Below are 57671 nucleotides of genomic sequence, written 5' to 3' on the forward strand. Positions count from 1 at the left end.
TTTCGGAGCTGAATACCGATCAGGAACAGCAGGAAGATCAGCGTATATTCACTGGCCTCTGTTGCGTGCTGTAAAAATGCCCAGCCGGTCAGCCCAAGAAGAAACCCGAGCACCACGACGCCGCACAGTTTTAATGATTCCAGAGCCATCGCAATTCGGGAAGGCAGCTTTTCCTGATGATGATGGTTTTTCCAGGGAACGGTACGTTCAAGCCAGAAGAGTGCGGCAATATTACACAGTAAAATAACCACCACGGTGACCACTGAATAATGCAGGATAGAAAGCAGATTGGTCGCCAGATTATCCAGGAAGGCCAGGCTGATCCCCATAAAGAAAAGAATGACGTATACAATCCAGCTGAGAAAACGGTTGATAAGACGTAATGCGGATTCCTGATGCAGCGGGATAAGGTAGCCCGCAATCAGGGGCAGCAGAATGATGAGGAGTCCTGAAAACATGAACAGCTGGTCCTTTTGAGTATCTGTTAAGCGCCAGTGACACTACCCAATAAAGGCTGTTCAGTAAAGCGGCAAAAAGAAAGCCGGGTGGCGACTGCGCCTTACCCGGCTTGAGTGTATGTGGGGTTATGCGGCCTGATGCCCTCACCCCAACCCTCTCCCACGGGAGAGGGAGAAAATCATTAATCGCGTTTTTCCAGCAGGGTGCGATACAGCACACCGCCCAGAATACCGCCGATGATTGGCATCACCCAGAATAGCCACAGCTGCTCAAGCGCCCAACCGCCCTGGAAAATGGCGACGGCGGTACTGCGTGCCGGGTTGACGGAGGTGTTAGTGACCGGAATAGAAATCAGGTGGATAAGCGTCAGCGCGAGACCAATGGCAATAGGGGCAAAGCCTGCTGGTGCGTGTTTGTCGGTTGCGCCGTGGATCACCAGCAGGAAGCCTGCGGTCAGCACAATTTCAATCACGATAGCAGACAGCATGGAGTAGCCGCCGGGTGAGTGTTCACCGAAGCCGTTAGAGGCAAACCCGCTGGCTGCAGCGTCGAAGCCGGCTTTACCGCTGGCAATCACGTAAAGCACAGCTGCCGCAATAATACCGCCCACTACCTGAGCGACGATGTAGCCAATGACTTCTTTCGCAGGGAAACGGCCGCCCGCCCATAAACCCAATGTCACCGCCGGGTTAAAATGGCCACCCGAAATATGCCCTACGGCAAAGGCCATGGTTAATACGGTTAAACCAAACGCCAGTGCGACGCCGACAAAACCAATGCCTAATTCCGGGAATGCCGCAGCCAGAACGGCGCTACCGCAGCCACCAAATACCAGCCAGAATGTACCAAAGCATTCTGCTGCCAATTTTCTAAACATAACCACCTCAATAATAAATTTCCGCACGCTTTCCCGCGTACGGGATATATCGCCATAAAGGGATGACGACTCAAAGAGCCGTTATTCTAAAAACCAACAACACCCCTTCGCCACTTAAATAAATTCGATTAATTTGATTTAAGGCAATGTGATGTCAATCCTTGTTCAAATAAGCGGTAAATAGAGCATAGACCAATTCTCGCAAGGACGAATGTTATGCTGTCGTGACAGAACGACGCCCGCTATACTGCTGATAACTTAAAGGAAAAAGTGGTCATTTCGCGGGGGATTTATGCTTCTCGAACGTGTGGAAATTGTCGGGTTTCGCGGGATTAACCGCCTGTCGCTGCAGCTGGAACAGAACAACGTCCTGATCGGCGAGAACGCCTGGGGTAAGTCCAGCCTGCTGGATGCGCTAACGTTGTTGCTTTCGCCCGAAGATGATTTGTATCACTTCGTCCACGATGATTTCTGGTTCCCACCGGGTGACATCACGGGCCGCGAGAAGCATCTGCATATCATTTTGACGTTCCGGGAATCTGAGCCAGGACGTCATCGCGTGCGTCGCTTCCGCCCGTTATCACCTTGCTGGGTGCCGTGCGATGACGATTTCCATCGTATTTTCTATCGGCTTGAAGGCGAGATGTCGGAAAACGAAGGGGTACTGACCCTGCGTGATTTTCTCGATGAGAAAGCCAACCCGATCCCCCTGGAGAATATCGACGATCTGGCGCGCCACCTGACCCGCCTGACGCCGGTACTACGCTTGCGTGATGCGCGTTTTATGCGGCGTATCCGTAACGGTACCGTACCGCATATGCCGGAAGTGGAAGTTACGGCCCGGGAGCTGGATTTCCTGGCCAGAGAGCTGGTTTCGCGTCCGCAAAATCTGACCGATGGGCAAATCCGTCAGGGATTGTCCGCGATGGTGCAACTTCTGGAACACTATTTTTCCGAACAGGGCACGTCGGAGTCGCGCCATCGTCTGATGCGCCGACGCTCTCATGATGAGCAACGAAGCTGGCGTTACCTCGATATTATTAACCGGATGATCGACCGGCCTGGAGGCCGTTCCCATCGGGTAATTTTGCTGGGGCTGTTTTCAACACTTCTGCAGGCGAAAGGAACCGTTCGTCTCGACCGGGACGCCCGCCCGCTGCTGCTGGTGGAAGATCCTGAGACCCGTCTGCATCCCATTATGCTCTCCGTGGCATGGCATCTGCTGAATCTGCTGCCGCTCCAGCGCATTACCACCACCAATTCCGGCGAGTTATTATCGCTGACGCCGGTTGAACACGTCTGCCGTCTGGTGCGTGAATCTTCGCGTGTTTCTGCTTACCGGCTCGGGCCTGGCGGTCTGAACGCGGAAGACGGGCGCCGTATTGCGTTTCATATTCGCTTTAATCGAGCATCGTCGCTTTTTGCCCGCTGTTGGCTGCTGGTGGAGGGGGAAACGGAAACCTGGGTCATCAACGAACTGGCGCGCCAGTGCGGCCATCATTTTGATGCGGAAGGCATTAAGGTGATTGAGTTTGCCCAGTCGGGATTAAAACCGTTGATAAAATTTGCCCGCCGGATGGGGATCGAGTGGCATGTCCTGGTAGACGGTGACGAAGCGGGTAAAAAATACGCCTCAACCGTGCGTAGCCTGCTGAATAATGAGCGAGAAGAAGAGCGCGACCATTTAACCATGCTCCCTGCGATGGACATGGAGCATTTTATGTATCGTCAGGGTTTTGACGACGTATTCCACAGAATTGCGATGGTACCTGTAGATGTCCCGATGAACATGCGGCGCGTGATTGCCAAAGCCATTCATCGTTCGTCAAAACCGGATTTAGCCATTGAAGTGGCGACGGAGGCGGGGAAACGGGGCGTGGAATCAGTACCGACGCTGCTGCGCAAGATGTTCTCCCGCGTGCTGTGGCTGGCACGCGGGAAAGCAGATTAAGGTTGGGTTGCCTGGCTCACTTGCTGAATCAGGCTATCCAGCAGTTCGTAGCGGCGGCGATATTCGGAACGTTTTTTACTCGCGATCTCTTCCATCGGTTTACGTGACATAACAAGCGGCAGCCTAAAGTTACCGTTATCCTGTTTTTCACCGCCGATGGAAACCCAGAAACTGTCGTAATCGGCCAGCAGTTTCCCCTCTTTTTTCTTGCGATAACGCCAGCTGCGATAAATATGGGTGGCGTTACTGACGGCAAGAATCTGTTCTACCGGGAAAGCGGTGCCGAGGGTCATTGCGGCTTCAACGAGCAGACGTTTCGGGAACAGGCCATGACAGGCTTTCGTTGCCCCCTGGATAAGCTCGTGCGGAACGTGTGCTTTTGCGCCCTGCAAACCGCCGATAAATAGCGTCGATTTCCCTTCAAACTGGCACAACGTAAAGGTCATTTCTGCCAGCACCGTGTTCTGGCTGTCACAGAAAGCGAGGGTGGCTTCTCCTTCTTTATCCAGGAATGCATCTGCGCACAGACGAACGGTAAATTGCTGTTCATCTTTGCCGGTTAAGGTCAGCAGCGTGAAGCCCTGTTTAGAAAGATAACCATTCAGCAGCGTCGCAGGAAGCTGGCGGCTCATCGTCTGATAGTGCCAGTTGAGGGATTCCAGCGCGTGCTGACTATCCATGTTCACCGTTAACCAGGGACGATGCAGCCGGCATGGCAGCCCAGGTTGTACCTGTAACATCTGCATCAGACGCGGTTGTTTTGCCAGACTCGTTAAAAGGCGCGCGGTGCTAACAGGTGACGCCAGCGAACGTAACATGAATTTACGTCGATAGGAGGGATTCTTCCACGCAAGCCCAGGTGTGAGCTGACCGAAAGCCAGATTTTTGAAAAGCTGCCAGCCTGATTTAGGCTGCGGCAGGTTTGAAAAAGGTGTATCGACGATGGAAGACATGATAGATCCTGCTTCTTGTTGAAGAGCTTCATTTCAGCAGGCGAACGTTCAACATCTCGTAAACAAATTGTGACGATTTCGGGAAACAGGGGTTTCGTTGAGGAGTCGTTTAGATAAAATCAACACTGATAATTGCCAGAACATTTATTTGGAATATTTATGAACCTCAAGGGAAAACGCAGAACGCTGTTTCTGCTGCTGGCGGTCGTGGTTTTGGTCGGCGGATACTGGCTCTGGCAGGTGCTTAATGCGCCGGTGCCGCAGTATCAGACACTGATTGTTCGTCCGGGTGAACTGCAGCAAAACGTCCTCGCAACGGGCAAACTTGACGCCCTGCGCAAGGTTGATGTCGGCGCTCAGGTCAGCGGCCAGTTGAAAACGTTGTCGGTAGAGATTGGCGACAAGGTGAAAAAAGGTCAGTTGCTTGGGGTAATCGACCCTGAACAGGCTGAGAACCAGATCCGTGAGGTGGAAGCGACGCTGATGGAACTGCGGGCGCAGCGTGCACAGGCACTGGCAGAGCGTAACCTCGCCCAGGTGACGCTCATCCGCCAGCAGGCGCTTGCCAAAACTCAGGCTATTTCGAAACAAGATTTAGATACTGCCACCACAGAACTGGCGGTCAAGCAGGCGCAGATTGGCACGATTGATGCACAAATCAAGCGCAATCAGGCCTCGCTGGATACGGCGAAAACCAACCTCGATTACACGCAAATTGTTGCCCCGATGGCCGGGGAAGTCACCCAGATCACGACGCTTCAGGGCCAGACGGTCATTGCGGCACAGCAGGCGCCAAACATTCTGACCCTGGCAGACATGAGCACCATGCTGGTGAAAGCCCAGGTCTCAGAAGCGGATGTGATCCATCTTAAACCGGGGCAGAATGCCTGGTTTACGGTGCTTGGCGATCCGCAGACGCGTTATGAAGGCGTGCTAAAAGATATTCTGCCGACGCCGGAAAAGGTCAACGACGCCATTTTCTACTATGCCCGTTTTGAGGTGCCCAACCCGCAGGGCGTTCTGCGTCTGGACATGACCGCACAGGTGCATATTCAGCTCACCGGCGTGAAAAACGTGCTGACCATTCCACTCTCCGCGCTGGGTGAATCCACTGGCGAGGGCCGTTATAAGGTGAAGGTACTGCGCAATGGCGAAACTCGCGATCGAGAAGTGGTGATCGGCGCGCGTAACGATACTGACGTGGTGGTGACGAAAGGGCTGGAAGAGGGTGAGGAGGTTGTCACCAGCGAAAGCCTGCCAGGAGCGCCTAAATGACGGCGCTGCTTGAGCTGAACGACATCCGTCGCAGCTACCCGTCGGGCGACGGCCCGGTGGAGGTGCTGAAGGGGATCTCGTTACGCGTCGAGGCTGGCGAGATGGTGGCGATTGTCGGGGCGTCCGGTTCCGGTAAATCGACGCTGATGAATATTCTCGGTTGCCTGGATAAACCCACCAGCGGTACCTATCGCGTGGCGGGAACGGATGTCTCCACGCTTGATGGTGACGCGCTTGCAAAACTGCGGCGCGAACACTTTGGTTTTATCTTCCAGCGTTATCACCTGCTTTCTCATTTAAGTGCGGCACAGAACGTGGAAGTGCCCGCGGTCTATGCGGGCGTGGAGCGTAAAAAGCGTCTGGAGCGGGCGCAAGCGTTATTAACGCGTTTGGGGCTGGCAGAACGGGTGGAATATCAACCGTCTCAGCTTTCCGGCGGTCAGCAGCAGCGAGTCAGTATTGCCCGTGCGCTGATGAACGGTGGACAGGTGATCCTCGCGGATGAGCCGACCGGCGCGCTCGACAGCCATTCGGGTGAAGAGGTCATGGCGATCCTCCATCAGTTGCGCGATCAGGGGCACACGGTGATTATCGTGACGCATGACCCACAGGTCGCGGCGCAGGCGGAGCGGATCGTTGAGATCCACGACGGCGAGCTGGTCAGCAACCCGCCACCGCGACAGACCAGAGCGGCAGCACCGAAAGAAGCCTTGCCTGCGTCAACCGGTTGGGGGCAATTTTCCAGTGGCTTTCGCGAAGCGCTGACCATGGCCTGGCTGGCGATGGCGGCCAACAAAATGCGCACCTTGCTGACGATGCTCGGCATTATCATTGGTATCGCCTCGGTGGTGTCGATTGTGGTGGTGGGCGATGCCGCCAAGCAGCTGGTGCTGGCCGATATTCGCGCCATCGGCACCAATACTATTGACGTCTATCCCGGCAAAGACTTTGGCGACGACGAGCCACAGTATCAGCAGGCGCTGAAATATAACGATCTGGAGGCTATTCAGAAGCAGCCGTGGGTGAACTCCGCCACGCCTGCGGTTTCGCAAAACCTGCGTCTGCGCGTGGGCAACGTTGACGTGGCCGCCAGCGCGAATGGCGTGAGTGGAGACTATTTCAACGTCTACGGCATGACCTTCAGTGAAGGCGCTACCTTCAACGCCGAGCAGCTGGCGGGTAGGGCACAGGTGGTGGTGCTGGACGCGAACTTACGCAGGCAACTCTTCCCCAATAAAACCAACGTGGTGGGTGAGGTGATCCTGGTAGGGAATATGCCTGCCACCGTCATTGGCGTGGCGGAAGAGAAGCAGTCGATGTTTGGCAGCAGTAAGATCCTGCGCGTCTGGCTGCCCTATACCACCATCTCAGGGCGGATCATGGGGCAATCCTGGCTCAACTCCATCACCGTGCGCGTGAAGGAAGGCTACGACAGTGCCCGGGCCGAGCAGCAGCTGGAACAACTGCTTACGTTACGTCACGGAAAGAAAGATTTCTTCACCTGGAATATGGACGGCCTCTTGAAAACGGCTGAAAAGACCACACGTACTCTTCAGCTGTTCCTGACGCTGGTGGCAGTGATCTCGCTGGTGGTGGGTGGCATTGGGGTGATGAATATCATGCTGGTGTCGGTGACCGAACGCACGCGGGAGATTGGCATCCGTATGGCGGTCGGGGCCCGGGCCAGCGATGTGCTCCAGCAGTTTTTGATTGAAGCGGTGCTGGTGTGTCTGGTCGGCGGTGCAATGGGCATTGCGCTCTCGATGATGATCGCGTTTGCGCTCCAGCTCTTTTTACCCGGCTGGGAGATTGGTTTCTCACCTCTGGCTATTCTTACCGCATTTTTGTGTTCGACATTTACCGGCATTTTGTTTGGCTGGTTGCCGGCCCGCAACGCGGCGCGGCTGGATCCGGTTGATGCGCTGGCCCGCGAATAGGCTGAAAATAAAAATGCCAGCCGATCGGGCTGGCATTTTGACTGCGGGATGTACACAATAAAACAGAGAGCTATGCAACCGTCTCTGCTTCAATGGGTACGATAAGGCTTGCATGATTGCCTTTTGGTCCCTGGTGTACATCGAACCGGACGGACTGCCCGGCTTTGAGCGTTCTGTAACCATCCATCTGAATGGTGGAATAGTGAGCGAAGATATCCTCGCCGCCGCCTTCGGGGCAGATGAAACCAAACCCTTTGGCGTTGTTGAACCACTTAACAGTACCCATTTCCATGCTTCGACATCCTTCGTAAATCTTATAAATTAAGATGGAATGAACCGGTGGTGGAGTGGGGGCTGTTCAAAACCTCGCCATCTCACGCTTGTACAATTTAGAGAAACGAAAGAAGTCGTCAAGCGTTTGGGGCTGGAGATGGGACAATAATCAACCAAAGTTTGAAGCAGTTAACGCTATTGCAACAGTTTGTGACAGACATCGCGGATGACAGTAATAGATGATTGTTATCTAACATCTGAGGTAGATTCAAAGTGGTTATGCATAATGGGTAAGACCAACGATTGGCTGGATTTCGACCAGCTGGCGGAAGACAAAGTGCGCGACGCGCTAAAACCGCCATCTATGTATAAAGTTATGTTAATGAACGATGATTACACGCCGATGGAATTTGTTATTGACGTGCTACAAAAGTTCTTTTCTTATGATGTAGAACGTGCAACGCAACTGATGCTTACCGTTCATTATCGTGGTAAAGCGATCTGCGGCATCTTTACTGCTGAAGTCGCGGAAACCAAAGTGGCGATGGTGAACGACTACGCGAGGGAGAACGAGCATCCGTTGCTGTGTACGCTGGAAAAGGCCTGATAAGGCATAAAATTGGGGGAGGTGCCTATGCTCAATCAAGAACTGGAACTCAGTTTAAACATGGCTTTCGCCAGAGCGCGTGAGCACCGACATGAGTTTATGACCGTCGAGCATTTACTGCTCGCACTGCTTAGCAACCCATCTGCCCGCGAAGCGCTGGAAGCCTGCTCCGTGGATCTGGTGGCGCTACGTCAGGAACTCGAAGCCTTCATCGAACAAACCACACCGGTGCTGCCAGCCAGTGAAGAAGAGCGCGACACGCAGCCGACGCTCAGCTTCCAGCGTGTATTGCAGCGCGCGGTTTTCCACGTCCAGTCTTCCGGACGTAGCGAAGTAACTGGCGCAAACGTCTTAGTCGCCATCTTCAGCGAGCAGGAGTCACAGGCTGCCTACCTGCTGCGCAAACACGAAGTCAGCCGCCTCGATGTGGTTAACTTTATTTCTCACGGAACGCGCAAAGACGAGACTAACCAGGCATCGGATTCCAGCAATCAGGTCAATAACAATAATGAAGAGCAAGCAGGCGGGGAGGATCGTATGGAAAACTTCACCACCAACCTTAACCAGCTTGCTCGCGTTGGCGGTATCGACCCGCTGATTGGCCGCGATAAAGAGCTGGAGCGCGCGATCCAGGTGCTGTGCCGTCGTCGCAAGAACAACCCGCTGCTGGTGGGGGAATCTGGCGTGGGTAAAACCGCGATTGCCGAAGGCCTGGCCTGGCGTATCGTGCAGGGCGACGTGCCGGAAGTGATTGCCGACTGCACCATCTACTCGCTGGATATCGGCTCGCTGCTGGCGGGCACGAAATACCGCGGTGATTTTGAAAAACGCTTCAAGGCGCTGTTAAAGCAGCTGGAGCAGGACACCAACAGCATCCTGTTTATTGATGAAATCCATACCATCATCGGTGCGGGTGCGGCCTCCGGTGGCCAGGTGGATGCCGCGAACCTGATCAAACCGCTGCTCTCCAGCGGCAAGATCCGCGTGATTGGCTCCACCACCTACCAGGAGTTCAGCAACATCTTTGAGAAAGACCGTGCCCTGGCGCGCCGCTTCCAGAAAATCGACGTGACCGAACCGTCCGTCGAGGAGACGGTGCAGATCATCAATGGCCTGAAGCCGAAGTACGAAGCGCACCACGACGTGCGTTACACCGCGAAAGCGGTACGTGCGGCGGTGGAGCTGGCGGTGAAATACATCAACGACCGTCATCTGCCGGATAAGGCGATTGACGTGATTGATGAGGCAGGGGCGCGTGCGCGCCTGATGCCGGCCAGCAAGCGTAAGAAAACCGTTAACGTGGCGGATATTGAGTCTGTAGTCGCCCGTATCGCGCGTATCCCTGAGAAGAGCGTTTCTCAGAGCGACCGCGACACGCTGCGCACCCTCGGCAATCGCCTGAAAATGCTGGTCTTTGGTCAGGATAAAGCCATTGAGGCCTTAACCGAAGCGATCAAGATGGCACGCGCTGGGCTGGGACATGACCACAAGCCAGTCGGTTCCTTCCTGTTCGCCGGTCCAACCGGTGTCGGGAAAACCGAGGTGACAGTACAGCTCTCCAAAGCCCTGGGCATTGAGCTGCTGCGTTTTGATATGTCCGAGTATATGGAGCGTCACACCGTCAGCCGTTTGATTGGTGCGCCTCCGGGCTATGTGGGCTTTGACCAGGGCGGTCTGCTGACCGACGCGGTGATCAAGCATCCGCACGCGGTACTGCTGCTCGATGAAATCGAGAAAGCGCACCCGGACGTGTTCAACATCCTGCTGCAGGTGATGGACAATGGGACGCTGACCGACAACAACGGGCGCAAGGCGGACTTCCGCAACGTGGTGCTGGTGATGACCACCAACGCCGGTGTGCGTGAAACCGAGCGTAAATCCATCGGCCTCATCCACCAGGATAACAGCACCGATGCTATGGAAGAGATCAAGAAGATCTTTACGCCGGAATTCCGTAACCGTCTGGACAACATTATCTGGTTCGATCACTTGTCTACCGAGGTGATCCATCAGGTAGTGGATAAGTTCATCGTCGAACTGCAGGTTCAGCTGGATCAGAAAGGCGTGTCGCTGGAAGTGAGCCAGGAGGCCCGCAACTGGCTGGCTGAGAAAGGCTATGACCGTGCGATGGGTGCCCGTCCAATGGCGCGTGTGATTCAGGACAACCTGAAGAAACCGCTGGCGAACGAACTGCTGTTTGGCTCGCTGGTGGATGGCGGCCAGGTGACGGTGGCGCTGGATCAGGCGAAGAATGAGCTGACGTATGATTTCCAGAGCGCGGCGAAGCACAAGCCGGAAGCGGCTCACTGAGTGAGTTGAACGTTAATGTTAAAAACCGGGCTTTTGCCCGGTTTTTTTATGCCTGCCAAGGTAAAAGCAAAACGACAACAGTGTTGTCGTTTTTAGTGTTTTCTCCCTCTCCCTGTGGGAGAGGGTTGGGGTGAGGGCAACAGACCGCAGAGGAATTTTGCGAGGCGCTTTCCAGTTTCCTTCGAAGTCAGTTGCTGGATAAAACCACAGTAATAAAATGGCGTCGCACCTGCAAAATCAGGTGCCGGGATTGGCGTCCTGATTACACACATATGGAAAGATGTTGCCAACGCAACGTCACTGGTTTCGTTCACTCTTTTTTTAGCTGCGGTATAATCCGTATCTTCAAATATGGTGGGCTGAACCGGGGCTTCTTTTGAAGCGCCGATTTTCCATATGGTCGGTACGCCAAACCGGTTCAGTCTGCCACCCGAAGTTGGCGTTTCTGGTGGTAGTTTTCAGCTCTTAATATGGAAATTATGAATATGGAAAACCAGTCTATCTCCCAACTCTACAGCGAACTCTCCCTCAACCCCGATCTCCCAACCCTTGCAGAGCGCTGCAAATTGCTCACCGAAATCCTCCTCGATTGCACATCACTCCCACAAACGCAGCCCATCTGTCGCTGCCTTGGGGCGTATCTGGAAGAAATGAAATCCGGCCTTACAGAGTCAATGCGTGATTTTCAGGTGGTGGAATTTGAGGACGAAGCGGAACAACCGAGACAAAAAGAGTGGCTGCTTGAAGGCACCGAAGCACAGTGTGATTACTGTCGGGCGTTAAACCACATACTGCTGGTATCGCATTTTGACCGCGATATGTTGCCGCACCTCACGGGATTACTCCATGACATGGCTCATTCTATGGCGGGGGATTTAATCGCTCCTGTACAACCGTGGATGACAATACATCTTCCGACGCAGCATAACTAAAGCCATAAATAAAAAAGGCCGGGATTATCCCGACCTTTTAAATATTCATCTGCCATTACAGGCGAAAACAATTAGCGACTACGGAAGACAATGCGGCCTTTGCTCAGGTCGTACGGGGTCAGTTCAACAGTCACTTTGTCGCCCGTCAAAATGCGGATGTAGTTTTTGCGCATTTTACCGGAGATGTGCGCAGTTACCACGTGACCGTTTTCCAGTTCTACGCGAAACATGGTATTAGGCAACGTATCAAGTACGGTACCCTGCATTTCAATATTGTCTTCTTTGGCCATCTAATCCTCTGGGGTATCACTACCAAGTTTTGAACCGGCAAGATAATGCCGAAATTCATCAATTAAGTAAAGAATTGCGCGATTAAAACGCAGCAAAACAGTTTCGGCGCATTGCCCAAGCGTCACGGTACAACCGAACAGGAAGCGCATTCGTAAAGGGGAGACGACAGGATAAACGTCAGGACGTTATCTGAAGCGAGGGTCCCAAACGGCGGCGGGGCAACAGGCAGAAGCTACTCTGCGGCATAATTATAACACCCTCACAAAAAATATGCGGAAAACATTTAGGCATTGGGCAGAAAGAGCGTTCTCGGTATCCAGAAGTCGCGCGGGAGCTTCTCCTGACGGCTGGCATCCAGATGCTCGATATACTGGCGTCGAGGGATTTCAACGGCTCCCAGGGAGGCTGTGTGCTCATTGAGAACCTGACAATCGATCAGACGTCCGCCGCGCTGGGAAAACTCCTGACAGAAGACCAGCAGCGCGGTTTTCGAGCCATTAACTGCTCTGGAGAACATGGATTCGCCGCAAAAAAGCGTCCCTTGCGCGACGCCATACATGCCGCCGACGAGCTCACTACCTTCCCATACCTCGATGGAGTGGGCGTAACCCAGCTCATGGAGCTGGTGGTAAGCGGTAATGATATCGCGCGTTATCCATGTCCCTTCATAGCGGTCTTCAGCACAGCCTTCAATCACCTGACCAAAGGCGTGATTCAGGGTCACCCGATACGGTGATTTAGCGTGGAAACGCTTCATGCTGCGGCTCAGGTGAAACTGCGCAGGCCACAGTACGGCACGCGGATCGGGAGACCACCATAAAATCGGATCACCGGGGGAAAACCAGGGAAAAATACCTCGCTGGTAGGCCATTAACAGTCGTGCAGGACTGAGATCGCCACCAAGAGCCAGCAACCCATTGGGTTCACGTAGCGCCCCCTCCGGAGAAGGAAACGCAATATTATGACGAGAAAGCTGGACCAGGCGCATGACAGCAGAACTCCAATACGCGAGTGAGGATCGGTACAAATATAGTCTACAGACGCTGTTTAAACTGGTAGTAGCGACCCTGTTTCGCCAACAGTTCTGCGTGACTACCTTGCTCAATAATGTGTCCGTTGTCCATCACAATTATCTGATCAAAACTCGCCAGTCCGCGCAGGCGGTGCGTGACCATCAGCACGGTTTTACCGGTCATGACATTGGCCAGCAAATCAAGGATTTGGCTCTCGGTTGTGGCGTCCAGACCTTCCGTCGGTTCGTCCAGCAACATCAGCGGCGCATCGTGCAGCAGCGCGCGGGCAATCGCCAGACGGCGCAGCTCACCGCCGGAGAGCTGACGGCCACCTTCACCCAGCCAGCTGTTTAGCCCTGCATCTTCAAGCAACTTATGCAGTCCAACCTGTTCCAGCATGGCGCTCAGTTCTTCATCAGAGGCCTCTGGTGATGCCAGCAGCAGGTTATCGCGCAGTGTGGCGCTAAACAGATGCACGCGCTGCGGAACCACACTGACAGTTTTGCGCAGAGACTGTTCGCTGAAATCTGTCAGCAACGTATCATTGAAACGAATCTGACCGTGTTGCGGGTCCCAGGCGCGGGTCAGCAACTGTAACAGCGTCGATTTGCCACAGCCGGTACGGCCGAGTATGGCAATGCGCTGGCCAGCGTTTACCGCGAGATTCACACCTTCCAGTGCGTTCTGCGCCTGCTTGTCGTAAGCGAAAGTGACATTATCAAGCGTGAGCGCAACGTTCTCTGGCACCGCGGTCTGTGCGTCACTGAATGTGACTTCAGGTTCTTGCTCGGCGATCTGGGTGATGCGCAGGGCGGAGGCGATTACCTGTCCCAAATGCTGGAAAGCGCCTGTCACCGGTGCCAGCGCTTCAAATGCGGCCAGAGCACAGAACACGAAGAGGGCAATCAGAGGACCTGGCTGCGTATTACCGCCGATACCACCGGATGCCAGCCATAGCATAGCGATTACTGCCACGCCGCCGATTAACATCATCAGCGCCTGAGAGAAGGCCGTCAGTTCCGACTGGCGGCGCTGGGCTTCATGCCAGTTCAGCTCCGCACTTTCCATCTGCGCGCGGTAGCGCTTGCTGGCACCAAAAATGGTCAACTCGGCCTGCCCCTGAAGCCAGGAGGTCAGTTGCTGGCGGTAGTCCCCGCGCAGGCGCGTCAGGTTTTCCCCGGTGGATTTCCCGGCGCGGTAAAACAGCGGTGGCAAAATAATGAGCGTGAGCAACATGATCCCACCCAGCGTCAGCGCAACGGGAACATCCAGAACGGACAGTCCCAGCGTGACCACTACAATCACCACAAACGCGCCCACGATCGGGGATATCACGCGCAGGTAAAGGTGATCCAGCGTGTCGACATCCGCTACGACACGGTTAAGTAACTCACCCTGACGAAAACGCGCCAGCCCGGCAGGGGAGAGGGGCAGTAGTTTGCTGAAGGTGTAGATACGCAGGTGCTGCAGCACGCGGAAAGTGGCGTCGTGGCTGACCAGGCGTTCGAAATAGCGTCCGGCAGTACGGGTGATGGCGGTACCGCGAACCCCGGCGGCCGGAAGCATATAGTTGAAGCTGTATAATCCGGCAAACCCCGCGACGGCCGAAGCCGACAGGAACCAGCCGGAAAGGGTGAGCAGGCCGATACTGGCGAGCAGCGTCACAATCGCCAGCACAATCCCCAGTGTCAGCATCCATTTGTGGCGTTTATAGAGCGCAAGATAAGGCAGCAGAGCACGCATCAGATGTCCTCCTGACGATTCGCCAGCAGGGCGGCAAACGGTCCCTGCGCGGTAACGAGAGAGGCGTAATCGCCTTGCTCAACAATACGGCCGTTCTCCATAACCCAGATCTGGTCCCAGTCGGCAATGCCTTCCAGCTGATGGGTGACCATCAGGGTGGTTTGCTGCAGAGAGGCGTCATTCAGAGCATCCATTACGCGCTGCTCGCTGTGTGCATCCAGACTGGCTGCGGGCTCATCAAGCAGCATCAGCTGGCACGGGTTAAGCAGCGCACGGGCAACCGCCACACGCTGCGCCTGTCCGACCGACAGTCCGGCAGACTGGTCGCCGACCACGGTATCAACTCCTTGCGGAAGTTGCGGCAGAAATTCGCTGACCCATGCGCGGTCAAGGACAGATTGCAGTTCATCTTCTCGGGCATCCGGGCGCGCCAGCAGCACGTTTTCACGCAGCGTAGATGCCGGGAGCTGCGGGTTTTGGCCTACCCAACTGAGCTGTTTACGCCAGGCGTCAGGATCGAGGTTGCGCAGTTCCGTTTTGTTGATCCGCAGTGAACCTGTGTAGGCCATAAAACCGGATAGCGCATTCAGCAGCGAACTTTTCCCGGAACCGCTGGTGCCGACGATCACTACGCGTTGTCCGGCAGGTAAGGTAAAGTTCAGCGGACCTGCGAGCACTTTGCCTTCGGGTGACAAAATGGAAAAGTCCTGCGCTTCAATGGTCACGGGATCTTTAGCATTCAGCGTAATGTCACCCCGTTCCGGGTGTGCCAGCGGCGTTTCCAGGAATGTTTTCAGGCTGTCGGCCGCGCCAACCGCCTGTGCTTTAGCGTGATAGAAGGTCCCCAGATCGCGAAGCGGCTGGAAAAACTCCGGGGCCAGGATCAGTGCCAGGAAACCGGCAGAAAGGGTCACCGCCGTACCGTAATGGCCAAAATCCAACGCGCCGAGGTAGGAGAAGCCGAAATAGACCGCCACGAGGGCAATCGACAGCGAGGTGAAGAATTCAAGTACGCCTGAGGACAGGAAGGCGAGGCGTAACACTTCCATAGTGCGCTGACGGAAGTCCTGCGACGCCAGGCGAATATTTTCGGTTTCCGCTTCACCGCGGCCAAAAATGCGCAATGTTTCCATGCCGCGAAGACGGTCGAGGAAATGACCGCTCAGTCGACCCAGAGCCAGGAAGTTTCTGCGGTTGGCATCCGCTGCCCCCATCCCGACCAGCGCCATAAACAGCGGGATCAGCGGGGCGGTGCCCATCAGAATCAGCGCGGCCATCCAGTTCACCGGGAAGATGGCGAGCACAATAAGCAGCGGAACAAAGACGGCAAGAGCCATTTGCGGCAGGTAGCGCGCATAGTAGTCGTGCATATCGTCAATCTGCTCAAGAATCAGCGTCGCCCAGCTACCGGCCGGTTTACCCTGGATCCACGCGGGCCCGGCTTCCTGAAGGCGATCGAGCACCTGACGGCGGATCTCGTAGCGGATATGCTGTCCGGCGTGAAACCCGACACGCTCACGTAGCCATACCACCCAGGCTCGCAGGATAAAAATCAGGATCAGAACAATAAAGGGCAGCAGGAGCGCTTCGCGTGGAATGTTCTCCATGATCATATGATTAAGAATGCGGGCCAGCAGCCATGCCTGGGCAACAATCAACAGACCACTGACGAACCCAAGAATACGGGAGATCGTAAGCCAGCGGCGGGAAAGAACGCTTTGCTGTTTCAGCCAGCGTGTTAACTCTTGTTGACGGGTTTTTTCCATTGCGTACTTTGCAGGTGACGTTATTAGAAATTGGGCAGCGCAATGTTACAACGGTGAGACAATAAAGGCGACTTATCGCCGCCTTTATTTACGTTTGTTACTGACTTGTAAAGATTATTTACCTTGTTCAGCCAGTCCATCAAGGTAGCGTTCAGCGTCCAGCGCGGCCATACAGCCGGTGCCCGCTGAGGTAATCGCCTGACGATAAATATGGTCCATCACGTCACCAGCGGCGAACACGCCCGGGATGCTGGTCTGGGTCGCGTTGCCGTGAATACCAGACTGCACTTTGATGTAGCCGTTTTCCAGCTCCAGTTGACCGTCAAAGATCGCGGTGTTCGGGCTGTGGCCGATAGCCACAAACAGACCCGCCACTTCCAGCGTTTCAACATTATCGGTGTTCTGGGTATCACGGATACGCAGACCCGCAACGCCCATCTGATCGCCCGTTACCTCTTCCAGGGTACGATTGGTGTGCAGCACGATGTTGCCGCTTGCCACTTTATCCATCAGACGTTTGATCAGGATTTTTTCTGCGCGGAAGGTGTCGCGACGGTGGATCAGATGCACCTCAGAGGCAATGTTCGCCAGGTAGAGCGCTTCTTCCACTGCGGTGTTACCGCCGCCAATGACCGCGACTTTCTGATTGCGGTAGAAGAAACCGTCGCAGGTAGCGCATGCAGAAACGCCGCGGCCTTTGAATGCTTCTTCGGATGGCAGACCGAGGTAACGGGCAGAGGCACCGGTGGCGATGATCAGCGCGTCACAGGTGTATTCGCCGCTGTCACCCGTCAGGCGGAACGGACGGTTCTGCAGATCGACCTTATTGATGTGGTCGAACAGAATTTCGGTTTCGAATTTAGCGGCATGCTCGTGCATACGCTCCATCAGCAGCGGCCCGGTCAGGTCGTGCGGGTCGCCTGGCCAGTTTTCCACTTCGGTGGTGGTGGTCAGCTGACCGCCTTTTTCCATGCCGGTAATTAACACCGGTTGCAGGTTAGCGCGTGCAGCATAGACCGCCGCGGTATATCCCGCAGGTCCAGAACCAAGGATTAGCAGCTTACTGTGTTTAGCCGTGCCCATGAGATCCCCATTGTTGTTGGCAGACATTTGGCAGGATTGTAGGGAATTTGTTGCCGTAAAAAAAGAGCGCAGCAATTTTGATATCAATCTGTGTAATAGCCGCTGACGATGAATGGCGCGCGATAACATCGCGCTTTCCCTTGAAAAACGGTCGTTTGTAAGGCAATAAAATGAGGATTCATACCCTGCCGTAATGAATATCCGGCATGTTGTACTAAAAAACGATGTTTTGCTTTGACAATCCCCTGCGCTTTTGCGAAAACATTCAAGGAAGAAAAAAAACCGCGTTAACCGTGTGCCGCATAGGCATGCATGTAAATGCCATTTTTACCGGGTCAGTGAAATCTACGCATGGCGTGGACAGACGCCATACGTGATGTCGGTGACTGCCTTCGGGCAACGGTCTTCTTACCAACAGAACCCGAATCCGCATCGCGTCTAATACAAAACCAGGCGATGTGATGACTAACGGGTACAGGCTCTGAACAGTGATGTGCACAGGGTCCAGGCAGGAGTAGGGAAGGAATACAGAGAGACAATAATAATGGTAGATAGCAAGAAGCGCCCTGGCAAAGATCTCGACCGTATCGATCGTAACATTCTTAATGAATTGCAAAAGGATGGGCGTATTTCCAACGTCGAGCTTTCAAAACGTGTGGGACTTTCCCCGACGCCATGCCTTGAGCGTGTGCGCCGACTGGAAAGACAGGGTTTCATTCAGGGCTATACTGCTCTGCTGAACCCGCATTATCTGGATGCCTCACTTCTGGTATTTGTTGAGATTACTCTGAATCGTGGTGCGCCGGATGTGTTTGAGCAATTTAACGCTGCTGTACAAAAACTTGAAGAAATTCAAGAGTGTCACCTGGTGTCCGGTGATTTCGACTACCTGTTGAAAACCCGTGTGCCGGATATGTCCGCCTACCGTAAGCTGCTGGGTGAGACCCTGCTGCGTCTGCCGGGCGTGAACGACACCCGTACTTATGTGGTGATGGAAGAGGTCAAACAGAGCAATCGTCTGGTTATTAAGACGCGCTAACACGGAACAGGTGCAAAATCAGCGTAGTTTGATTACACTCCTGTTAATCCATACAGCAACAGTGCCGGGGAGTCCCGGCGCTGTTGTCCGTTTTAGCAAACAGGCAGGATATGCCTGATACCTGGAGAGCCTTTCTTGAGCCAGGAATACACTGAAGACAAAGAAGTCACACTATCGAAGCTAAGCAGCGGACGTCGTCTCCTCGAGGCTTTGCTGATTATTATTGCCCTTTTTGCCGTCTGGCTGATGGCAGCCTTACTCAGTTTCAACCCCTCAGATCCCAGCTGGTCACAAACTGCATGGCATGAGCCTATCCATAATTTAGGCGGTGTCCCCGGAGCCTGGCTTGCGGACACGCTGTTTTTCATTTTCGGTGTGATGGCCTACACCCTTCCCGTCATTATCATTGGCGGATGCTGGTTTGCGTGGCGTCATCGTCAGAACGATGATTACATCGACTATTTCGCGGTTTCGCTGCGCCTGATTGGCGCGCTGGCACTGATCCTGACCTCATGCGGTCTGGCGGCCATTAATGCCGATGATATCTGGTACTTTGCCTCTGGCGGAGTGATCGGCAGTTTGTTGAGTTCTGCACTGCAACCGATGCTCCACAGCAGCGGCGGCACGCTGGCGCTGCTGTGCATCTGGGCTGCCGGGCTGACGTTGTTTACCGGCTGGTCCTGGGTGAGCATTGCCGAGAAAATCGGCAGTTTTATCCTCACCATTCTGACCTTCGCCAGCAACCGTACCCGTCGTGACGATACGTGGGTGGATGAAGACGAGTATGAAGATGAAGACGAAGATGAGGATGAAGCGCCTGTGCAACGTCGCGAATCCCGTCGCGCCCGTATCCTGCGTGGGGCATTGGCGCGTCGCCAGCGCGTAGCTGAAAAATTTGCCAACCCGCTTGGACGTAAAACCGATGCGGCACTCTTCTCCGGCAAACGCATGGATGAAGACGAGCAGGTTGAGTATCGTGCAGCAGGTAACGCCGTCGATCCTGATGATGTGCTTTTCTCCGGGAGCCGTGCCACGCCGGGTGACTTTGACGAATACGATCCGCTGCTAAATGGCCAAACCGTTACCGCGCCGGTTGCGGCAGCCGCAGCAGCAACGACCGCTGCGCAGGCGTATGCTGCACCTGTCGAAGCCGTGATGCCATCTGCGCCGGTTTCGCCGCCGGAATCCGTTATTCAGCAGCCTCAGGTTGACTGGCAGACAGCACCCGGTGTTCACACACCGGAGCCCGTTATCGCCCCTGAACCGGAAAGCTATATCCCTGTGCATCAGGAGCAGTGGCAGGAGCCTTATCAGCCGCCGCAACCTGAATATGAACCGCAGCAATATGAACAGCCTGTGGCCCAGCCGTATCAGGAGTATGTGCCTGAGCCGGTTGAATCTGTGCAGCCTTATGTAGCGCCACAGCCTGAACCTGAAGTGGTGGAAGAGGTGAAACCCTCTCGTCCACCAATGTATTATTTTGAAGAGGTTGAAGAGCGTCGTGCTCGTGAACGCGAGCAGCTGGCAGCCTGGTATCAGCCTGTGCCTGAACCGGTGCAGGAGCCGGTTACCAAAGCACCTTCTTTCTCTGTTCCGTCGGTTGACCCAACACCTGCTGTTGCTCCTGTTACGGAAAGCGTTAAGCAGGCAACTGCGGCGGCGGCCGTGGCTGCACCTGTCTTCAGTCTGGCAACCGGTGGGACACCACGTCCTCAGGTGAAAGAGGGTATTGGCCCACAATTGCCTCGTCCTAACCGCGTCCGCGTTCCCACTCGTCGTGAGCTTGCTTCTTACGGTATCAAGCTGCCTTCCCAGCGTATGGCCGAAGAAAAAGCGCGTGAACCAGACTACGAAGATGACGCCGATGAAATGCAGCAGGACGAGCTGGCCCGCCAGTTCGCAGCGCAACAGAATCAACGTTACGGTGAGGAATACCAGCACGATGAACCGATTCTGGAAGATGAAGATGACGCGGCGGAAGCCGAATTAGCGCGCCAGTTTGCCGCAACTCAGCAGCAACGCTATTCCGGTGAACAACCTGCTGGTGCGAATCCGTTCTCATTGTCAGATTTCGAGTTCTCGCCGATGAAAGATCTGGTGGATGATGGTCCGAGCGAGCCTTTATTCACCCCGAGCGTGATGCCGGAAGCCGAGCCAGTGCGTCAGCAGCCAGCTCCGCAGGCTTATACGCAGCCGCAACAGGCGCAACAGCCTCCGCAATTCCAGCAACCTGCGCCTCAGGCGCAGGAAAGCCTGATTCACCCGCTGCTGATGCGTAATGGTGACAGCCGTCCATTGCAACGTCCAAGTACGCCGCTGCCGTCGCTGGACCTGTTAACTCCGCCGCCGTCTGAAGTTGAGCCGGTCGATACGTTTGCGCTGGAGCAGATGGCCCGTCTGGTGGAAGCTCGTCTGGCCGACTTCCGTATCAAGGCGGACGTGGTGAACTACTCTCCTGGCCCGGTTATTACCCGTTTTGAACTGAATCTGGCGCCGGGTGTTAAAGCCGCGCGTATTTCGAACCTGTCCAGGGACCTGGCGCGTTCGCTGTCGACCGTTGCGGTACGTGTGGTGGAAGTGATTCCCGGCAAACCTTACGTTGGCCTTGAGCTGCCGAACAAAAAACGTCAAACCGTTTACCTGCGCGAAGTGCTGGATAACACCAAATTCCGCGATAACCCATCCCCGCTGACCGTGGTGCTGGGTAAAGATATCGCGGGCGATCCGGTGGTGGCTGATCTCGCCAAAATGCCTCACCTGCTTGTAGCGGGTACCACCGGTTCCGGTAAGTCCGTCGGCGTGAACGCCATGATCCTCAGCATGCTTTATAAAGCGCAGCCGGAAGACGTGCGTTTCATCATGATCGACCCGAAAATGCTCGAACTGTCGGTCTACGAAGGCATTCCGCATCTGCTGACCGAAGTGGTCACCGACATGAAAGACGCCGCCAATGCCCTGCGCTGGAGCGTCAATGAGATGGAACGCCGCTACAAGCTGATGTCTGCGCTGGGCGTGCGAAACCTGGCCGGTTATAACGAGAAAATTGCCCAGGCTGTGCGCATGGGACGTCCGATCCCGGATCCTTACTGGAAGCCGGGTGACAGCATGGATGCCCAGCATCCGGTGCTGGAAAAACTGCCTTATATCGTCGTGCTGGTCGATGAATTCGCTGACCTGATGATGACCGTCGGTAAGAAAGTGGAAGAGCTGATTGCCCGTCTGGCGCAGAAAGCGCGTGCGGCCGGTATTCACCTTGTGCTCGCGACCCAGCGTCCTTCCGTGGACGTTATCACTGGTCTTATTAAAGCGAACATTCCGACGCGTATTGCGTTTACGGTATCAAGTAAAATTGACTCCCGTACCATTCTTGATCAGGGCGGCGCAGAGTCGCTGCTGGGTATGGGTGACATGCTCTATTCCGGCCCGAACTCCACCTCTCCGGTGCGTGTCCACGGCGCGTTTGTCCGCGATGAGGAAGTTCACGCCGTGGTGCAGGACTGGAAAGCGCGCGGTCGTCCGCAGTATGTTGACGGTATTACCAGCGATGTAGAAAGCGAAGGCGGCGGTGGCGGTTTTGACGGTGGAGAAGAGCTGGATCCATTATTTGATCAGGCGGTTAACTTCGTTACCGAAAAACGCAAAGCGTCCATCTCTGGCGTTCAGCGTCAGTTCCGCATCGGCTATAACCGCGCAGCGCGTATCATCGAGCAGATGGAAGCGCAGGGCATCGTGAGCGAGCAGGGGCATAACGGTAACCGCGAGGTGCTTGCTCCGCCGCCGTTTGACTAACCTTCAGCGATTGCAAAGAAGGGTAAATCAGCAAAAAATTAAGCATTTTCTTCTGTCGCCTGCCTTCGGGCAGGTCCAGAATAGAAGACGGAAACCCCATTTCGGGAAGACGTATTTTAAGGAATAACAATGAAAAAAATCGCCATCGCCTGTGCATTACTGACCAGTTTTGTCGCCAGCAGCGTCTGGGCTGATGCAGCCAGCGACCTTAAAAGCCGACTGGATAAAGTGAGCAGCTTCCACGCCAGCTTCACGCAAAAAGTGACTGACGGCAGCGGCAACGCGGTGCAGGAAGGCCAGGGCGATTTGTGGGTAAAGCGCCCCAATCTGTTTAACTGGCACATGACCCAGCCGGATGAGAGCATCCTGGTGTCTGACGGTAAAACCTTATGGTTCTTCAACCCGTTCGTTGAGCAGGCAACGGCGACCTGGCTGAAAGATGCCACCAGCAATACGCCGTTTATGCTGATTGCCCGCAACCAGTCCAGCGACTGGCAACAGTACAATATCAAACAGACGGGTGACGAGTTTATCCTGACGCCGAAAGGCAGCAACGGCAACCTGAAGCAGTTCACCATTAACGTAAGCACCAACGGAACCATTAATCAGTTCGGCGCGGTTGAGCAGGACGATCAACGCAGCAGCTACCAGCTTAAGTCTCAGCAGAACGGCGCCGTTGATGCATCGAAATTCACCTTTACCCCGCCGAAGGGCGTAACGGTGGACGACCAACGCAATAAGTAAGAGGCGTGAGTGGGCAATCTGTCGCTCGATTTTTCAGATAACGCGTTTCAACCTCTGGCCGCTCGTATGCGGCCAGAAAATTTAGCGCAGTACATCGGCCAGCAGCATCTGCTGGCTGCCGGAAAGCCTTTGCCGCGTGCTATTGAAGCCGGGCATCTCCATTCCATGATCCTCTGGGGGCCACCCGGCACCGGCAAAACCACCCTTGCAGAAGTTATTGCCCGCTATGCCAACGCGGACGTTGAACGTCTTTCGGCGGTCACCTCCGGCGTGAAAGAGATCCGCGAGGCGATCGAGCGTGCGCGGCAGAACCGCAATGCCGGGCGGCGTACCATCCTCTTTGTGGACGAAGTCCACCGCTTCAATAAGAGCCAGCAGGATGCTTTCCTGCCGCATATTGAAGACGGCACGATTTTCTTCATCGGTGCAACCACTGAAAACCCATCGTTTGAACTGAACTCGGCGCTGCTTTCGCGTGCGCGCGTTTACCTGCTCAAATCGCTGACTACCGAGGATATCGAAAAGGTTCTCACCCAGGCAATGGACGACAAAGCACGCGGCTACGGTGGGCAGGATATCGTTTTACCTGACGAGACGCGTCGTGCGATTGCTGAGTTGGTCAACGGTGATGCGCGTCGGGCACTGAATACGCTGGAGATGATGGCCGATATGGCCGAAATTGATGACTCCGGCAAGAGAGTGCTTAAACCGGAACTGCTCACCGAGATTGCCGGTGAACGCAGCGCGCGTTTCGATAACAAGGGCGACCGTTTTTACGATCTGATCTCGGCGCTGCATAAGTCCGTACGCGGCAGCGCGCCGGATGCGGCACTTTACTGGTACGCACGCATTATCACTGCCGGTGGCGATCCGCTGTATGTTGCACGACGTTGCCTGGCTATTGCCTCGGAAGATGTCGGCAATGCTGATCCACGGGCGATGCAGGTGGCGCTCTCAGCATGGGACTGTTTTACCCGCGTAGGTCCCGCTGAAGGGGAGCGCGCCATTGCGCAGGCTATTGTCTATCTGGCCTGTGCGCCGAAGAGTAATGCGGTCTATACCGCCTTTAAAGCGGCAATGTCTGATGCGCGTGAACGTCCGGACTACGATGTGCCGGTTCATCTGCGTAATGCACCGACCAAACTGATGAAAGAGATGGGGTATGGTCAGGAGTACCGTTACGCCCATGATGAACCCAATGCCTACGCTGCCGGAGAGGAATATTTCCCGCAAGAGATGGCACAAACGCGCTATTATCACCCCACAAACAGAGGTCTTGAAGGCAAGATTGGTGAAAAGCTCACCTGGCTCGCCGGACAGGATCAAAATAGCCCTATAAAACGCTACCGTTAGCGCTATCGTTGCGGTAATGTTGGCAATGTATCCCTGTGACCGCAGGCTGTGGTCACATTTTCCTATTTTAATTCGATAAGCACAGGATAAGCATGCTCGATCCCAATCTGCTGCGTAACGAGCCAGACGCAGTCGCTGAAAAACTGGCACGCCGGGGCTTTAAGCTGGATGTAGATAAGCTGCGCGCTCTTGAAGAGCGTCGTAAAGTTCTGCAGGTACAAACTGAAAATCTGCAGGCAGAGCGTAACTCTCGATCGAAATCCATTGGCCAGGCGAAAGCGCGCGGGGAAGATATTGAGCCATTACGCCTGGAAGTGAACAAACTGGGTGAAGAGCTGGATCAGGCGAAAGCTGAGCTGGATGTTCTTCAGACCGAAATTCGTGATATTGCCCTGGCTATCCCGAATATTCCTGACGATAGCGTGCCTGTCGGCAAAGATGAAAACGACAACGTTGAAGTGAAGCGCTGGGGTACGCCTCGTGAGTTTGACTTCGAAGTTCGCGATCACGTAACGCTGGGCGAAATGCACGCGGGCCTGGACTTTGCGGCAGCGGTTAAGCTGACCGGTTCTCGCTTCGTGGTAATGAAAGGCCAGATTGCCCATCTGCACCGCGCGCTTGCGCAGTTCATGCTGGATCTGCACACCGAGCAGCACGGCTACAGCGAAACCTACGTACCGTATCTGGTCAACCACGATACGCTGTACGGTACGGGCCAGCTGCCGAAATTTGCCGGCGATCTGTTCCACACCCGTCCGCTGGACGAGGAAGCGGACAGCAGCAACTACGCGCTGATCCCAACTGCAGAAGTGCCGCTGACAAACCTCGTGCGTGATGAGATCATCGACGAAGACGACCTGCCAATTAAGCTGACAGCACACTCTCCGTGCTTCCGTTCTGAAGCAGGATCTTACGGTCGCGACACGCGCGGTCTGATTCGTATGCACCAGTTCGACAAAGTTGAGATGGTGCAGATTGTCCGTCCTGAAGAATCCATGGACGCGCTGGAAGAGATGACCGGCCACGCTGAGAAAGTGCTGGAGCTGTTGGGTCTTCCGTACCGTCGTATGGCCCTGTGCACCGGTGATATGGGCTTTGGCGCCTGCAAAACCTTCGATCTGGAAGTGTGGGTACCTGCGCAGAACACCTACCGTGAGATCTCCTCTTGTTCTAACGTCTGGGATTTCCAGGCGCGTCGCATGCAGGCACGTTGCCGTAGCAAGTCTGACAAGAAAACCCGTCTGGTTCATACCCTGAACGGCTCTGGTCTGGCTGTCGGCCGTACGCTGGTTGCCGTGCTGGAAAACTATCAGCAGGCAGATGGTCGTATCGAGATCCCTGAAGTACTGCGCCCATACATGAAAGGCCAGCAGTACATCGGCTAATTCTTTGCCTCACAACAAAAAAGCGCCTTCGGGCGCTTTTTTTATGCCTCTGAATTGATACTACGCAATACCCCCTCCCTCTAAAGTAGTAATACTCCTCCGAATGAAAGTTAGCATAAATGACTGATAACGAAGAGTTTCGTTATATATAAAACTATATAGCGGTATGTGCCGCCTCTCTTTTCTTTGTGAGCAACCAAGTGAGTCTCTATGAAAATCAACGCGCCTGAAGCATTAATGGCAGCTGAGGTCACTCGCCGTGGGTTGATGAAAACCACGGCAATAGGCGGCCTGGCTATGGCCAGTAGCGCCCTCACGCTTCCTTTTACCCGGCTGGCGTCGGCGGCAGATGCATTGTCCCCGGCGACAGCTCCGGAAAAAGTGGTGTGGAGCGCCTGTACCGTAAACTGTGGTAGTCGTTGTCCACTGCGTATGCATGTGGTGGATGGCGAAATTAAATATGTTGAAACCGACAATACCGGGGACGATAACTACGAAGGATTACATCAGGTACGCGCTTGTCTGCGTGGCCGTTCCATGCGTCGTCGTGTGTATAATCCGGACCGTCTGAAGTACCCAATGAAGCGCGTTGGTAAGCGTGGGGAAGGGAAGTTCGAGCGCATTAGCTGGGATGAAGCCTACGATATCATCGCCACCAACATGCAGCGTTTGATCAACGAGTATGGCAACGAATCCATCTACCTGAACTACGGTACCGGGACGCTCGGCGGCACCATGACCCGTTCCTGGCCACCGGGTAAAACACTGGTGGCGCGCCTGATGAACTGCTGCGGCGGTTATCTTAATCACTATGGTGACTACTCCTCTGCTCAGATTGCCGCCGGCCTGAACTACACCTACGGTGGCTGGGCGGACGGTAACAGCCCGTCTGATATCGAAAACAGCAAACTGGTTGTGCTGTTCGGTAACAACCCGGGTGAAACCCGTATGAGCGGTGGCGGGGTGACATATTACCTCGAACAGGCTCGCGCTAAGTCCAATGCCCGCATGATCATCATCGATCCGCGCTATACCGATACCGGTGCCGGGCGAGAAGATGAGTGGATCCCAATCCGTCCGGGTACCGATGCGGCGCTGGTCTCAGCGCTGGCGTGGGTGATGATCACCGAAAACCTCGTCGATCAGCCTTTCCTGGATAAATACTGCGTCGGTTACGACGAGAAAACCCTGCCAGCCAGCGCGCCGGCAAACGGGCATTACAAAGCGTACATTCTTGGCCAGGGCAGCGATGGCGTGGCGAAAACGCCAGAGTGGGCGTCCACGATCACCGGTATTCCGGTCGAACGCATCGTCCAGCTGGCGCGTGAGATTGGCTCAGCCAAACCGGCCTATATCAGCCAGGGCTGGGGCCCGCAACGTCATGCAAACGGTGAAATCGCGACCCGCGCCATTTCTATGCTCTCCATCCTGACCGGCAACGTCGGTATTCATGGCGGCAATACCGGTGCGCGTGAAGGCTCGTATGAAGTGCCGTTCGAACGTATGCCGACGCTGGATAACCCGGTTCAGACCAGCATCTCGATGTTTATGTGGACCGATGCGATCGAACGTGGTCCGGAAATGACCGCTTTGCGCGACGGTGTGCGCGGCAAGGACAAGCTGGATGTGCCGATCAAGATGATCTGGAACTATGCCGGCAACTGTCTGATCAACCAGCATTCTGAAATTAACCGTACCCACGAAATCCTGCAGGATGACAAGAAGTGCGAGATGATTGTGGTCATCGACTGCCACATGACCTCCTCGGCAAAATATGCCGATATCTTGCTGCCGGACTGTACTGCATCTGAGCAGATGGATTTCGCGCTGGACGCCTCCTGCGGCAACATGTCCTATGTGATCTTCACCGATCAGGCCATCAAACCTCGCTTTGAATGCAAAACCATCTATGAGATGACCTCTGAGCTGGCGAAACGTCTTGGCGTTGAGCAGCAGTTTACTGAGGGGCGTACTCAGGAAGGGTGGATGCGTCATCTGCATGAACTTTCCCGTAAAACGATCCCTGACCTGCCAGATTTCGACACCTTCCGTAAGCAAGGGATGTACAAACAGCGCGATCCGGAAGGGCACCACGTGGCGTACAAAGCGTTCCGTGAAGACCCGCAGGCGAACCCGCTAACCACACCGTCGGGTAAAATCGAAATCTACTCCGAAGAGCTGGCAAAAATTGCCTCAACCTGGGAATTGCCGGAAGGGGACGTTATCGATCCGCTGCCGATCTACACGCCGGGCTTTGAAAACTATAACGATCCGCTGACGGCGAAATTCCCGCTGCAGTTGACCGGTTTCCACTACAAAGCGCGAGTTCACTCCACGTACGGTAACGTCGACGTACTGAAAGCCTCCTGCCGTCAGGAGATGTGGATCAACCCGATGGATGCCAAAGCGCGTGGCATCAACAATGGCGATCGCGTACGCATTTTCAACGGGCGTGGTGAGGTACATATCGAAGCCAAGGTTACACCGCGCATGATGCCTGGCGTTGTCGCGCTGGGGGAAGGGGCCTGGTATAACCCGGATGCCAACCGCATCGACCAGGCAGGCAGTATTAACGTACTGACTACACAGCGCCCATCGCCACTGGCGAAAGGTAACCCATCTCACACAAACCTTGTTCAGGTTGAAAAGGTTTAAGGAGTAACCGATGACAACCCAGTATGGATTTTTTATTGATTCCAGCCGTTGCACCGGGTGCAAAACCTGCGAGCTGGCCTGTAAAGATTACAAAGATCTGACCCCGGACGTCAGCTTCCGCCGTATCTACGAATACGCCGGGGGTGACTGGCAGGAAGATAACGGCGTCTGGCATCAAAACGTGTTCGCCTACTACCTGTCGATTGCCTGCAACCACTGTGAAGATCCGGCCTGTACTAAGGTCTGTCCGAGTGGGGCGATGCACAAGCGCGATGACGGTTTTGTCGTCGTGGATGAAGATGTCTGCATCGGTTGCCGTTACTGCCATATGGCTTGTCCGTACGGCGCGCCGCAGTACAACGCCGCCAAAGGTCATATGACCAAGTGCGACGGCTGCCACTCACGCGTGGCGGATGGCAAAAAACCGATTTGCGTCGAGTCCTGTCCGCTGCGCGCGCTGGACTTTGGCCCAATTGAAGAGTTGCGTAAAAAACACGGTCAGCTTGCGGCGGTAGCGCCACTACCGTCAGCGCACTTCACGAAGCCGAGTATTGTGATTAAACCTAACGCCAACAGCCGTCCGACAGGTGACACCACCGGCTACCTGGCAAATCCGAAGGAGGTGTGAGATGGGAAGTGGATGGCATGAATGGCCGCTGATGATCTTCACGGTCTTTGGGCAATGTGTTGCCGGTGGGTTTATCGTGCTCGCCCTGGCGCTGTTAAAAGGCAACCTCAGTGCTGAACAGCAGCAGCGTCTCGTGTTGAGTATGTTTGGTCTGTGGGTACTGATGGGAATTGGCTTTATTGCCTCAACGCTGCATCTGGGCTCACCGATGCGTGCGTTTAACTCCCTGAACCGCGTGGGGGCCTCATCACTCAGTAATGAGATTGCCAGCGGGGCGATTTTCTTCGCCGTCGGTGGGCTGGGATGGCTGCTGGCAGCGCTGAAAAAATTGCCTGCGGGTCTACGCAGCCTGTGGCTGATCGTGACCATGGTGCTGGGCGTGGTATTCGTATGGATGATGGTGCGCGTGTACAACACCATTGATACCGTTCCAACCTGGTACAGCGTCTGGACGCCGATGAGTTTCTTCCTGACGATGTTTATCGGTGGTCCGCTGTTAGGCTACCTGCTGCTGCGCGTAGCGGGCGTAGATGGGTGGGCAATGCGTTTGCTCTCCGCTGTTTCGCTGCTGGCGCTGGTGGTGAGTGCAATGGTTGCCCTGATGCAGGGAACCGAACTGGCAACCATTCACAGCTCTATTCAGCAGGCCTCTGCCCTGGTGCCGGACTACGGTTCACTGATGGCCTGGCGCATCGTTCTGCTGGTCGCGGCGTTGGTATTCTGGATCGCTCCTCAGCTCAAAGGCTATCAGCCCGCGCTGCCGCTGCTGTCGCTGGCTTTTGTGCTGGTACTGGCAGGTGAACTGATTGGCCGTGGTGTGTTCTACGGATTGCATATGACCGTGGGTATGGCTATTGCCAGTTAACGTTGCATTTAGTTATATCAAGCCGGGCCTGAGTGCCCGGCTTTTTCTTTTTTCGATTATGAAATTTTTCGACTGTCGTTTTGTTTTAATTTCGTTCATTCATAAATAAAAACAGATACATAATTAATATCTATAGCAGGCGTTGCATTAGCAGGATAAGTTTTTTAAATCGACAGGGAACATATTGTGCGTGACGGCGAAATCAGCGGATTGACTTTGTTTTTGCCAGTGGCATGATGCGCACGAAATCTGAACTTCCTCACGGTTTTTAACCCATGACCACCTATACCCGGCCAGTGCTTCTGTTGCTCTGTGGCCTGCTTCTGTTGACCCTGGCGATCGCAGTGTTAAATACGCTCGTCCCGCTGTGGCTCGCCCATGAAAACTTACCGACCTGGCAGGTGGGTATGGTCAGCTCGTCCTTTTTTACCGGCAACCTGTTGGGGACGCTGGTCACCGGGAGCCTGATTAAGCGTTTTGGCTTTAATCGCAGCTATTATCTGGCCTCGCTGATTTTCGCCGCCGGATGTGCCGGTTTAGGCCTTATGGTCGGCTTCTGGAGCTGGATGGCATGGCGCTTTATCGCTGGCGTAGGCTGCGCGATGATTTGGGTGGTGGTTGAAAGTGCGCTGATGTGCAGCGGTACGTCGCGCAACCGCGGACGCCTGCTGGCAGCCTATATGATGGTTTACTACGTGGGTACCGTGCTGGGTCAACTGATGGTCAGCAAACTGCCAACCGACCTGATGAGCGTCCTGCCGTGGGTAACGGGTATGGTGCTGGCCGCGATCCTGCCGCTGCTCTTTACGCGCATTGTGAACCAGAACAGCGAACACCAGGAAGCAACCCACGTCTGGCCGATGCTGAGACTCCGTCAGGCGCGGCTGGGCGTTAACGGCTGCATTATCTCGGGGATTGTACTGGGCTCGCTCTATGGCCTGATGCCGCTCTATCTAAATCATCAGGGTGTCAGCGACTCCGGGATCGGTTTCTGGATGGCGGTCATGGTGAGTGCAGGGATCGTCGGGCAATGGCCAATTGGCCGACTGGCGGACCGTTTCGGTCGTCTGCTGGTACTGCGCGTTCAGGTCTTCGTGGTGATCCTGGGATGTCTAGCCATGCTCAGCAACGCCGCGATGGCGCCTGCGCTGTTTATTCTCGGGGCCGCCGGCTTTACGCTCTATCCGGTCGCGATGGCCTGGGCCTGTGAGAAAGTAGAACATCACCAGCTGGTGGCAATGAACCAGGCGCTGTTACTGAGCTATACCATTGGCAGTTTATTAGGGCCGACGTTTACCGCGATGCTGATGCAGAATTATTCCGATAATTTATTGTTTATCATGATCGCCAGCGTGTCGTTTATTTATCTCTTGATGCTGCTGCGCAAAGTGGGCGAACATCCTACGCCTGTGGCACATGCCTGATTAAATAAAAGCCTGTCGATGACAGGCTTTTTTGTCCCAGTCACAACTAAGAGTTTTACTTATTGTTTGTTTATTGCGCCAGGCGATAATTCATGTGAGTCCTACCACTATAAGGCAGCAATCATGTCTATTCGTCGTTTTTCCGCTACCGCACTTGCCGTAGTGTTGTCTTTAACGTTTGCAACGGCTCCGGTCATGGCTAATCCTGGAAACGGGAATGGCGGTGGTCACGGAAACGGTGGCGGACAGGGTAATGGCGGCAATCATGGTAACGGGAATTCTGGTAACCATGGCAATAAGCAAAATAACGGTCAGGATAACCCTGGAAAATCAGATAAGAGCGTTAAAAGCAGTAAAGATGTCGGTAACGATGTCGACGCTCGCGTGAGCTTCGATCATGCCCGCCACCTGGCGCTGAATTATGGCTTAACGGGCTATGACTCTCTGCCTCCGGGTATCGCGAAAAACCTGGCGCGCGGTAAACCGTTGCCTCCGGGTATTGCGAAGAAAACCGTGCCGGCCTCTATGCTGGGCCAGCTTCCTTCCTATCCAGGCTATGAGTGGCGGGTAGTGGGTGACGATCTGGTCTTAATTGCGCTGAGTACAGCCATTGTGACGTCCGTGATTAACGGCGTCTTTAAATAGAATATAAAAAAGCCCGGTTTTCACCGGGCTTTTCTTTAATACATCACCTTATGGCCGTACTGCTCAAGAATGCCTTTGACGCGTTCCATCGTCTCTTTCTTCGGCGGCTTCACGCCATCGAGTTTGTACTCTTCGCCCATTGCCACCCATTTGTGTTTACCCAGCTCGTGATAGGGCAGAAGCTCGATTTTCTCGACGTTGCCCATGTCGCGGGTAAATTCCCCGAGACGATGCGCGGAGTCGTCATCATCTGACCAGCCAGGCACAACCACGTAGCGGATCCAGGTTTTGATGCCTTTATCGGCAATGTATTTGGCAAATTCCAGCGTCCGGTGGTTTGAGACACCAACGAGGTTCTGGTGGATCTCATCGTTCATCTGTTTGAGATCGAGCATCACCAGATCGGTCACTTCGAGCAGCTCGTCGATAACCGGATCGTAGCGACGTACAAAGCCGTTGGTATCGAGACAGGTATGAATGCCTTCTTTGCGGCAGGCACGGAACCAGTCGCGTACAAACTCAGCCTGAAGAATGGCTTCACCGCCGGATGCGGTTACACCACCGCCAGACGCGTTCATAAAGTGACGGTAGGTCACCACCTCTTTCATTAAATCTTCAACGGTCACTTCTTTGCCGCCGTGTGTATCCCAGGTGTCACGGTTATGGCAGTACAGGCAGCGCATCAGGCAGCCCTGGAAAAAGGTGATAAAGCGGATACCTGGGCCATCGACAGTGCCACAGGATTCAAAGGAGTGAATGCGACCAATAATTGACATTGCGGTGATATCTCCAGCATCGGCCCGTCCGGGGCCTGTGTATGCACAGCTCAAAACCGGCTGTGTTAAGTCTGTTTTGGCTGTTATCCATTAAGTATAGATAGCGGACAAAAGAGACTGAGGTGGAGAGGGTGCTAAAAAGGCCCCACTTGCGTGGAGCCTTTATTGTACGCTTTTTAACGCGTGATTTCAGTCAATTCCACTTACATGGACTGAGTGAAAGTACGGGTGATAACGTCCTGCTGCTGTTCTTTAGTCAGGGAGTTAAAACGTACTGCGTAGCCGGATACGCGGATGGTCAGCTGAGGATATTTCTCAGGGTGTTCCATCGCGTCGAGCAGCATTTCACGGTTCATTACGTTCACGTTCAGGTGCTGACCACCTTCGATGGACGCTTCGTGGTGGAAGTAACCATCCATCAGACCCGCGAGGTTAGTTTTACGCACTTCGTCGTCTTTACCCAGCGCATTTGGAACGATAGAGAAGGTGTAAGAGATACCATCTTTAGCGTAAGCAAACGGCAGTTTAGCAACGGAAGTCAGAGAGGCAACAGCACCTTTCTGGTCACGACCGTGCATTGGGTTAGCACCTGGGCCGAATGGCGCGCCAGCACGACGTCCGTCTGGGGTATTACCGGTTTTCTTACCATACACAACGTTAGAGGTGATGGTCAGAACAGACTGAGTCGGGATAGCGTTACGGTAAGTAGTCAGTTTCTGAATTTTCTTCATGAAACGTTCTACCAGGTCAACCGCCATGTCATCAACGCGAGAATCGTTGTTACCAAACTGCGGGTATTCACCTTCGATTTCGAAGTCTACAGCCAGGCCGTCTTCGTCACGAATTGGTTTAACTTTCGCATATTTGATTGCAGACAGGGAGTCAGCCGCAACGGACAGACCTGCGATACCACACGCCATGGTGCGGATAACGTCACGGTCGTGCAGCGCCATCAGAGAGGCTTCGTAGCTGTACTTGTCGTGCATGTAGTGGATAACGTTCAGTGCAGTGACGTACTGTTTAGCCAGCCAGTCCATGAAGTGATCCATGCGGTCCATCACTTCATCGAAGTTCAGAACGTCGCCTTTGATTGGCTCAGACTTAGGACCAACCTGCATTTTCAGTTTTTCATCAACGCCGCCGTTGATTGCGTACAGCATGGTTTTCGCCAGGTTTGCACGCGCACCGAAGAACTGCATTTGTTTACCAACAACCATTGGGCTTACGCAGCAAGCGATAGCGTAATCGTCGTTGTTGAAGTCCGGACGCATCAGGTCATCGTTCTCGTACTGCAGAGAAGAGGTGTCGATAGACACTTTAGCGGCGAATTTCTTGAAGTTCAGAGGCAGTTTTTCAGACCACAGAACAGTAATGTTCGGCTCCGGAGAAGGACCCATGGTGTACAGGGTGTTCAGGAAGCGGAAGCTGTTTTTGGTTACCAGAGTACGGCCATCAACGCCCATACCACCGATAGATTCTGTTGCCCAGATTGGGTCACCAGAGAACAGCTCATCGTATTCTGGGGTACGCAGGAAGCGAACCATACGCAGTTTCATGACCAGGTGGTCAATCATTTCCTGAGCGTCTTGCTCGGTGATTTTGCCTGCTTTGATGTCGCGTTCGATGTAAGCATCCAGGAAGGTGGATACACGACCGAAGGACATCGCTGCACCGTTCTGAGACTTAACCGCGGCCAGATAGCCGAAGTAGGTCCACTGGATAGCTTCCTGTGCGTTGGTAGCAGGACCAGAGATATCGCAGCCATATTTAGCTGCCATTTCTTTGATCTGACCCAGCGCGCGGTGCTGTTCAGCAATTTCTTCACGCAGACGGATAGTCGCTTCCAGGTTTACGCCGTTTTCCAGGTCAGACTGCAGGGAAACGAACTGTGCGTACTTGTCTTTCATCAGGAAGTCGATACCGTACAGCGCAACGCGACGGTAATCACCGATGATACGGCCACGGCCATACGCATCTGGCAGACCGGTCAGAACGCCAGATTTACGGCAGTTCAGAATGTCTTTGGTGTAAACATCGAATACGCCCTGGTTGTGGGTTTTACGGTATTCGGTGAAGATTTTTTTCAGCATTGGGTCCAGCTCGCGGTTATACGCTTTGCAGGAACCTTCAACCATTTTAATACCACCGAACGGGATGATTGCACGTTTCAGTGGTGCTTCAGTCTGCAGACCAACGATTTTCTCAAGGGCTTTGTTGATATAGCCAGCATCGTGAGAAGTGATGGTGGAAGCAACGGAGGTGTCGAAATCAACTGGCGCGTGAGTGCGGTTTTCCAGTTTAACGCCTTCCATTACGCTGTCCCACAGCTTGGTGGTCGCGTCAGTTGCGCCAGCCAGGAAGGATTCGTCACCTTCATACGGGGTATAGTTTTTCTGAATGAAGTCACGTACGTTTACTTCATTCTGCCAGTCACCTTTCGCAAAACCTTCCCAGGCTGTGGCTAACTTTTCATTAAGCTCGGACATGTAACACCTACCTTCTTAAGTGGATTTTTTATTTACTGCCTGAGAAAACCATCAATGATGATCGTCGCCACGCAGGTAAATGACCCAGTATGTCAACCCAACTAACAGACCCCCACCGATAATGTTCCCGATAGTGACAGGGATCAGGTTATCAGTAATGAAATTCATAATAGTCAGGTGAGAGAAACTTTCCGGGGATGAACCAACTGCGGTCCAGAACTCCGGGCTTGCAAAGTCGCGGATGACAATGCCCATTGGGATCATGAACATATTCGCGATACTGTGCTCAAAGCCGCTGGCAACAAACATCGCAACTGGCAGAACCATAATTAAGGCTTTGTCCATCAGGCTGCGACCCGAGTAGCTCATCCATACAGCCAGGCAGACCATCAGGTTAGCGAGGATGCCGAGAGCAACGGCTTCGATAAATGTGTGGTGCATTTTGTGGTCGGCAGTTTGCAGGACGTTGAGCCCCCAGCCACCGTTGGCGGTCATGTACTCGCCAGAAAGCCACATCAACAAAACAAAGAGCAGACAGCCAACCAGGTTACCCACGTAGACGTTAAGCCAGTTACGCGCCAGCTGACCCCAGGTAATTCTTCCGCTGGCTTTCGCTACGACAATCAGCACCGTTGAGGTGAAGAGGTCGGCACCGCAGATAACGCAAAGAATCAGACCCAGTGAGAAGCAAATACCGCCAATCAGTTTGGCCATGCCGAAAGGCATTCCAGCAGTACCGGTGGTGGCAGTGATGTAGAAGACGAAAGCGATAGAGATGAACACACCAGCCGTGATCGCCAGATAGAACGTCTTCATCGGGTGTTTCGTTGCTTTATAGACACCTGCTTCTTCGGCAACTTTGGCCATCGCAGCAGGGAGTAAAAGATCAAAAGGGTTGTCAGCTTTCACACTAACTCTCTCTTTATTAAGTCGGCGACGAGATACTAACAAAGCATTATAGAAGAGAAATTGATATAGATCATATCTCGCCTGGCTTATAGGCCCGCAGTGTGTATGGTTTTACAACAAATGCGGAGTAAGTATTTGATTATCCGTATAAAAATAAATTTTAAAAGTTATGAAAAGAGTTGAATTTTTTCGTTCGGCCACCTCTAAAACAGTTAATTAATATGGAGTATTTACCATAAAAAGTAACAGTAAAGCCCGGGTTAATATTATTATATTTACCCATGTTTAACTTTATTATTACAATCAACAATCATTGCCGAAGAAAATAAAAAACGGGGCAATGAAATTGCCCCGTAATATAGCCCAGACGATTGAATACGCCTACTGCTGCTAATGTTATGTGCGCTTATTTTGACCAGTAAGCGGCTTTTGCTTTCTGCAGTTTTTCATAGGCGTTCAGCAGTGACTGGTGCGCCGGGAAGGCTTTCAGATCGCTGTCAACAGCCTGCAGACCATAGAACGGCTCTTCGCCACTCAGGGCCGCACTGGCCGCTTCTACCGCCTCAGCACCGTACATCCGTACGAAGGCATTCAGATATTGCAGCGGCTCGCGATCGTCTTCCTGTGCAAGCAACAACAGCGTTTGCAGGCAGCGGTAATAGTTGGTGCGCTCGGCAGAGAAGACCGACTGGTTGAATTCCATGGTCCACTCGGTCCAGGCCAGGGCCTGATCCAAATCGCCACCCGCCAGGGCCAGCATGGCTTTCAACTCCCCGATGCGCAGGGTATACCAGCCGTTGTCTTTACCGGTCGCCAGGCCCAGCAGTTCGCGTATGCGGGTGAAGTCATCGTGACCTTCTTCGTCCAGTTGGGCGATCAGGTTCAGATAATCTTCTTTCTCCCATTCGCTGCCCGGCAGAGCCAGCAGCGTCTCGCGCAGATGCGCGCCCATGCTGTTATTCGCCAGCCACAGATCTTCAGCCGGGTAGATGTCGGACATACCTGGCACCAGAATACGGCAGGCGTAGACGCCAAGGTGTTCGTAGTCGGCAATATAGACTTCCTGATCTTCCGCGTCGAAGATCGCCATCAGCGTGGCGAACTCTTCTTCAGTGGTACCGGCAAAGCTCCAGTCCACGAACGGATAGTCTGCGTCCTGCTTAAACATATCCCAGGAGATCAAACCGCTGGAGTCGATGAAGTGGGTTTCGAGGTTGGTATGCTCGGCCACTTCTTCATCGTCAAACGTTGGCGGGGTGAACACGTCGAGATCTTTCAGACTACGGCCCTGCAGCAGTTCGGTGACGGTACGTTCCAGCGCCACGCCGAAGTCAGGGTGCGCGCCGAAGGAGGCGAAACAGGTGCCGTTGGTCGGGTTAAACAGCACGACGCAGATAACCGGGTATTTACCGCCCAGCGAGCCGTCATACGCAAAGATTGGGAAACCTTCTGCTTCCAGTTTGGCGATGGATTCCACCACGCCCGGGTAGCGCGCCAGCACGTCTGCCGGAATTTCAGGCAGGCTGATAGATTCGGCAATAATGCGGTTTTTGATGTGACGTTCGAAGACTTCGGAAAGACCCTGCACGCGCGCTTCATTGCGGGTGTTACCGGCGGACATACCGTTGGAGACATACAGGTTGCCGACGATGTTCATCGGAATATAGACGGTTTGCTCATCAGACTGACGGGTAAATGGCAGGGCACAGATACCGCGATCGTCGTTACCGGACTGCAGATCGATCAGCATGCTGGCAGTCAGTTCGTTTTCCGGATCGTAGAAGGCACGCAGGCGGGCGTCGAGAATACCTTCCGGCAGTTCGTCATCTTCGGTCAGTGGGAACCATTTTTCGTTTGGATAGTGAACAAACGGGCCGTTAGCGATGGTTTCGCCCAGCCAGAAGTCAGCGAAGAAATAGTTGGTGGACAGACGCTCAAAATACTCACCCAGCGCAGAGGCCAGTGCCGCTTTTTTTGTCGCACCTTTACCGTTGGTAAAGCACAGGGCACAGTCTTTATCGCGAATATGCACGGACCAGACATGAGGCACCGGATTGAGCCAGGAGGCTTCTTCGATGTTAAAGCCCAGGTCGGTCAGTTTCTGCTGGAAGCGAGCGATGGAATCTTCCAGAGCGGCGTCTTTGCCGGGGATAAATGTTTGAGTCATGGCGTTCACTTTTATCGTACGTAAAGCGCGCAATGATACGGGTTTTGCGTGACAGGTGCTATCTCCGGCGAAAATAAATGCCTGAGCTATGCTTATAGCCAGTAACCTACTGTAAGGCATAGAAAAATGAAAGCTTTCGATCTCCATCGGATGGCGTTTGATAAAGTCCCTCCTGAGTTTTTAGGCGAAGTCGCTCTGCGCAGTCTGTATACCTTCGTCCTGGTCTTTCTGTTTCTCAAGATTACGGGCCGTCGTGGCGTCCGGCAGATGTCGCTCTTTGAGGTATTGATTATCCTGACGCTGGGATCAGCGGCGGGTGACGTTGCCTTCTATGATGATGTGCCTATGGTGCCGGTGTTTATTGTCTTTGTCTCACTGGCGCTTATTTACCGTCTTGTCATGTGGCTGATGTCGAAAAGCGAAAAGCTGGAAGACCTGCTTGAAGGGAAGCCGGTTGTAATCGTCGAGGACGGACAGTTGGCCTGGGAAAATGTAAAAAGTGCCAACATGACCGAGTTTGAGTTCTTTATGGAGCTACGCCTGAATAGCGTGGAACAGCTCGGGCAGGTGCGTCTGGCAATAATGGAAACCAACGGGCAGATTAGCGTTTATTACTATTCTGACGAGGACGTAAAGCCCGGTCTCTGTATTTTACCGGACATGCTGATCGAACGTTTCAGAACGGTTCCTGAAGCTGGCGAATATGCCTGCGTACGATGTAGCCACGTGGTTGCGATGCAGCCGGGCGATCGTCAATTATGCCCCCGCTGTGCAAATCCGGAATGGTCGAAGGTTAGCCGGGCTAAACGGCTTACCTGACAGCCATTTTGTCGGTTTTGTCCTGACGAGGCGGTAGATTGTTTTGTGTGACGCGGGACACATTTCGCCGGCTATAAGTTTTAGACATTGCGGCGCGTGTCACTGAATGATAAAACCGATATCCACAGTTATAACTTATGGCTTTTAGCGTGGTGAGGGGAAATGGCTCAAGTCTTTAATTTCAGTTCAGGTCCGGCAATGTTACCGGCAGACGTGCTTAAACAGGCCCAACAGGAACTTTGTGACTGGAACGGTCTCGGTACGTCGGTGATGGAAATCAGCCACCGGGGTAAAGAGTTTATTCAGGTGGCGGAAGAGGCAGAAAAGGATTTTCGCGATCTGCTGAATATTCCCTCGAACTACAAAGTATTGTTCTGTCACGGCGGCGGACGCGGTCAGTTTGCAGGTGTACCGCTGAATATCCTCGGTAACAAAACGACGGCTGACTATGTTGACGCGGGTTACTGGGCGGCAAGTGCCGTTAAAGAAGCGCATAAATACTGCACGCCAAATGTTATCGACGCCAAAGTGACCGTTGACGGTCTGCGCGCCGTTAAGCCAATGAGCGAGTGGCAGCTTTCTGATAACGCAGCGTATCTGCACTACTGCCCGAACGAAACCATTGACGGGATTGCCATCGATGAGACGCCAAACTTCGGCAGCGATGTCGTGGTTGCCGCGGATTTCTCCTCCACCATTTTGTCTGCACCGATTGATGTCAGCCGCTACGGTGTTATCTATGCGGGCGCACAGAAAAATATCGGCCCGGCCGGTTTGACTATCGTCGTCGTGCGTGAAGACCTGCTGGGGAAAGCGCATAAATCTTGCCCGTCGATTCTCGATTACACCGTGCTGAACGATAACGATTCTATGTTCAACACCCCACCTACGTTTGCGTGGTACCTCTCCGGTCTGGTGTTCAAATGGCTGAAGCAAAACGGCGGTGTGGCGCAGATGGACAAGGTTAACCAGCAGAAAGCTGAACTGCTGTATGGCGTCATCGACAAGAGCGATTTCTACCGTAACGATGTCGCGAAAACCAATCGTTCCCGCATGAACGTGCCGTTCCAGCTGGCAGACAGCAACCTGGATAAAGTCTTCCTGGAAGAGTCCTTCGCGGCCGGCCTGCATGCACTGAAGGGACACCGTGTTGTTGGCGGTATGCGTGCCTCCATCTATAACGCGATGCCGCTGGAAGGCGTTAAAGCTCTAACCGATTTCATGATCGACTTCGAACGTCGCCACGGTTAATTACGCTGTTTTCACCCCCGTAGCCCTGCTGCGGGGTTTTTATTATGTTGATTTGAGAGTTAAGTTTTCATGGAATCCCTGACGTTACAACCTATCGCGCGGGTAGATGGCACCATTAATCTGCCTGGTTCAAAAAGTGTCTCGAACCGCGCTCTGCTGCTGGCAGCTCTGGCAAACGGCACCACTGTCCTCACAAATCTGCTGGATAGCGATGACGTACGCCACATGCTCAATGCGCTGAAAGCGTTGGGAGTTCAATACACGTTGTCTGACGACCGCACGCGTTGTGAAGTGACTGGTAACGGCGGTGCACTGCGCTCTGGTGAAGAGCTGGAGCTGTTTCTGGGGAACGCCGGTACCGCAATGCGTCCGCTGGCGGCAGCCCTGTGTCTGGGCAGCAACAATATTGTGCTGACCGGCGAGCCGCGCATGAAAGAGCGCCCGATTGGTCATCTGGTGGATGCGCTGCGTCAGGGCGGCGCGCAGATTGAGTATCTGGAGCAGGAAAACTACCCACCGCTGCGTCTGCGCGGAGGTTTTACCGGCGGAAGCGTTGAGGTTGACGGCAGCGTCTCCAGCCAGTTCCTGACGGCACTGCTGATGACTGCACCGCTGGCACCGCAGGACACGGTTATCACCATTAAGGGTGATCTGGTTTCCAAACCGTATATTGATATCACTCTGCACCTGATGAAAACCTTCGGTGTTGAGGTGGAGAACCAGTCTTATCAGCGCTTCGTGGTGCGTGGAGCACAGCAATATCAATCCCCGGGTAGCTACCTTGTTGAAGGTGATGCTTCCTCTGCATCCTATTTCCTGGCCGCTGGAGCAATTAAAGGCGGCACCGTAAAAGTGACCGGTATTGGCCGAAACAGCGTGCAGGGCGATATCCGTTTTGCGGACGTGCTGGAAAAAATGGGCGCTATTGTCACCTGGGGCGATGACTTCATCTCCTGTACCCACGGCGAGCTGAACGCCATCGACATGGACATGAACCATATCCCGGATGCGGCGATGACCATTGCCACGGCGGCGCTGTTTGCCAAAGGCACCACCACGCTGCGTAACATCTACAACTGGCGCGTAAAAGAGACGGACCGCCTGTTCGCAATGGCGACAGAGTTGCGAAAAGTCGGTGCCGAGGTGGAAGAGGGCGAAGACTACATTCGCGTGACCCCTCCGGCAAAACTGCAGTTTGCGGAAATCGGAACCTACAACGATCACCGTATGGCGATGTGTTTCTCGCTGGTGGCGCTGTCAGACACGCCGGTCACCATTCTTGACCCGAAATGTACCGCGAAAACCTTCCCGGACTACTTCGAACAGCTGGCACGCATTAGCACGCTGGCCTGATGATGTTTTGCCGCATCATCTGATGCGGCATTTCCTTACGCTTCCTGACGTTCATTTCCGTTCATTTCTTCTACATCTGCTTCAATCATTCCGTAATTTGCACGCAAAGGTAACAGTTGCGCACGTTGGCGCGTATAATGCGCGGCGTTCATGTAAACGGTATGCCTTATTTAAGGAGAAAAAGATGACGGCAGTTGCCCCGGTAATCACCATTGATGGGCCTAGTGGCGCAGGGAAAGGTACTCTGTGCAAAGCGATGGCGGAAGCATTGCAATGGCATCTTTTAGATTCGGGAGCAATCTATCGCGTGCTGGCTCTGGCAGCGCTGCATCACCATGTGGATGTTGCGTCTGAAGAAGCGCTGGTACCGCTGGCTGCGCATCTGGATGTGCGTTTTGTCTCGACCGATGGCAACCTGGAAGTCATCCTGGAAGGGGAAGACGTAAGTGGCGAAATTCGTACTCAGGAAGTCGCGAATGCGGCCTCTCAGGTGGCGGCTTTCCCGCGCGTTCGCGAGGCTCTGTTACGCCGTCAGCGCGCTTTCCGTGAAGCCCCGGGTCTGATCGCCGACGGACGCGATATGGGAACCGTGGTATTCCCTGATGCGCCAGTGAAAATTTTCCTTGACGCCTCTTCTGAAGAACGTGCTCAACGCCGCATGCTTCAGTTGCAGGAGAAGGGGTTTAGTGTTAACTTTGATCGCCTTTTATCCGAGATAAAAGAGCGTGATGACCGCGATCGTAACCGCGCCGTCGCCCCACTTGTTCCTGCAGAAGATGCATTAGTTCTGGATTCAACCAGTTTAACTATTGAGCAAGTGATTGAAAAAGCGCTACAATATGCGCGCCAAAAACTGGCACTCGCGTAATCGCGACCGATTTAGCAGTACCCCCGCTGCAATGGATTGACGGCGGGTATGTGAAACAACCCCATCCGGCACGGAGCCAGGTGGACGTTAATATTAACCTGAAGATTAAACATGACTGAATCTTTTGCTCAACTGTTTGAAGAATCCTTAAAAGAAATCGAAACCCGTCCGGGTTCCATCGTTCGCGGTGTTGTTGTTGCTATCGACAAAGACGTAGTACTGGTTGACGCCGGTCTGAAATCTGAGTCCGCCATTCCGGCAGAGCAGTTCAAAAACGCCCAGGGCGAGCTGGAAATCCAGGTTGGTGACGAAGTTGACGTTGCTCTGGACGCAGTAGAAGACGGCTTCGGTGAAACCCTGCTTTCTCGTGAGAAAGCTAAACGTCACGAAGCATGGATCACGCTGGAAAAAGCTTACGAAGAAGCTGAAACTGTGGTCGGTGTTATCAACGGCAAAGTTAAAGGTGGCTTCACTGTTGAGCTGAATGGTATTCGTGCGTTCCTGCCAGGTTCTCTGGTAGACGTTCGTCCAGTCCGTGACACCCTGCACCTGGAAGGCAAAGAGCTTGAGTTCAAAGTAATCAAGCTGGACCAGAAGCGTAACAACGTTGTTGTTTCCCGTCGTGCTGTTATCGAGTCCGAAAACAGCGCAGAACGCGATCAGCTGCTGGAAAACCTGCAGGAAGGCATGGAAGTCAAAGGTATCGTTAAGAACCTCACTGACTACGGCGCATTCGTTGACCTGGGCGGCGTTGATGGCCTGCTGCACATCACCGACATGGCGTGGAAACGCGTTAAGCACCCAAGCGAAATCGTGAACGTGGGCGACGAAATCACTGTTAAAGTGCTGAAGTTCGACCGCGAGCGTACTCGTGTATCCCTCGGCCTGAAACAGCTGGGCGAAGATCCATGGGTAGCTATCGCTAAGCGTTACCCAGAAGGTACTAAACTGACTGGTCGCGTTACTAACCTGACTGACTACGGCTGCTTCGTTGAAATCGAAGAAGGCGTTGAAGGTCTGGTGCACGTTTCCGAAATGGACTGGACCAACAAAAACATCCACCCATCCAAAGTTGTTAACGTTGGTGATGTAGTGGAAGTGATGGTTCTGGATATCGACGAAGAACGTCGTCGTATCTCCCTGGGCCTGAAACAGTGCAAAAACAACCCATGGCAGCAGTTCGCGGAAACCCACAACAAGGGTGACCGTGTTGAAGGTAAAATCAAGTCTATCACTGACTTCGGTATCTTCATCGGCCTGGACGGCGGCATCGATGGCCTGGTTCACCTGTCTGACATCTCCTGGAACGTTGCAGGCGAAGAAGCAGTTCGTGAATACAAAAAAGGCGACGAAATCGCTGCAGTTGTTCTGCAGGTTGACGCAGAGCGTGAGCGTATCTCCCTGGGCGTTAAACAGCTCGCAGAAGATCCGTTCAACAACTGGGTTGCACTGAACAAGAAAGGCGCAATCGTAAACGGTAAAGTGACTGCAGTTGACGCTAAAGGCGCAACCGTAGAACTGGCTGACGGCGTTGAAGGTTACCTGCGCGCTTCTGAAGCTTCCCGTGACCGCGTTGAAGATGCCACTCTGGTTCTGAACGTAGGCGACGACGTTGAAGCTAAGTTCACCGGTGTTGACCGTAAGAACCGTGCAATCAGCCTGTCTGTTCGTGCTAAAGACGAAGCTGATGAGAAAGATGCAATCGCAACTGTTAACAAACAGGAAGATGCAAACTTCTCTAACAACGCAATGGCTGAAGCTTTCAAAGCAGCTAAAGGCGAGTAATATCAAGTTCTCAGCATCATTTGAGCTGTAATGCATTTACAGCGTGAAGGATGAGGAGCAAACTTGACAGATTGCAGGATTCGTCCTGTAATCAATAACAAAGGGCGGCTACGGCCGCCCTTGTTTAATGAGCTGTTCAGCTAATTGGTTTGAAAGGAACCGGAGGAATCATGACCAAGTCAGAATTGATTGAAAGACTTGCCAGTCAGCAACCGCATATCCCTGCCAAGGCAGTGGAAGATGCCGTAAAAGAGATGCTGGAGCATATGGCCTCCACTCTTGCCCAGGGCGAGCGCATTGAAATCCGCGGTTTCGGTAGTTTTTCTCTGCACTATCGTGCTCCACGCACCGGGCGTAACCCGAAAACGGGTGATAAAGTCGAGCTGGAAGGTAAGTACGTTCCACACTTTAAGCCGGGTAAAGAACTGCGCGACCGCGCCAATATTTACGGTAACTGAGTTTAGCCATCGGGTTAAACTGGGTTCGAAAGAAAGCACCTGCGGGTGCTTTTTTTGTCTTTATCGTTTCAATTCTGAAGAAACCGCGCATTTTTCATTTCGCTTTCTGCAAACCAATAAAATCAATACAGCGCTTGCTGTAAAACGCATTTTTCTCAACTGACGGCTCACCCTGCCTGCCTGCATACTGCCTTTCCTGAGACAGGGAGGTAGTCATGAGAATTCCCGCTATTAGCGTCTGTGCCATTCTGGCGATAACTCCGTTACTCTGGTTACCTGAACTGCCACCACGCTATTTCGTGTGGATAATGATTGTTGGCGGAATAGGGCTGGCCGCGCAGCGGCGCGTACGACTGAAATATGTGGGGATCGGTTTATTATTTTGCGTATGGGGAATTCTTTCCGCTCAAGAGAGCGTCTGGCCAATGCAACATTTAACGTCAGATGCTGTACATGCTGAGGTAGAGATCACCGCCACTGATGGTTCAACAATGCATCAGGGAAAGATTATCAGCGTCGATGGCCAACGCGGGTGGACATCGGCTGGCGTAACATTGTATGGCAATGCACTGCCGCAAAAGGTTTGTGCCGGCCAGCGCTGGGCCATGACGCTCAGACTTAGGCCTGTACATGGAGAATTAAATGACGGGGGCTACGATCTTCAGCGAAGCGCGTTTGCCCAACATCAAACACTGAGTGGGCGCTTCACCCATGCGGAACTCGTCGATGGACGCTGTAGCCTGCGTGCTCAATACCTGATGTCACTGCAAAACCGGCTTTCTTCTTATCAATGGGGGGCTGTTATCCTTGGATTGGGGATGGGAGAACGTCTGGACGTACCCCAGGAAATAAAAGACCTGATGCGGGAAACCGGCACACTCCATCTGATGGCAATTTCAGGACTGCATATCGCGATGGCAGCATCCATCGCCTGGCTACTCGCACGTGGGTTCCAGTTTTTATTACCCTGCCACTGGATCCGCTGGCAGATGCCTCTGCTGGCTGGGGTGGTTTTTGCTGCCTTCTATGCCTGGCTTACTGGTCTGCAACCCCCGGCATTGCGAACGGTTACCGCCATTACTATGCTGGCGGCGTTGCGGATCGCCGCCCGTCAATGGTCCCCCTGGGAGATCTGGTTTTGCTGTGTTGCGGCAATCCTGCTAATCGATCCATTAGCTGTGCTTTCACAGAGTCTGCTCTTGTCAGCCTTTGCGGTTACCGCACTGATTTTCTGGTTTCAGTGGTTGCCTCTTCCTCACGGACACAGGGCTCGCTGGATGCGGCCACTACTGAATCTGCTTTATCTTCAGATAGGAATGCTGCTGTTGCTCATGCCTTTGCAGGTCCTGATTTTCCATGGCTTCAGCATCTCTTCCCTGGTTGCGAATCTCTTTGCCGTTCCCCTGGTGACATTGGTCTCTGTCCCGCTGATCCTGCTCGGTATGCTGCTTCATCTGCTTCCACTGACGGCCCTGGAAAGTACCATCTGGTTTGCAGCCGAAAAGTCTCTGGCGGTATTGTTCTGGCTGCTGATGCGCCTGCCTGATGGCTGGCAAAATGTGGATCAACGCTGGCAGTCCCTCACATTACTCCCCTGGCTTATCATTGTTGGCTGGCGGTTTCGTGCCTGGAGCAGTGTTCCTGCCGTTTGCCTGGCTGGAAGTGTCATACTCACATTTCCCCTCTGGCGAACGGCAAAAAGCGATAGCTGGACGTTACATATGCTGGATGTGGGGCAGGGCCTGGCAATGGTTATTGAAAGACAGGGAAAAGCCATTCTCTATGATACCGGGCTCGCCTGGCCAGGCGGCGATAGTGCGCAGCGGTTAATTATTCCGTGGCTCCGTTGGCATCACCTGCGACCAGAAGGCGTAATTCTCAGTCATGAGCATCTTGACCATGCGGGAGGGCTGGTATCGCTGCAAAAAACATGGCCTGATTTGTGGATAAGAAGTCCATTACGCCAAGCGGGACATCATCCCTGTTTTCGTGGGCAGAGATGGATTTGGCAGGGGTTGACCTTCGCCGTCCATTGGCCACCTGAAAATTATCCTGCTCAAGGAAACAACCACTCCTGTGTGGTAAAAATTGACGACGGCGAGCAGAGTGTTCTGCTGACAGGGGACATTGAAGCGCAAGCGGAACAGGCAATGCTCAGCCATTACTGGCGTAATGTGACGTCTACACTCATACAGGTACCTCATCATGGCAGTAAGACGTCTTCTTCATTGCCACTGGTTCAACGGGTAGAAGGGCAAATTGCCCTGGATTCGGCGGCACGCTATAACGCATGGCGATTTCCGTCGGCGAAAGTGGTTCGACGTTATCGAAAAGAGGGATATATCTGGCATGATACCCCCCATTCTGGACAAATATCGGTGACATTTTCGCAACATCGCTGGCAAATCCTGCGCTTGCGAGAGCAATTTTTACCACGTTGGTATCATCAGTGGTTTGGCGCGCCCGTAGATAACGGGTAGAATATGCGGCTATTTCAACAAATGCTGGTTTTTTGAATGCATAACGACAAAGATCTCTCCACGTGGCAAACCTTCCGCCGACTCTGGCCGATGATTGCGCCCTTTAAACCAGGCTTGATCGTGGCGGGTGTAGCGTTAATCCTCAACGCAGCCAGCGATACTTTTATGCTATCGCTTCTCAAACCGTTACTGGACGACGGTTTTGGTAAAACGGATCGCTCAGTGTTGCTATGGATGCCTCTGGTGGTTATCGGACTGATGATCTTACGCGGCATCACCAGCTATATCTCCAGCTACTGTATTTCCTGGGTATCAGGGAAAGTGGTTATGACTATGCGTCGCCGTCTGTTCAGTCACATGATGGGCATGCCGGTCTCATTCTTTGATAAACAGTCGACCGGGACGCTGCTGTCTCGCATTACCTACGACTCAGAACAGGTTGCCTCCTCGTCATCAAGCGCACTGATTACCGTTGTGCGTGAGGGCGCGTCGATTATCGGCCTGTTCGCGATGATGTTCTATTACAGCTGGCAGCTGTCGATCATCCTTATCGTTCTGGCACCGGTGGTTTCTATTGCGATTCGCGTCGTCTCAAAACGTTTCCGCAATATCAGTAAGAATATGCAGAACACCATGGGGCAGGTGACGACCAGTGCAGAACAGATGCTGAAAGGACATAAAGAGGTGTTGATTTTCGGCGGTCAGGAAGTCGAAACCCACCGCTTTGACAAAGTCAGCAACAAAATGCGCCTGCAGGGGATGAAAATGGTGTCGGCCTCTTCAATCTCTGACCCTGTTATTCAGCTGATTGCCTCTCTGGCACTGGCATTCGTTCTGTATGCGGCAAGCTTCCCTAGCGTGATGGAGACGCTGACGGCGGGTACTATCACCGTGGTCTTCTCCTCGATGATTGCTCTGATGCGTCCACTGAAATCGCTGACAAACGTCAATGCCCAGTTCCAGCGTGGGATGGCTGCTTGTCAGACTCTCTTCAGCATTCTGGATTCCGAGCAGGAGAAAGATGAAGGTACACGCGTGATTGAGCGCGCCCGTGGCGATGTCGAATTCCGCAATGTCACTTTCGCCTATCCTGGCCGTGAAACTCCGGCCCTGCGCAACATCAACCTGACCATTCCGGCGGGGAAAACTGTTGCACTGGTTGGTCGTTCCGGTTCAGGTAAATCGACCATTGCCAGCCTGATCACCCGTTTCTATGATATTAACGAAGGTGAGATTCTGTTGGATGGCCATGACCTGCGAGAGTACACCCTGCAGTCGCTGCGTAACCAGGTTGCGCTGGTCTCACAGAACGTGCATCTGTTCAACGATACTGTTGCAAACAACATTGCTTATGCACGCACTGATGAATACAGCCGCGAGCAGATTGAAAACGCCGCGCGTATGGCGTACGCAATGGACTTTATCAACAAGATGGATAACGGACTGGATACCATAATCGGTGAGAACGGGGTGCTACTCTCCGGTGGGCAGCGTCAACGTATCGCCATTGCGCGTGCGCTGCTGCGCGATAGCCCAATTCTGATCCTTGATGAAGCGACCTCGGCGCTGGATACGGAATCGGAACGCGCGATTCAGTCAGCCCTGGATGAACTGCAAAAGAACCGTACATCGCTGGTGATTGCACACCGTCTGTCGACTATCGAGCAGGCTGATGAAATCGTCGTGGTTGAAGATGGCATCATTGTTGAACGCGGAAGTCATACTGATTTGCTGGAGCACCGTGGTGTTTACGCCCAGCTTCATAAGATGCAGTTTGGCGCATGATTGCACGCATCTGGTCCGGTGAATCGCCGCTGTGGCTACTGCTTCTACCGCTCTCCTGGCTTTATGGCCTGGTGAGCGGTGTCATTCGTCTTCTTTATCGTCTGGGGCTCAAACGCGCATGGCGCGCGCCGGTTCCGGTAGTGGTTGTCGGTAACCTCACCGCCGGTGGCAACGGTAAAACGCCAGTCGTTATCTGGCTGGTGGAACAGTTGCAAAAACGCGGTATACGCCCCGGCGTAGTGTCGCGCGGGTATGGCGGCAAGGCAACGCATTACCCACTGCTGCTGACGGATGAAACATCGACTGCTGAAGCGGGTGATGAACCGGTTTTAATTTACCAGCGTACCGGCACTCCGGTTGCGGTTTCTCCGGTGCGCAGCGACGCCGTGCAGGCACTGCTTGCAGAACATGCGGTACAAATCATCATCACTGATGATGGTCTGCAGCATTATGCTCTGGCGCGTGACAAAGAGATTGTGGTTATTGATGGCGTTCGTCGTTTTGGCAATGGCTGGTGGCTGCCGGCCGGGCCGATGCGCGAACGCGCTTCACGTCTGAAATCCGTAGATGCGGTCATTGTGAATGGCGGTGTGGCAAAAACGGGTGAAATCCCTATGCATCTCCATCCTGGTCTGGCGGTGAATTTGCAGACCGGGGAACGCCGGGAAGTTGCACAACTTCCCGCCCTGGTGGCGATGGCCGGTATTGGCCATCCTCCACGTTTCTTCACGACGCTGGAACAGTGTGGCGCACAGCTTGAAAAATGTGTGCCGCTGGCGGACCACCAGGCGCTGGTGGAACAGCAGGTCGATGCCCTGACTATGCCGGGACAGACGCTGATCATGACCGAAAAAGATGCGGTGAAATGCCGTGCCTTTGCAAAAGAAAACTGGTGGTACCTGCCGGTTGACGCTGAACTCAGCGGCGAGCAACGGGAACAATTACTCAAGGAACTGATCGCGTTGGTGAAGTGAAGGCTTACGCGGTTCTGGTGGCGCTTTGACTGACAGGAAAACGCATGTCTTTACCGCAACTCTCGCTTTCAGCCGCACGTAATTTGCACCTTGCTGCGCAGGGGTTACTCAAAAAACCCCGTCGCCGCGCGCAATCTGCCGATATCCTCTCTACCGTTCAGCGCATGTCGCTACTTCAAATCGACACCATTAACATCGTGGCCCGTAGCCCTTATCTGGTGCTGTTTAGCCGTCTGGGGAATTATCCCTCGCAATGGCTGGATGAGGCTCTCAGCAAAGGGGAGTTAATGGAGTACTGGGCGCACGAAGCCTGTTTCCTGCCTCGCAGTGATTTTGCCCTGGTTCGTCACCGGATGCTTGCTCCGGAGAAGATGGGCTGGAAGTACCGGCAAGAGTGGATGCTGGAACATGCAACTGAGATTGAGCAACTCATCCGCCACATTCAGGAAAACGGACCTGTACGTTCTGCCGATTTTGAGCATCCGCGAAAAGGTACGAGCGGCTGGTGGGAGTGGAAGCCGCACAAACGCCATCTTGAAGGACTGTTTACGTCAGGCCAGGTCATGGTGATTGAACGGCGTAATTTTCAGCGTGTATACGACCTGACCCATCGTGTGATGCCTCACTGGGACGATGAGCGTGACTTATTGACTCAGGAAGCGGCTGAGGATGTCATGCTGGAAAACAGTGCCCGCAGTCTGGGTATTTTCCGCCCACAGTGGCTGGCAGATTATTACCGCCTGCGCCAGCCCGCGCTGAAACCATTGCTGGAAATATGGCAGCGCGAACAGCGAGTCGTTCCCGTCACAGTGGAAACACTGGGAGAAATGTGGCTGCATTCGGAGCTACTTCCGCTTCTGCCTCAGGCTCAGGAAGGAAAACTTCAGGCAACACATAGCGCGGTGCTGTCTCCTTTCGATCCGGTGGTTTGGGACAGAAAAAGAGCCGAGCAACTGTTCGGTTTTACTTACCGACTGGAGTGCTACACTCCAGCCCCGAAGCGCCAGTATGGTTACTTTGTTCTGCCTCTGCTGCACAAGGGGCAGCTTGTCGGGCGCATGGACGCCAAAATGCACCGTAAAACCGATACGCTTGAGGTCATCGCGCTCTATCTGGAAGAGGGTATCAGAGTGTCAGCGAGTCTGGAAAAAGGGTTAGCGTCCGCTATAAGTGATTTTGCTCGCTGGCAGGGGGCCAGCAACGTGACGCTGGGGCGGGTACCTGACGGACTGTTTACAACCTGCCGAAGTGGCTGGGAAACAGGCACTCTCTGAAAAGGGAATGTGGTAAGCTTTAATGATTACCCATACGGAGGAACTATGGATCACCGTTTACTTGAAATTATTGCCTGCCCGGTGTGCAACGGCAAACTCTACTATAGCCAGGACAAACAAGAGCTGATTTGCAAGCTGGACAGCCTGGCTTTCCCGCTGCGTGACGGCATTCCGGTATTGCTGGAAAACGAAGCCCGCTCCCTGGTGGCAGAAGAGAGCAAGCCATGAGTTTTGTTGTCATTATTCCTGCGCGTTATGCGTCAACGCGACTGCCGGGTAAACCACTGGTGGATATCAACGGCAAGCCGATGATTGTGCATGTCCTGGAGCGTGCACGTGAATCGGGTGCCGATCGCGTTATCGTTGCTACCGATCATCCGGACGTCGCCCGCGCGGTCGAGGCAGTCGGCGGAGAGGTGTGCATGACCCGTGCCGATCACCAGTCCGGCACTGAACGTCTGGCGGAAGTGGTTGAAAAATGCGGTTTTAGTGACGATACGGTCATCGTTAACGTCCAGGGCGACGAGCCGATGATCCCGGCGGTTATTATCCGTCAGGTGGCGGAAAACCTGGCACAACGTCAGGTCGGTATGGCCACACTCGCAGTACCCATTCACCACGCTGAAGAAGCATTCAACCCGAATGCGGTGAAGGTGGTGATGGATACCGAAGGTTATGCGCTCTATTTCTCCCGCGCCACGATTCCGTGGGATCGCGATCGCTTTGCGCTCTCTAAAGAGACTATCGGTGATTCATTCCTGCGCCATCTGGGGATTTACGGCTATCGCGCCGGCTTTATTCGTCGATATGTCACCTGGGCACCCAGCCCGTTGGAACATATTGAAATGCTGGAGCAGCTTCGTGTGCTCTGGTACGGTGAAAAAATCCACGTTGCTGTTGCCATGGAAGTGCCTGGAACGGGCGTTGATACACCGGAAGATCTTGAGCGCGTTCGCGCCGAACTGCGTTAATATTGCCTTCATCCCTCCTTTCGGGGGGATGTTCTCTCCCTGCTATTTTTTCCCTTTCTTTTCCATAATTGATCTCTTCCGGGTGACATCTTCATTCTGCGCGCTCATTATAAAAGCAGTAGTCTTGATGGGGGTAATCTCATATGGAACAGCTGCGTGCCGAACTTAGCCATCTGCTGGGCGAGAAGTTAAGCCGGGTTGAGTGCGTGAGTGAAAAGGCCGATACCGCGCTCTGGTCGTTGTATGACAGTCAGGGTAACCCAATGCCACTGATGGCCAGAAGTTTTACCTCGCCGGGGGTTGCCAGGCAGCTTGCGTGGAAAATGTCGATGCTGGCACGGGAGGGGACCGTGCGTATGCCAACGGTGTACGGCGTGATGACACATGAGGAACACCCCGGCCCGGACGTACTGCTGATCGAGCGTTTGCGTGGCGTGCCTGTTGAAGCACCGGCGCGTACGCCGGAACGCTGGGAACAGTTGAAAGACCAGATAGTCGAGGCGCTGCTGGCCTGGCACCGTCAGGATAGCCGTGGACTTGTCGGTCCGGTCGACAGTACCCAGGAAAACCTGTGGCCGCTGTGGTATCGCCAGCGGGTTGAAGTACTGTGGGGGACGCTTAACCAGTTCAATAACACCGGTTTAACTATGCAGGACAAACGTATTCTGTTTCGCACCCGCGAGTGCTTACCGGCGCTGTTTGAAGGCTTTAATGATAACTGCGTGCTGATCCACGGTAATTTTACCCTGCGCAGCATGCTGAAAGATTCCCGCAGCGATCAGCTTCTGGCGATGGTCGGGCCGGGGATCATGCTCTGGGCTCCGCGCGAATATGAGTTATTCAGGCTCAGCGACAGCGGGGCGGCGGAAGGTTTACTTTGGCACTACCTTCAACGCGCGCCCGTTGCAGAAGCGTTTCTCTGGCGACGCTGGCTTTATCTGCTTTGGGACGAAGTCGCGCAATTGGTCAATACCGGGCGTTTTAATCGCGCAAACTTCGATCTGGCGACAAAATCACTCTTGCCCTGGCTCGCCTGAGGAACCTTTCAGCCACTGCCAGAGGCGACCGAGCGTCTCATAGCCGACGCGATCGCTATGCATCAGCCACGCCGGGGACGGGATTGCCCGTTCCCATGGGTTGAGCGGGGCATCAATGGCCATCTGGTTTGCTGGTGCGGGAAGCGGGTGCAGACCTTGTTTTTCAAAGAAAATCATCGCTCGTGGCAGGTGTGAGGCGGAGGTCACCAGTAAGAACGGGACATCGCCAATCGCCTGCTTCACTGCAGCCGCCTCTTCTTCGGTATCTTTTGGGCTGTCCAGAGTGATGATAGCGGATCGTGGCACGCCGAGTGATTCCGCGACTCTGGCACCGGCTTCAGCCGTACTTACCGGGTTCGTTTTGGCCGCCGCGCCGGTGAAGATCATTTTTGATCCCGGGTTCGCAAGCCACAGGCGAATACCTTCGTTTAACCTTGGCAAGCTATTGTTGATCAGGTTTGAGCTGGGTGCCCAGTCAGGGTCCCAGGTATATCCGCCGCCCAGCACCACGATGTACGCTACTTTCTGATTTCCCTGCCATGTCGGGTACTTATTTTCGATTGGGCGTAACAGGCCATCCGCGATCGGCTGCAGGCTCAACAGCAGCAAGACAAACCAGCCAAGCGTGATAAGCGTTTTGCCGCTTCTCTGAAAGCGACTGAACCACACCAGCGCCAGCCCCAGCGCGATGATGATGAGCAACAGAGGAAGGGGAAGCATCATCCCTCCAATGTATTTCTTAAGGGTAAAAAGCATCCTTTTTGGTTCCTTTTTTGACCATATAGCAGGTGATTACCCGTGATATTACACCAGAGAGGTTCATTCTCCGCGCGGGTGTGACAAAATAGCGGTTTTGCAGTTAGCGAGTGGAACTCTCCCAATGCGGGATCGCAATTTTGATGACATCGCGGAAAAGTTTTCGCGCAACATTTATGGCACCACGAAAGGGCAGTTACGTCAGACGATCCTCTGGCAGGATCTGGACAACATTCTTGCCACCTTTGGCGGTCAAACGTTGCGTGTGCTGGACGCCGGAGGCGGTGAAGGGCAGACGGCGATAAAAATGGCCGAGCGCGGTCATCACGTCACGCTTTGCGATCTTTCTGCTGAAATGGTCGCCCGTGCGACGCGTGCAGCAGAAGAGAAAGGTGTGAGCGACAACATGCATTTTATACAATGCGCCGCTCAGGATATCTCACAGCATTTGGAAACCCAGGTTGATCTGATATTGTTTCATGCGGTGCTGGAGTGGGTTGCCGATCCGCAAAGCGTATTACAAACCCTGTGGTCGATGTTACGCCCGGGCGGCACGCTGTCGCTGATGTTCTACAATGCTAACGGCTTCCTGATGCATAACATGGTTGCAGGTAACTTCGACTATGTTCAGGTCGGGATGCCGAAAAAGAAAAAGCGCACGCTTTCCCCGGACTATCCGCGCGATCCACAGCAGGTGTACGGCTGGCTGGAAGAGATTGGCTGGCAGATCGTTGGGAAGACGGGCGTCAGGGTGTTTCATGATTATCTGCGTGAAAAACACAAACAGCGTGACTGTTTTGACACCTTAACAGAATTAGAAACGCGGTATTGCCGTCAGGAGCCTTTTATCAGCCTTGGCCGCTATATTCACGTCACCGCGCACAAGCCGCAGATGCAAGGATAACCTATGAGTGAATTTTCCCAGACAGTCCCCGAACTGGTTGCCTGGGCCAGGAAAAACGATTTCTCCATCTCGCTGCCGGTAGACAGACTCTCTTTCCTGCTGGCGGTTGCCACGCTGAACGGTGAACGGCTGGATGGTGAAATGAGCGAGGGTGAACTGGTGGATGCGTTCCGCCATGTCAGTGATGCGTTTGAGCAAACCAGCGAAACCATTAGCGTGCGTGCCAACAACGCAATTAACGATATGGTGCGTCAACGTCTGCTGAACCGCTTTACCAGCGAGCAGGCGGAAGGAAACGCCATCTATCGCCTGACGCCACTGGGCATCGGCATCACCGATTACTACATTCGCCAGCGTGAATTTTCCACGCTGCGTCTTTCCATGCAGCTCTCGATTGTTGCGGGTGAACTTAAGCGTGCTGCCGACGCGGCGGATGAAAACGGTGACGAATTCCACTGGCACCGCAATGTTTACGCACCGCTGAAATACTCGGTAGCGGAGATTTTCGACAGTATCGATCTGACTCAGCGTCTGATGGACGAACAGCAGCAGCAGGTGAAAGACGATATTGCGCAGTTGCTGAACAAAGACTGGCGCGCGGCCATCTCCAGCTGCGAACTGCTGCTGTCGGAAACCTCCGGTACGCTGCGTGAACTGCAGGATACGCTGGAGGCCGCAGGGGATAAGCTCCAGGCCAACCTGCTACGCATTCAGGATGCGACCATGGCACATGACGATCTGCATTTTGTCGACCGTCTGGTCTTTGATTTGCAGAGTAAACTCGATCGCATTATTAGCTGGGGACAGCAGTCGATCGACCTGTGGATCGGCTATGACCGCCATGTGCATAAATTTATCCGTACCGCGATTGATATGGATAAAAACCGCGTCTTTGCCCAGCGTCTGCGTCAGTCTGTGCAGACCTATTTCGATGCGCCGTGGGCGCTGACCTACGCTAATGCCGATCGTCTGCTGGATATGCGCGACGAAGAGATGGCGCTGCGTGATGAAGAGGTGACCGGTGAACTGCCACCGGATCTGGAATACGAAGAATTCAACGAAATTCGTGAGCAACTTGCGGCCATGATCGAAGAACAGCTCGCTGTCTACAAAACCAGACAAGTGCCGCTGGATCTTGGTCTCGTGGTGCGCGACTATCTGGCGCAATATCCTCGTGCACGCCACTTCGATGTTGCCCGCATTGTGGTAGACCAGGCGGTGCGCCTGGGTGTCGCACAAGCAGATTTCACCGGACTGCCGCCGAAGTGGCAGCCAATTAACGATTACGGAGCCAAGGTACAGGCGCATGTCATTGACAAATATTGAACAAGTGATGCCAGTTAAGCTGGCACAGGCGCTGGCGAATCCGTTATTTCCGGCGCTGGACAGCCAGCTGCGTGCCGGTCGTCACATTGGCTTAGACGAGCTGGATAATCACGCCTTTTTGATGGACTTCCAGGAGTACCTGGAAGAGTTTTATGCGCGCTATAACGTGGAGCTTATCCGCGCACCGGAAGGGTTTTTCTACCTGCGTCCACGCTCCACGACGCTGATTCCGCGCTCCGTGCTTTCCGAGCTGGATATGATGGTCGGCAAAATTCTTTGCTATCTCTATCTCAGCCCGGAACGTCTGGCGAATGAAGGGATCTTCACCCAGCAGGAACTTTACGACGAGCTGTTGACGCTGGCAGATGAGAGCAAGCTGCTTAAGCTGGTGAACAACCGCTCCACGGGTTCGGATCTCGATCGTCAGAAATTACAGGAAAAGGTTCGTTCTTCCCTGAACCGTCTGCGTCGTCTGGGTATGGTCTGGTTTATGGGCCACGACAGCAGCAAATTCCGCATTACGGAATCTGTCTTCCGCTTCGGCGCCGATGTGCGTACGGGCGATGACGCGCGTGAGGCGCAGCTTCGCATGATCCGCGATGGTGAAGCGATGCCGGTGGAAAACCATTTGCAGCTCAATGATGAGCATGAAGAGAATCTGCCGGATAGCGGGGAGGAAGAGTAATGATTGAACGCGGTAAATTTCGCTCACTAACGCTGATTAACTGGAACGGCTTCTTCGCCCGAACGTTCGATCTGGATGAGCTGGTCACGACGCTCTCCGGCGGTAACGGTGCGGGTAAATCCACCACCATGGCTGCGTTTGTTACGGCGCTGATTCCCGATCTGACGCTGCTGCACTTCCGTAACACCACCGAGGCGGGGGCAACAAGCGGCTCCCGTGATAAAGGTCTGCACGGTAAGCTGAAGGCTGGCGTCTGCTATTCGGTGCTGGACGTCATTAACTCCCGTCATCAGCGTGTGGTGGTGGGCGTACGCCTGCAGCAGGTCGCGGGTCGCGACCGTAAAGTGGATATCAAACCGTTTGCGATCCAGGGGCTGCCAACATCTATGCAGCCGACGGCGTTGCTAACGGAAACCCTGAACGAGCGCCAGGCGCGCGTGCTGACGCTGCAGGAGCTGAAAGACAAGCTCGAAGCCATCGAAGGCGTGCAGTTCAAGCAGTTCAACTCCATTACCGACTACCACTCGCTGATGTTCGATCTGGGCGTGGTGGCGCGTCGTCTGCGCACGGCATCAGACCGTAGCAAATACTATCGTCTGATCGAAGCGTC

At 53.9% G+C, this 57671-nt stretch carries 48 protein-coding genes (2 of these 48 cut by a window edge); 33 read left to right on the forward strand and 15 right to left on the reverse strand.

The window, feature by feature from the left end; all coding sequences use genetic code 11:
* Positions 1 to 458, reverse strand: the 5' portion of a protein-coding gene (locus ACLHV9_RS07950) for a lysine exporter LysO family protein (RefSeq protein ID WP_407220367.1). It extends 442 nt beyond the left edge of the window; only the first 458 of its 900 coding nucleotides appear in the window; its start codon is at positions 456 to 458; its stop codon lies off the left edge, out of view.
* Between the two features lie 182 nt (positions 459 to 640).
* On the reverse strand, positions 641 to 1336 hold the full coding sequence (gene aqpZ / locus ACLHV9_RS07955; protein ID WP_025204573.1) for an aquaporin Z: 696 nt from the start codon (positions 1334 to 1336) through the stop codon (positions 641 to 643).
* Between the two features lie 292 nt (positions 1337 to 1628).
* Between aqpZ and ACLHV9_RS07960 the strand changes: the two genes are divergently transcribed.
* Complete coding sequence (locus ACLHV9_RS07960; RefSeq protein ID WP_028019268.1) at positions 1629 to 3287, forward strand: ATP-dependent endonuclease; 1659 nt, start codon at positions 1629 to 1631, stop codon at positions 3285 to 3287.
* On the opposite strand, the gene ACLHV9_RS07965 is transcribed toward ACLHV9_RS07960, so the two are convergent.
* The gene (locus tag ACLHV9_RS07965) at positions 3284 to 4240 is read right to left on the reverse strand and encodes a VirK/YbjX family protein (RefSeq protein WP_108090359.1); all 957 of its coding nucleotides are present in this window, start codon (positions 4238 to 4240) and stop codon (positions 3284 to 3286) included. The two genes, ACLHV9_RS07960 and ACLHV9_RS07965, sit on opposite strands and share 4 nt — an antisense overlap.
* 159 nt (positions 4241 to 4399) lie before the next feature.
* Between ACLHV9_RS07965 and macA the strand changes: the two genes are divergently transcribed.
* Both macA and macB read left to right on the forward strand, forming a co-directional pair.
* Positions 4400 to 5515: a macrolide transporter subunit MacA gene (gene macA / locus ACLHV9_RS07970; protein WP_028019266.1), complete on the forward strand. Its 1116-nt coding sequence runs from the start codon at positions 4400 to 4402 to the stop codon at positions 5513 to 5515.
* Entirely contained in the window at positions 5512 to 7452 is a 1941-nt protein-coding gene (gene macB, locus ACLHV9_RS07975) for a macrolide ABC transporter ATP-binding protein/permease MacB (protein WP_407220368.1), read from the forward strand. The genes macA and macB overlap by 4 nt, the downstream gene beginning before the upstream one ends.
* A 70-nt stretch (positions 7453 to 7522) precedes the next feature.
* Here macB and cspD read toward each other — a convergent pair whose 3' ends face one another.
* On the reverse strand, positions 7523 to 7744 hold the full coding sequence (cspD, locus tag ACLHV9_RS07980; RefSeq protein WP_008499993.1) for a cold shock-like protein CspD: 222 nt from the start codon (positions 7742 to 7744) through the stop codon (positions 7523 to 7525).
* 267 nt (positions 7745 to 8011) lie between these two features.
* Here cspD and clpS point away from each other — a divergent pair, with 267 nt between their 5' ends.
* From clpS to ACLHV9_RS07995, 3 genes are all read left to right on the forward strand, one after another.
* A complete protein-coding gene (gene clpS, locus ACLHV9_RS07985; protein ID WP_006174393.1) occupies positions 8012 to 8332 on the forward strand; it encodes an ATP-dependent Clp protease adapter ClpS in 321 nt (106 codons plus the stop codon).
* A gap of 27 nt (positions 8333 to 8359) precedes the next feature.
* Positions 8360 to 10642 carry an ATP-dependent Clp protease ATP-binding subunit ClpA gene (gene clpA, locus ACLHV9_RS07990; RefSeq protein ID WP_108090356.1) on the forward strand — a complete coding sequence of 761 codons (2283 nt, stop codon included), beginning with the start codon at positions 8360 to 8362 and terminating at the stop codon, positions 10640 to 10642.
* A gap of 470 nt (positions 10643 to 11112) precedes the next feature.
* Positions 11113 to 11574 carry a hypothetical protein gene (locus tag ACLHV9_RS07995; RefSeq protein WP_028019263.1) on the forward strand — a complete coding sequence of 154 codons (462 nt, stop codon included), beginning with the start codon at positions 11113 to 11115 and terminating at the stop codon, positions 11572 to 11574.
* Between the two features lie 71 nt (positions 11575 to 11645).
* Here the strand turns inward: ACLHV9_RS07995 and infA are convergent, their stop codons facing one another.
* From infA to trxB, 5 genes are all read right to left on the reverse strand, one after another.
* Positions 11646 to 11864, reverse strand: coding sequence for a translation initiation factor IF-1 (infA, locus tag ACLHV9_RS08000; RefSeq protein ID WP_002211347.1), 219 nt, complete (start codon positions 11862 to 11864; stop codon positions 11646 to 11648).
* Between the two features lie 284 nt (positions 11865 to 12148).
* Positions 12149 to 12853 carry a leucyl/phenylalanyl-tRNA--protein transferase gene (aat, locus tag ACLHV9_RS08005; RefSeq protein ID WP_108090355.1) on the reverse strand — a complete coding sequence of 235 codons (705 nt, stop codon included), beginning with the start codon at positions 12851 to 12853 and terminating at the stop codon, positions 12149 to 12151.
* 46 nt (positions 12854 to 12899) lie between these two features.
* Entirely contained in the window at positions 12900 to 14621 is a 1722-nt protein-coding gene (gene cydC / locus ACLHV9_RS08010; protein WP_108090354.1) for a heme ABC transporter ATP-binding protein/permease CydC, read from the reverse strand.
* Entirely contained in the window at positions 14621 to 16387 is a 1767-nt protein-coding gene (gene cydD, locus ACLHV9_RS08015) for a heme ABC transporter permease/ATP-binding protein CydD (protein ID WP_108090353.1), read from the reverse strand. The genes cydC and cydD overlap by 1 nt, the downstream gene beginning before the upstream one ends.
* A gap of 114 nt (positions 16388 to 16501) precedes the next feature.
* The gene (trxB, locus tag ACLHV9_RS08020; RefSeq protein WP_049005462.1) at positions 16502 to 17470 is read right to left on the reverse strand and encodes a thioredoxin-disulfide reductase; all 969 of its coding nucleotides are present in this window, start codon (positions 17468 to 17470) and stop codon (positions 16502 to 16504) included.
* 544 nt (positions 17471 to 18014) lie between these two features.
* On the opposite strand from trxB, the gene lrp reads away from it, so the two are divergent.
* From lrp to ACLHV9_RS08070, 10 genes are all read left to right on the forward strand, one after another.
* Positions 18015 to 18509 carry a leucine-responsive transcriptional regulator Lrp gene (gene lrp / locus ACLHV9_RS08025; protein ID WP_000228469.1) on the forward strand — a complete coding sequence of 165 codons (495 nt, stop codon included), beginning with the start codon at positions 18015 to 18017 and terminating at the stop codon, positions 18507 to 18509.
* Between the two features lie 135 nt (positions 18510 to 18644).
* Positions 18645 to 22298 (forward strand): DNA translocase FtsK 4TM domain-containing protein, encoded by a 3654-nt coding sequence (locus ACLHV9_RS08030; protein WP_108090352.1) that lies wholly within the window; start codon positions 18645 to 18647, stop codon positions 22296 to 22298.
* A gap of 129 nt (positions 22299 to 22427) precedes the next feature.
* A complete protein-coding gene (lolA, locus tag ACLHV9_RS08035; protein ID WP_108090351.1) occupies positions 22428 to 23042 on the forward strand; it encodes an outer membrane lipoprotein chaperone LolA in 615 nt (204 codons plus the stop codon).
* Positions 23043 to 23051: 9 nt separating this feature from the next.
* Positions 23052 to 24395 (forward strand): replication-associated recombination protein RarA, encoded by a 1344-nt coding sequence (rarA, locus tag ACLHV9_RS08040; protein WP_108090350.1) that lies wholly within the window; start codon positions 23052 to 23054, stop codon positions 24393 to 24395.
* 92 nt (positions 24396 to 24487) lie between these two features.
* Complete coding sequence (gene serS / locus ACLHV9_RS08045) at positions 24488 to 25780, forward strand: serine--tRNA ligase (RefSeq protein ID WP_047071876.1); 1293 nt, start codon at positions 24488 to 24490, stop codon at positions 25778 to 25780.
* A 210-nt stretch (positions 25781 to 25990) separates the two neighbouring features.
* Positions 25991 to 28435, forward strand: coding sequence for a dimethylsulfoxide reductase subunit A (gene dmsA, locus ACLHV9_RS08050; RefSeq protein ID WP_108090349.1), 2445 nt, complete (start codon positions 25991 to 25993; stop codon positions 28433 to 28435).
* A gap of 10 nt (positions 28436 to 28445) precedes the next feature.
* On the forward strand, positions 28446 to 29063 hold the full coding sequence (locus ACLHV9_RS08055; protein ID WP_017384545.1) for a DMSO/selenate family reductase complex B subunit: 618 nt from the start codon (positions 28446 to 28448) through the stop codon (positions 29061 to 29063).
* 1 nt (position 29064) lies between these two features.
* Entirely contained in the window at positions 29065 to 29928 is an 864-nt protein-coding gene (locus tag ACLHV9_RS08060) for a dimethyl sulfoxide reductase anchor subunit family protein (RefSeq protein ID WP_108090348.1), read from the forward strand.
* 275 nt (positions 29929 to 30203) lie between these two features.
* Positions 30204 to 31352 (forward strand): MFS transporter, encoded by a 1149-nt coding sequence (locus ACLHV9_RS08065; protein ID WP_108090347.1) that lies wholly within the window; start codon positions 30204 to 30206, stop codon positions 31350 to 31352.
* Between the two features lie 123 nt (positions 31353 to 31475).
* A complete protein-coding gene (locus ACLHV9_RS08070; RefSeq protein ID WP_108090346.1) occupies positions 31476 to 31997 on the forward strand; it encodes an anti-virulence regulator CigR family protein in 522 nt (173 codons plus the stop codon).
* 35 nt (positions 31998 to 32032) lie between these two features.
* On the opposite strand, the gene pflA is transcribed toward ACLHV9_RS08070, so the two are convergent.
* The 4 genes from pflA to ycaO form a co-directional block, all read right to left on the reverse strand.
* A complete protein-coding gene (gene pflA / locus ACLHV9_RS08075) occupies positions 32033 to 32773 on the reverse strand; it encodes a pyruvate formate lyase 1-activating protein (protein WP_010429226.1) in 741 nt (246 codons plus the stop codon).
* A gap of 203 nt (positions 32774 to 32976) precedes the next feature.
* Positions 32977 to 35259 (reverse strand): formate C-acetyltransferase, encoded by a 2283-nt coding sequence (gene pflB, locus ACLHV9_RS08080; protein WP_024907798.1) that lies wholly within the window; start codon positions 35257 to 35259, stop codon positions 32977 to 32979.
* Between the two features lie 51 nt (positions 35260 to 35310).
* Positions 35311 to 36168, reverse strand: coding sequence for a formate transporter FocA (focA, locus tag ACLHV9_RS08085; RefSeq protein WP_008499974.1), 858 nt, complete (start codon positions 36166 to 36168; stop codon positions 35311 to 35313).
* Positions 36169 to 36574: 406 nt separating this feature from the next.
* Complete coding sequence (gene ycaO / locus ACLHV9_RS08090; protein WP_176691072.1) at positions 36575 to 38335, reverse strand: 30S ribosomal protein S12 methylthiotransferase accessory factor YcaO; 1761 nt, start codon at positions 38333 to 38335, stop codon at positions 36575 to 36577.
* A 126-nt stretch (positions 38336 to 38461) separates the two neighbouring features.
* Between ycaO and ACLHV9_RS08095 the strand changes: the two genes are divergently transcribed.
* The 6 genes from ACLHV9_RS08095 to ihfB all read left to right on the forward strand — a co-directional run bounded on the left by ACLHV9_RS08095 (position 38462) and on the right by ihfB (position 44869).
* Positions 38462 to 39154, forward strand: coding sequence for a DUF421 domain-containing protein (locus ACLHV9_RS08095; protein WP_049005470.1), 693 nt, complete (start codon positions 38462 to 38464; stop codon positions 39152 to 39154).
* 162 nt (positions 39155 to 39316) lie between these two features.
* The gene (gene serC, locus ACLHV9_RS08100; RefSeq protein WP_028019248.1) at positions 39317 to 40405 is read left to right on the forward strand and encodes a 3-phosphoserine/phosphohydroxythreonine transaminase; all 1089 of its coding nucleotides are present in this window, start codon (positions 39317 to 39319) and stop codon (positions 40403 to 40405) included.
* Between the two features lie 69 nt (positions 40406 to 40474).
* Complete coding sequence (gene aroA, locus ACLHV9_RS08105; protein WP_049005471.1) at positions 40475 to 41758, forward strand: 3-phosphoshikimate 1-carboxyvinyltransferase; 1284 nt, start codon at positions 40475 to 40477, stop codon at positions 41756 to 41758.
* 184 nt (positions 41759 to 41942) lie between these two features.
* Positions 41943 to 42626 carry a (d)CMP kinase gene (gene cmk, locus ACLHV9_RS08110; RefSeq protein ID WP_013097305.1) on the forward strand — a complete coding sequence of 228 codons (684 nt, stop codon included), beginning with the start codon at positions 41943 to 41945 and terminating at the stop codon, positions 42624 to 42626.
* Between the two features lie 111 nt (positions 42627 to 42737).
* Entirely contained in the window at positions 42738 to 44411 is a 1674-nt protein-coding gene (gene rpsA, locus ACLHV9_RS08115; RefSeq protein ID WP_008499966.1) for a 30S ribosomal protein S1, read from the forward strand.
* A 170-nt stretch (positions 44412 to 44581) separates the two neighbouring features.
* Positions 44582 to 44869 (forward strand): integration host factor subunit beta, encoded by a 288-nt coding sequence (gene ihfB / locus ACLHV9_RS08120; protein WP_008499965.1) that lies wholly within the window; start codon positions 44582 to 44584, stop codon positions 44867 to 44869.
* 94 nt (positions 44870 to 44963) lie between these two features.
* On the opposite strand, the gene ACLHV9_RS08125 is transcribed toward ihfB, so the two are convergent.
* Entirely contained in the window at positions 44964 to 45086 is a 123-nt protein-coding gene (locus tag ACLHV9_RS08125; protein WP_255660271.1) for a hypothetical protein, read from the reverse strand.
* On the opposite strand from ACLHV9_RS08125, the gene ACLHV9_RS08130 reads away from it, so the two are divergent.
* From ACLHV9_RS08130 to ACLHV9_RS08160, 7 genes are all read left to right on the forward strand, one after another.
* Positions 45085 to 47349 carry a ComEC family protein gene (locus ACLHV9_RS08130; protein ID WP_108090344.1) on the forward strand — a complete coding sequence of 755 codons (2265 nt, stop codon included), beginning with the start codon at positions 45085 to 45087 and terminating at the stop codon, positions 47347 to 47349. The genes ACLHV9_RS08125 and ACLHV9_RS08130 overlap by 2 nt on opposite strands.
* 36 nt (positions 47350 to 47385) lie before the next feature.
* Positions 47386 to 49134: a lipid A ABC transporter ATP-binding protein/permease MsbA gene (gene msbA, locus ACLHV9_RS08135; RefSeq protein WP_028019244.1), complete on the forward strand. Its 1749-nt coding sequence runs from the start codon at positions 47386 to 47388 to the stop codon at positions 49132 to 49134.
* On the forward strand, positions 49131 to 50108 hold the full coding sequence (lpxK, locus tag ACLHV9_RS08140; protein ID WP_407220370.1) for a tetraacyldisaccharide 4'-kinase: 978 nt from the start codon (positions 49131 to 49133) through the stop codon (positions 50106 to 50108). Before msbA ends, lpxK begins: the two co-directional genes overlap by 4 nt.
* Before the next feature lie 44 nt (positions 50109 to 50152).
* Positions 50153 to 51382, forward strand: a complete 1230-nt coding sequence (locus ACLHV9_RS08145; protein WP_028019242.1) for a winged helix-turn-helix domain-containing protein — start codon at positions 50153 to 50155, stop codon at positions 51380 to 51382.
* 45 nt (positions 51383 to 51427) lie between these two features.
* Positions 51428 to 51610, forward strand: coding sequence for a protein YcaR (gene ycaR / locus ACLHV9_RS08150; protein ID WP_006174474.1), 183 nt, complete (start codon positions 51428 to 51430; stop codon positions 51608 to 51610).
* Positions 51607 to 52353 carry a 3-deoxy-manno-octulosonate cytidylyltransferase gene (gene kdsB, locus ACLHV9_RS08155; RefSeq protein WP_108090342.1) on the forward strand — a complete coding sequence of 249 codons (747 nt, stop codon included), beginning with the start codon at positions 51607 to 51609 and terminating at the stop codon, positions 52351 to 52353. The genes ycaR and kdsB overlap by 4 nt, the downstream gene beginning before the upstream one ends.
* A gap of 143 nt (positions 52354 to 52496) precedes the next feature.
* Complete coding sequence (locus ACLHV9_RS08160; protein ID WP_049005477.1) at positions 52497 to 53390, forward strand: YcbJ family phosphotransferase; 894 nt, start codon at positions 52497 to 52499, stop codon at positions 53388 to 53390.
* Here the strand turns inward: ACLHV9_RS08160 and elyC are convergent.
* Positions 53367 to 54146: an envelope biogenesis factor ElyC gene (elyC, locus tag ACLHV9_RS08165; protein WP_028019239.1), complete on the reverse strand. Its 780-nt coding sequence runs from the start codon at positions 54144 to 54146 to the stop codon at positions 53367 to 53369. The genes ACLHV9_RS08160 and elyC overlap by 24 nt on opposite strands.
* Before the next feature lie 124 nt (positions 54147 to 54270).
* Here elyC and cmoM point away from each other — a divergent pair, with 124 nt between their 5' ends.
* The 4 genes in view from cmoM to mukB are tightly spaced (at most 3 nt apart) and all read left to right on the forward strand, a layout consistent with a single transcriptional unit that may run on beyond the window.
* Complete coding sequence (gene cmoM, locus ACLHV9_RS08170; protein WP_028019238.1) at positions 54271 to 55050, forward strand: tRNA uridine 5-oxyacetic acid(34) methyltransferase CmoM; 780 nt, start codon at positions 54271 to 54273, stop codon at positions 55048 to 55050.
* A gap of 3 nt (positions 55051 to 55053) precedes the next feature.
* Positions 55054 to 56376: a chromosome partition protein MukF gene (mukF, locus tag ACLHV9_RS08175; RefSeq protein WP_028019237.1), complete on the forward strand. Its 1323-nt coding sequence runs from the start codon at positions 55054 to 55056 to the stop codon at positions 56374 to 56376.
* Positions 56357 to 57061, forward strand: coding sequence for a chromosome partition protein MukE (gene mukE / locus ACLHV9_RS08180; protein ID WP_028019236.1), 705 nt, complete (start codon positions 56357 to 56359; stop codon positions 57059 to 57061). Before mukF ends, mukE begins: the two co-directional genes overlap by 20 nt.
* Positions 57061 to 57671: the 5' end (the start) of a chromosome partition protein MukB gene (gene mukB, locus ACLHV9_RS08185; RefSeq protein WP_108090341.1), read on the forward strand. It continues 3841 nt past the right edge of the window; only the first 611 of its 4452 coding nucleotides appear in the window; it begins with the start codon at positions 57061 to 57063; its stop codon lies off the right edge, out of view. Before mukE ends, mukB begins: the two co-directional genes overlap by 1 nt.

The sequence above is a fragment of the Enterobacter sp. CPE_E890 genome (assembly GCF_046521475.1).
Taxonomy (GTDB): Bacteria; Pseudomonadota; Gammaproteobacteria; order Enterobacterales; family Enterobacteriaceae; genus Enterobacter; species Enterobacter adelaidei.

Bases quoted from the DNA above. Each gene is read 5' to 3' on its own strand.
- aqpZ (WP_025204573.1), bottom strand. From the start codon at position 1,336: ATGTTTAGAAAATTGGCAGCAGAATGCTTTGGTACATTCTGGCTGGTA.
- ACLHV9_RS07960 (WP_028019268.1), top strand. From the start codon at position 1,629: ATGCTTCTCGAACGTGTGGAAATTGTCGGGTTTCGCGGGATTAACCGC.
- ACLHV9_RS07965 (WP_108090359.1), bottom strand. From the start codon at position 4,240: ATGTCTTCCATCGTCGATACACCTTTTTCAAACCTGCCGCAGCCTAAA.
- macA (WP_028019266.1), top strand. From the start codon at position 4,400: ATGAACCTCAAGGGAAAACGCAGAACGCTGTTTCTGCTGCTGGCGGTC.
- macB (WP_407220368.1), top strand. From the start codon at position 5,512: ATGACGGCGCTGCTTGAGCTGAACGACATCCGTCGCAGCTACCCGTCG.
- cspD (WP_008499993.1), bottom strand. From the start codon at position 7,744: ATGGAAATGGGTACTGTTAAGTGGTTCAACAACGCCAAAGGGTTTGGT.
- clpS (WP_006174393.1), top strand. From the start codon at position 8,012: ATGGGTAAGACCAACGATTGGCTGGATTTCGACCAGCTGGCGGAAGAC.
- clpA (WP_108090356.1), top strand. From the start codon at position 8,360: ATGCTCAATCAAGAACTGGAACTCAGTTTAAACATGGCTTTCGCCAGA.
- ACLHV9_RS07995 (WP_028019263.1), top strand. From the start codon at position 11,113: ATGGAAATTATGAATATGGAAAACCAGTCTATCTCCCAACTCTACAGC.
- infA (WP_002211347.1), bottom strand. From the start codon at position 11,864: ATGGCCAAAGAAGACAATATTGAAATGCAGGGTACCGTACTTGATACG.
- aat (WP_108090355.1), bottom strand. From the start codon at position 12,853: ATGCGCCTGGTCCAGCTTTCTCGTCATAATATTGCGTTTCCTTCTCCG.
- cydC (WP_108090354.1), bottom strand. From the start codon at position 14,621: ATGCGTGCTCTGCTGCCTTATCTTGCGCTCTATAAACGCCACAAATGG.
- cydD (WP_108090353.1), bottom strand. From the start codon at position 16,387: ATGGAAAAAACCCGTCAACAAGAGTTAACACGCTGGCTGAAACAGCAA.
- trxB (WP_049005462.1), bottom strand. From the start codon at position 17,470: ATGGGCACGGCTAAACACAGTAAGCTGCTAATCCTTGGTTCTGGACCT.
- lrp (WP_000228469.1), top strand. From the start codon at position 18,015: ATGGTAGATAGCAAGAAGCGCCCTGGCAAAGATCTCGACCGTATCGAT.
- lolA (WP_108090351.1), top strand. From the start codon at position 22,428: ATGAAAAAAATCGCCATCGCCTGTGCATTACTGACCAGTTTTGTCGCC.
- serS (WP_047071876.1), top strand. From the start codon at position 24,488: ATGCTCGATCCCAATCTGCTGCGTAACGAGCCAGACGCAGTCGCTGAA.
- dmsA (WP_108090349.1), top strand. From the start codon at position 25,991: ATGAAAATCAACGCGCCTGAAGCATTAATGGCAGCTGAGGTCACTCGC.
- ACLHV9_RS08055 (WP_017384545.1), top strand. From the start codon at position 28,446: ATGACAACCCAGTATGGATTTTTTATTGATTCCAGCCGTTGCACCGGG.
- ACLHV9_RS08060 (WP_108090348.1), top strand. From the start codon at position 29,065: ATGGGAAGTGGATGGCATGAATGGCCGCTGATGATCTTCACGGTCTTT.
- ACLHV9_RS08065 (WP_108090347.1), top strand. From the start codon at position 30,204: ATGACCACCTATACCCGGCCAGTGCTTCTGTTGCTCTGTGGCCTGCTT.
- ACLHV9_RS08070 (WP_108090346.1), top strand. From the start codon at position 31,476: ATGTCTATTCGTCGTTTTTCCGCTACCGCACTTGCCGTAGTGTTGTCT.
- pflA (WP_010429226.1), bottom strand. From the start codon at position 32,773: ATGTCAATTATTGGTCGCATTCACTCCTTTGAATCCTGTGGCACTGTC.
- pflB (WP_024907798.1), bottom strand. From the start codon at position 35,259: ATGTCCGAGCTTAATGAAAAGTTAGCCACAGCCTGGGAAGGTTTTGCG.
- ycaO (WP_176691072.1), bottom strand. From the start codon at position 38,335: ATGACTCAAACATTTATCCCCGGCAAAGACGCCGCTCTGGAAGATTCC.
- ACLHV9_RS08095 (WP_049005470.1), top strand. From the start codon at position 38,462: ATGAAAGCTTTCGATCTCCATCGGATGGCGTTTGATAAAGTCCCTCCT.
- serC (WP_028019248.1), top strand. From the start codon at position 39,317: ATGGCTCAAGTCTTTAATTTCAGTTCAGGTCCGGCAATGTTACCGGCA.
- aroA (WP_049005471.1), top strand. From the start codon at position 40,475: ATGGAATCCCTGACGTTACAACCTATCGCGCGGGTAGATGGCACCATT.
- cmk (WP_013097305.1), top strand. From the start codon at position 41,943: ATGACGGCAGTTGCCCCGGTAATCACCATTGATGGGCCTAGTGGCGCA.
- rpsA (WP_008499966.1), top strand. From the start codon at position 42,738: ATGACTGAATCTTTTGCTCAACTGTTTGAAGAATCCTTAAAAGAAATC.
- ihfB (WP_008499965.1), top strand. From the start codon at position 44,582: ATGACCAAGTCAGAATTGATTGAAAGACTTGCCAGTCAGCAACCGCAT.
- ACLHV9_RS08130 (WP_108090344.1), top strand. From the start codon at position 45,085: ATGAGAATTCCCGCTATTAGCGTCTGTGCCATTCTGGCGATAACTCCG.
- ACLHV9_RS08125 (WP_255660271.1), bottom strand. From the start codon at position 45,086: ATGACTACCTCCCTGTCTCAGGAAAGGCAGTATGCAGGCAGGCAGGGT.
- msbA (WP_028019244.1), top strand. From the start codon at position 47,386: ATGCATAACGACAAAGATCTCTCCACGTGGCAAACCTTCCGCCGACTC.
- lpxK (WP_407220370.1), top strand. From the start codon at position 49,131: ATGATTGCACGCATCTGGTCCGGTGAATCGCCGCTGTGGCTACTGCTT.
- ACLHV9_RS08145 (WP_028019242.1), top strand. From the start codon at position 50,153: ATGTCTTTACCGCAACTCTCGCTTTCAGCCGCACGTAATTTGCACCTT.
- ycaR (WP_006174474.1), top strand. From the start codon at position 51,428: ATGGATCACCGTTTACTTGAAATTATTGCCTGCCCGGTGTGCAACGGC.
- kdsB (WP_108090342.1), top strand. From the start codon at position 51,607: ATGAGTTTTGTTGTCATTATTCCTGCGCGTTATGCGTCAACGCGACTG.
- ACLHV9_RS08160 (WP_049005477.1), top strand. From the start codon at position 52,497: ATGGAACAGCTGCGTGCCGAACTTAGCCATCTGCTGGGCGAGAAGTTA.
- elyC (WP_028019239.1), bottom strand. From the start codon at position 54,146: ATGCTTTTTACCCTTAAGAAATACATTGGAGGGATGATGCTTCCCCTT.
- cmoM (WP_028019238.1), top strand. From the start codon at position 54,271: ATGCGGGATCGCAATTTTGATGACATCGCGGAAAAGTTTTCGCGCAAC.
- mukF (WP_028019237.1), top strand. From the start codon at position 55,054: ATGAGTGAATTTTCCCAGACAGTCCCCGAACTGGTTGCCTGGGCCAGG.
- mukE (WP_028019236.1), top strand. From the start codon at position 56,357: ATGTCATTGACAAATATTGAACAAGTGATGCCAGTTAAGCTGGCACAG.